Source organism: Streptomyces sp. NPDC086787 (assembly GCF_044745865.1).
In the GTDB taxonomy this organism is placed as follows: domain Bacteria; phylum Actinomycetota; class Actinomycetes; order Streptomycetales; family Streptomycetaceae; genus Streptomyces.
This window is the reverse complement of the sequence record NZ_JBIVBC010000025.1, coordinates 1-45,619: the sequence shown is the minus strand read 5'-3', so window position 1 is coordinate 45,619 and position 45,619 is coordinate 1. Positions and strand designations below refer to the sequence as shown.

Sequence of the window (45,619 nt, the reverse complement as noted above, 5' to 3'; positions counted from 1 at the left end):
GAGTGAGATCACCACACCAACGACGAGGGGCTTCGCCACGTCACCACACCTGACCAGCCCCTTTCATCCCCACAGCACAGGATGAAAGGGGTTCAGTCAGCATCTGTTGCTCTGTCACGGGCTGACGAACCGCACCGCCGTGCGGTGCGGTTCGTCAGCGCCGTGCGGTGCGGTTCGTCAGCGCCGTGGATGTCCACGATCAAGGTGGAGGGCCCGTGGGGCCGTGCGGGAGTCAGCAGTCGCCCGCTGGCCGAAGGGACCAGTCTCGGCCCCGCCAGGCAACCGCGGGTCCGGATGGCGCCAAACCACTCCACCGAGCCAGTCGACGGACGAAGCCACGCGCGTCCGTGCAACGCCTCCGGACGACCCGAGGCCGGCGAGCTTCTGAAGGAGTCTTTGTGCACGGCTGTCTGGGTGACTGCCTGTGCGTGTCCTCGCGTTTGCATGGCTGGCAGCGCACTTGACGTGCATTGATGGTCTTCTCATCGCACCGGGAATTGCTTGGCCCCACCGGACCGGGGCCAAGCTCTTCCTCTCCCGCCGAGCAGCCCAGAGAAAAAGGGGCCGCCCCGGGGACGGCCCCTCACTCCCGCGGTCTGGCCGCGGTGGGATTGACGCTTGGCGCTGACTGGCAGGTCAGTGGTTCTCACCTGCGGACAGCGGCGCCGGTCGGCGGATCAGGGTGTGACCTCCGTGGCCCGGGAAAGGCCAGGATGATGCGCGGTGGACGCGCATTCGTTGGCGACGACACTGTCGACCCGTCATTTTCGGCAGCACTCGGTCAACGAGACGAGAGTGCCCCGATGTCGGCCGTCGGGGCTGCGCAACATGCTCGGCCCTTCCCCCAACGACGCAGCCGTCGCCACGCCGCGGCGTGGCGACGGCTGATAAAGGCTGCCCGCCCGTACGCTCCCACCACGGGGTGAGTGGGACGTGCCACCCTGTGCAGGAAGCCCGCCTTCCACGTGCTCTCCCGAGACGCCCGGGGGGCTTCCTGCCTCCCCCGCTGCTCCCGAGCGGTGGTGGTCGACGCCGAGCATCCGTCTCTGTCGCCACCGGCGGGGCCGCAGTCCCACTCCGCGACCACGGTGCCGGTCTCCCGGTAGCGGGCGATGGCGTCCTGGTCGACGTTGCCGCGGGTGCCGTTCTCCATCAGACCCAGCCCGAGTGAATGACTCTTCCATCCGGCCTAGCTCCGCAGGACCGCGTGCCGTTCTCCCCTGACGCTGGGAGCGACGCATGCCCATGCCAAGAACGGGTGTGCCAGAAGCTTTCTCTGAAGGAGAACGATGAGTCTGAAGAGAACTCCGCTCGGTCCGCTCCCCCGCCCCAAGTGGATCATCGCAAGCGCAGCGGCTTCTGCCGCTGTGGCCCTGGTGGGCATGGCCGGCCCGGCGGCAGCGGCCGAGGCCCTACACGCCACCCGGCAAACTGCCTCACCCGTCGGCGGCGACGACTGCCACAGTGTGGCGCCGCTGGACGGCCTGTACTGGCTGGGAGGCGGGGGCGGCCGCGGAGACCACTGCGGCCCCACCGGACCCACCGGACCCACCGGCCCTGCCGGACCCACGGGCGCGACGGGCGCGACGGGCGCTACTGGGGCCACCGGCGCAACAGGGGCGACGGGGGCAACAGGGGCGACGGGGGCCACCGGTGCAACAGGCCCGACCGGCCCGACCGGCCCCGGCACCACCGTGACGGGTTCAACGACAACGGTCGTATTGACCGCCGGAATCAACACGCTCACCAGCCCGTGCGCGGGTACCACCATCGGAGCCACCCTCCTCACGACGGGTACCGGCGTAGTCGTCCCGGTCGCTGTCAGCGCGGGCGGAACCATCACTACCGCCGCTGTCGCCGCGCTCGACGTCGGGCCGGCCACACTGACCGTGACCTGCGCGACTACACCCTGATCCCCCGACCAGGGCCGCTGCCCGCAGGTGAGAACCACTGACCGGCTAATCAGCGCCAAGCGTCAATCCCACCGCGGCCAGACCGCGGGAGTGAGGGGCCGTCCCCGGGCGGCCCCTTTGCTCTGGGTTGCTCGGAGGGAGAGGAATTGCTTGGCCCCGGTCCGGTGGGGCCAAGCATTTCCCGGTGCGATGAGAAGACCATCAAATGCACGTCAAGTGCTCTGCCAGCCATGAGAACGCGAGGACACGCACAGGCAGTCACTCAGACAGCCGCGCGCGAAGACAGCTCCAGCAACTCGCCGGCCTTTGGTCGTCCGGAGGCCGTTGCACGGACGCGGGATGGCTGGGACAATTCCTCCGCTGCTCCTTCACTCCCCGGTTACGGCACGCCCCGGGGGGCAGCTCCGGCCCGTCGCCTCTGGAAGAACGACGGGCCGGAGCCGAGCAGACAGCACACACAGGCAGCACGCACGGAGACGGCGGTGGTGCGCCCCCAATGTGTACCGCGAACAGCGGCGTGCCGGGCGCGGTGGCACACCAGGCTGGTCCGGACAGAGGGGGTCAGGTGCCCAGTTGGGCGCGTGAGGCGCCGTCCGGATGTGCCTCAAGGCTGGTGACGTGCTGCTCCAGACGGGGCGGGCTACGGTGACTCAGGCCTGCCGTGGGACGTTGAGGTGTCGTGCCACAGCCCGCATCCAGCTCCCGTGAGACTCCCGCCGTCCCGGCCGGGAAATCGCCGCCGTTGCCCTTTCTCCTGTCTCCCGGCCAAGGTGAAGCGGCGCGCACGCTGCTGAGCTACGTGGCCTCGTTGCCGCTCAGCGGACCCGATGCGCAGCTCCTCGCTGTCGTGGTCGCCATCCGGGCCGCACGCGGGGGCACCGGCAACATCACTGGGATGGAGCTGGCGGGCCTACGGCTGGGGAACCCATCAGAAGCCGTTGCTGCACTGCGAGGTCTGGGCTGGCAACTGGACGACGGCGTCTTCAACAGCGACCCCGCTGCGCCGCCGGTCCCTGTCACCGTTCCCGACCTGAGCCGGGAGACGGACCATCCTCTGCCCCTCGGGAAGCAGACGCGTTCACGGGTGTCCGGATGGACCACGCGCGTCCTGTGCGCCAAGCCGCTCAAAAAGCTCCCGCCCGCCGCTCGGCTGGCCGGCCTGTTCCTCGCCGCGCACAGCACCCCCCAGCTTCTCGGGCAGATCCCACCCACGCTTCCCCCAGCGTGCCGGGCCGCTCTCCCGAACCTGCTGGACAATAGCTTCCTCACCGAACTCTCCGCCGGCCAGTGCCGACTTGACCCCCAAGTGCGCCACCTTGCGGGCATGCGCCCGCCCACCATCGAGGAGAACGCCATCGAGGAGAAGGTGATGAAGCCCTCCGAGGCGCGGGCACGAGGATTCCAGTTCAGCACCGACGCCTGGGAGCAGTGGAAGACATCGGCTACGCCCGCGCTGCGACGGCACATGGAGACCGTCGAATCCTGCCCGGTGTGCGCGATGCCCGCGGAGCGCGTGGCTGAGGCGTTCATGCTTTCCCCCCGCCCGGCCCGCTTCTCCAAGGACGCCAAGGCCGCCTATGGCCAGTGGAAGAACGCCCATCCGGACCGCGGGCCCGTGGCCGCCAAGTTCACCGTGGACTTCCGGGCCGAACACGGCCACGGCCCCTCGTTCAAACAACTGGGCGAGGGCCTCGGCTTGCAGAGCGCGGGCCGCCCGCTGCTCAGCTTCATCGTGGAACGCTTGCTCGCGAACAGGTGGCTGACCAGGACGGGCACGGTGCCCTGGACCCTCCGCCCCGGAGAAGCCGCTCACGCCCAGGGCATCACCCTCCCCCGCGCGCGAAAACCGCAGGCACCTGCAACCCCTGCCCGGCCATAGCCCCGCCTCGGCCCGACCGCGCTGCTGACCCCGAACAGCTCGCGGCACCGAAAAGACGTCGGCCCGCAACGGGGTATACGGGCCGACGGGGCTATTTCATCATGAACTGCCCGGAGGCCGGGTTGTTGGCCGGTCCCGCGTTCTCTGCCTCTTCGGTCCCGGCGCGGGGCCGTTCGCTGCGCGCCCGCTGGAGGCAGGTGGCGCGTGCCGGGCGCCAGCCGGATCGTTACCGCCTGGCACGGCACCGGCGTGGAACTTCCGGAACACGCAGTCGTCCCACGCTGCTCGTGGAGTACCGGGCGAGCGGAGAGCCCCCTCAGCGCCTCGGGAGAGCTCGCGGAAGGGAGGCTCTCCGCACGGGGGCAGAGCGCCCCTCACCCGGTACCCCGGGAGTGTAGGGCTCCGCAGGGTTTCATCAGCCGCTGCCACGCCGCACATCACCGACACAACTGCACACGGCAAACCCGCAGCGGAACGGATACAGGACCGAGCGTGGCGCTTTATGGCCGGTGGTGTGCGCCGCGGGGCGTTGGTGTGTCGTGCCGCAGTTCGCATCCGGCTCCCCCATGGTTCCCGCCGTCCCGGCCGGGGGGCCTGCGCCGTTGCCCTTTCTCCTGTCTCCCGGCCAAGGTGAAGCGGCGCGCACGCTGCTGAGTTACGTGGCCTCGTTGCCGCTCAGTGGACCCGACGCGCAGCTCCTTGCCGTCGTGGTCGCCATCCGGGCCGCGCGTGGAGGTGTCGGCAACATCACCGGGATGGAGCGGGTGTGTCCAATCAACGGCTGATCTTGGTGGTTGAGGGTCAGTGGCTGGTGGTGGGGGTGAGGCGTCCTTCGAAGGCGATCTGGAAGGCGTTCAGCGGTGCCTTCCAGCGCATGGTCCAGCGGCGCCGTCCCTTGCCGGTCGGGTCCAGGCTCATCAGCGCCATGTAGACGCACTTCAACGCGGCGGCCTCCGTAGGGAAGTGACCGCGGGCCCTCACGGCCTTGCGGATGCGGGCGTTCACGCTCTCGATCGCGTTCGTCGAGCAGATCACCTTGCGGATCTCGACGTCGAAGGAGAGGAAGGGCACCATCTCGGCCCAGGCGTCGGACCACAGCTTGACCACGGCCGGGTACTTGGCGCCCCACTTCTCGGAGAACTCCAGGAACCGCTCGGTCGCAGCGGCCTTGCTACGGGCGGTGTAGACGGGGCGAAGGTCCTTGGCGAGCCTGTCCCAGTCCTGGCGGCAGCAGTAGCGGATGCTGTTGCGAATCAAGTGAACGATGCACGTCTGGACGACCGTGCGGGGCCAGACCGTCTCGACCGCGTCGGGCAGGCCCTTCAGGCCGTCGCATACGAGCGTCAGGACGTCTTCGACTCCGCGATTCTTGAGTTCGGTGAAGACCTGGAGCCAGTGTTTGGCTCCCTCGCCGCCGTCACCGGCCCAGATCCCCAGAATGTCGCGGGTGCCCTCGACCGTGACCGCCATGGCCACATAGATGGGACGGTTGGCGACCTTGCCATCGCGAATTTTCACGTTGATGGCGTCCACGAAGACGACCGGATAGACGCGGTCCAGCGGACGGGCCTGCCATTCCGCCATGCCCTCCATCACCTTGTCCGTGATCGTGGTGATGGTTTGCTTGGACACCTCCGCTCCGTACACCTCGGCCAGATGAGCCGATATCTCCCCGTGAGTGAAGCCCTTCGCGGACAGCGAGAGCACCATCTCATCGACCCCGGTCAGGCGCCGCTGCCGCTTGCGGACGATCTGCGGCTCGAAGGTGCCGGCCACGTCCCTGGGCACCTTCACCTCGACCGGGCCGACGTCGGTCAGCACCGTCTTCGACCGAGTGCCGTTGCGGCTGTTGCCGCTGCCCCGGCCCGCCGCGTCGTGCTTGTCATAGCCGACGTGATCGGTGATCTCACCCTCCAGGGCGGACTCGAGCACCCGCTTGGTCAGCTGCTGCAGCAGCCCACCCTCACCCTTCAGCTGGAGGCCGTCGGATCGGGCGCGGTCGACCAGCATCGCGATCAACTGCTCGTCCGACACCGCGTCCGCGGCCGACTCGACTACCGGCTCCTCCGCGGCTCCGTGCTGGGTGATGGTCTCGCTCATTCAGGCGTCTCCTTGATCATCGGATCCGCCGTCTATTGGACACTCCCGATACGGCTTCTCAGTGTTACCGGTATTGAGCCAGCGGAAAACGGCGCGCAGAGATGGGTGTGGTTGGTGGCACGCCCCTGGTGGTGGAGGGAGGGGCATGCCACCAGGTTGCGGACGCCGCCTGGCGGAGCAACGACCGCGCTCGGGGTGGTGTGGCATGCCCCCGCGGCCCCGGGCCGATCAGGCTCAACCCCGGGTACGAATTACGGCGCTGAGCTATTTTCCGTGGAATTTTGCCAACTGCTGTGCCGCAGCAGCGTATCGCTCACTAGCGTCCGTAATCATCTGAAGAAACATCTGCATGGTCCTGTCGTAATCTTGCGCGGCGAGCTCGGGATTACCGAAACGCTCGACAGCTATTTCTTCCGCCCAGTGTTGGTATTCACCGCCGTTACTCCACTCCACCAGTGTCTTCATTTGAGCTTCTGCGGAACGCAGCTCCATCAGAGCTTGCGCGTAGGTCACCGCTCTCTGTCCCGTCTCTACAACTTGCGGCGCTGCTTCGGCGACCTTGGGCGCAAGTGCCTCTGCTGCTGCGACGGTTGCTTCGGCGGCTTCGGTGCATGCTTCCGGGTTGGCCGCGCATGTTGCTCCTGTACCGGCTGCTCCTGTCGCAACGGCGGTGGTTCCGGTGCCGAGCGCCGCACCGCCAGTGAAGTAGGTAGCGTAGAGAAGCTCCCCCGCCTCAAGCAGCGGGCCTGCCAAGAGCCCCAGGGGCCCTGTGACGCCGAACCATGGGCTGTTGCACCCCTGGCAATTGGGGTTCAGTGCGGCGAGGCGTTCATCTGGGTAGTCGCCAAACCCGGCACCGCCTGCAAGTTCGCCTACGCGGTCTTTGTTGATTTGGGCGTTCTGGTAGCCGGTGTCGTCTGATTTGTTGACTCCGGCGTTGGCTGCGGCCACGTCTGCGGCGTCGGCTGCGTTGGCGGCGTCCCAGAGGCTGCTGTAGTCGCAGCCGCAGTGGTCGTCCATGGCGGGCTGGCTGAAGAGTGCGTCGTCTGCAGCGGCTTCTCTGCTGCCGAGCGCGTGGTGGGCGCAGTCTTCGGGTCCGTAGTTGTGGGGGTGGGCGAGTTGGGCGGTGTCGCAGGGGAGGTAGCCGGTGGGGTCGGTGTGGTTGAGGGGGCTGTTGTGGACGTAGGGGTAGGGGCTGGTGCCGGGGGTGTTGAGGGGGTCGGGGGTGAGGAAGGTGTGGGTGGTGGGGTCGTACTGCCGGCCGTTCATGTTGATGAGGCCGAGGGTTGGCTGGTTTTCCTGGTTGGTGAAGGTGTGGGTGATGTTCCCGGTGGGGCTGGTGTTGGGGCTGCCGTCGGGGTTGATGTTGTTGCCGAAGGGGTCGGTGTAGATGCGCTGGTTGATGGCGCCGGTGTTGTCGGCGACGGCGGTGGTGGATCCGAGGTGGTTGGTGAGGGTGTACTCGGTCCTGAGGGTGTGGCCGTCATTGACGGTCTGTCCGATGGGGCCGTCGCTGCCCTGGAGGTAGTAGACGTCGGTTGCGGCGGAGCCGTCGTTCTTGGTCCGGTGTTCGTAGAGGCCGGGGATGTAGAAGGTGCTGGTGGTGGGGGTGGTTTCCTTGGCTTTTCGGCCGAAGGCGTCGTAGGCGAAGGTGGTGGTGGTGCCGTTGCGGGTGATGGTTTTGGGGAGGTTGTAGGAGGTGTAGGTGGTGGTGCGGCCGTTGCCGGTGGTCTGGCGGCCCTGCCCGTCGTAGGTGAGGGTCTGGCTGTTCTCTCCGGTGGGGGTGATGGTGGTGAGGGTGTCGGGTTGGTCACCGCCTGGGGCGCCGTAGGCGTGGTGTTCGGTGGTGGTGCCGTTCTTGGCGGTGTCGGTGAGGTTGCCGACGGGGTCGTAGGTGTAGCTGGTGGTGGTCTTGGGCTTGGTGCCGTTGGTGAGGCTCCAGTCGGTCAGCTGGCCCAGAGGGTCGTAGGTGTATGCCTCGGACCGGTCGCCGACCGCATCGGTCTGGGTCTTGAGGAGGCTGTTGTCCCAGTAGGTGTAGGTGAGGTCCTGGACCTTGGTGTTGGCGTTGTTGGTGACGGTGGTGTTGTGGAGGCGGCCGGTGGGGGCGTCGTAGCTGTTCTTGAGGGTGAGGGCTGCGCTGCCGCTTCCGTACTGGGCGGTGTCGAGAGCCTGGCTGGGTGTGCGTGATTTGACGGTCCACAGGGTCTTGTTCGTCTGGCCCTGGGTGGTGTCGGTGAGGGTGGAGAGGAAGCCGGTGCCGTTGTAGCCGTTCTGGACGGTGTAGCGGTGGCCGGCGCTGTCGACGGCACCCGGGTAGGTGAGGGTGTCGGGCCGTCCGGTGGTGTCGAAGGTCTGGTCGGTGCTGTAGGTGACGGGGACGGAGGCGGACTGGTCGGTGTAGTCGGTGCCGGTCAGGCGTCCGGCAGTGTCGTAGCGGTAGGCGGTCTTGATGCGGTCAGGGCTGGTGGCCGTGGCGAGTTTCCCGATGCCGTGGGGGGCGGTGTCGTAGACGAAGGTGCTGGTGCCGTCCTCGCTCTTGCGGGTGGTGTAGCGGCCCAGGTCGTCGAAGTCGCCGAAGGTGGTGCTGTGACCGGTGGCCTCGTGGGTCTCGGTGTCCAGCTGGCCGGTGGCGTAGTACGTGTCGGTGGTGACGCCGCCATTCGGGTCGTCGACCTTGGTCTGACGGCCGAGCACGTCGTGGGTGTAGGTGGTGGTGTGCTTGTTGGCGTCGGTGACCTGGTAGGGCAGGCCGAAGGGTCCGTAGGAGTAGCTGGTGGTGATCTTCCGGTCGGGGCTGGTGGAGGTGTCGGTGACCGTGCGGGCAGCCAGCCGGCTGTCGGGGTCGGCCGTCGTTTCAGTGACGGCACCGTTCTGGTCGGTGGTGGTGGCGGTGGAGAACGTGTAGCTGGTCTTGATGGTCTTGTCGTCCGGCAGGGTCGTGGTGACCGGGCGGTCCAGGCTGTCGTAGTCGGTTGTGGTGGTGCCTACGGGTGCCGGGGCGGTGATGCTTGCGGGGCGGCCAAGGACGTCGTAGTCAGTGGCGGTGGTGTTCAGGGTGCCGTCGAACCCGGTCGACTTCGTCTTGACCGTGCGGCCGAGGGCATCGGTGAAGGTCTGGGTCACCTGGGGGGTCTGCGGCTGCAGGCCGATGCTCGCTGTGGTGATCGTGCCGTTGGTGCCGCCGTAGGTGTCCGTGCGCTTGGAGTAGGTGAATGAGGTGGGTGCCTGCCCGTCAACTGTGACCTTGACCGGTCGGCCGAGGTCGTCGAAGTCCGAGGCGGTCTGCACGCCGTTGGCGTCCGAGGCTGCCAGGGTGACACCTAGGGCAGGGTGCACCGCGAGCCACTGTGACGGTGCCGGCCCCCCCTTGTGTTCCGACCAGGACTGCGAGGTGTAGATCTCCTCATCGGGCTGCTGCGGGAACACCGGGTCGTGCTCGAGGTGAGTGACCTTGTCCGGCACCCCGTCGGCGCTGACGGTCATTCTGTCGAGCACGCCGTAGGGGTCGGTGCGGTAGGTGGTGGTCAGCGCAACATCATCGGCGCCGTCCTTCTCCTGCCACAGGGTGTCCAGACGACCGAGCGTGTCGTAGTGGAAGTCGGTGGTACGGGTGACCGGACCGGGCTTGCCTCCTGCTGCCTTGGAGGTGACCGTCTGGTGCATGGGCAGATTCACCAGCCAGGCAGAGGTGTCCGGGGTGAAGGTCGTGTCGGTGGTGGCTGACGCTCCGCCGGTGACACTTTCGGTGTGGTGGGTACGGTTCCCGAAATCGTCGAAGTCGGAGCTCTGCGCTGACTGGCGCTGCGGTGTCGGTGGTTTGGCTACCCCCGAGAAGTGTGACGGCTGGTCGGTGCCGACCAGTGAGCCCCAGGTCGTGTCGACGTTCTGTTCCCACTCGTCGGTGGTGACACCTGTCGTGAACACCGCGAACTGACCACCACTAGTCGCCCTTTGGTTCAGGTGCCGCACCCCGTAGGTGTTATGGGTGCTGGTGACGCGCGCCTTGACGGTGTCCGCGGCCCGGGCGCGCGAGTCCAGGGTGAGGATCGGTGTGACCGTGGTCACCTGTGTGGGGCGGTTGACGTAGGGGTGGAAGCCCGCGCCGACCTGTTCCCGGTGCCGGTTGAAGTCGTACAGAGTCTCGGAGGGCCGCTGCGGATCCCATACCCGCATCGTGAGGAATCCGAGGAACCCGGTCCGCACGTCCGCCACCGGATCCTCGAAGGAATACTGGATCTTGTACGGCTTGGGTGTCTGCCCCTTGTCCGGATCGATCACGTGATCGCGGGAGTCGACCTGCCGGACTGTCACAATGCCCGAACGCCCGCACACCAGCGGGGCCGCACAGTCGTAATCTGCGGCCTTCTCCATGTGGTCGCTCCACGCGGTGGAGTACGTGACGCTCTGCCGGTTCCACAGAGTGCCCTGGTCCGCAATGCCGGTCAGGCGGCCGGTGTAGGACACGTCCTGGGACAGCAGCACCAGATGCCCGTTCGACACCCGTACCACGCCCGGCCGGCCGGTGGCCGAGAAGTCACCCACACGGGAACTCGCCCAGCCGTCATTCCCGTCTCCCAGCGTCCCGCCGTCCGAGGCAATCTCATCCGAGTCGAATGATCCGTCGCCGCGTGAGATGAGCGCGGTGGTCGCCGAGGGTGTGAACGTCACCAGGTCCGTTCGGCCGTCCGCGTTGAGATCGGCGGCCTGCACCCCTGCGTACTTGTCGTACGGGATATCGGGGGTCTTCTTGTCCACGACCAGACCGTCGCCGGTGTTCCACACCAGGGCCGCCGGCAGCCGCCAGTCCCCCTTCGCGTCCGCCGTCACCGGCAGCAGCAGGTAGTCCTGGAGCCCGTCCCCGTTGAAGTCGCCCGTGACCGTCCGGTAGTTCCAGTATTTGCCCGTGAAGCTTGGTGCCAGCGGGCTCATGACGTGGTCCCATGTCTTGCCGTTGGCGTCCTTATGCCGCCCCGACGTCACCACCGGGTCCCCGTCCGCGACCAGGCTCAACACTGTCGGCTCGTACTTGCCAGCCGCGTTCTTCACCACGCTGATGACCGACGCCTTGCCCTCACCCGTGGGATCTCCCGTGGTGCTTTCGGCGCTGTCCCAGGTGAAGGCGGTTGCCTTGGCCGCACCGAGCTCGCCGTCCTTGTTCAGCCGGATCGAGTACGCACCGCCCGCCCCGTCCGCGCTGGCGTAGTCCATCCGGCCGTCGCCGTTGAAGTCGGCGAAGACCGAGTTGTCGGCGTTCGGGAACTCCATGGCCGTAGCCTTGAACGCCTGGTCGGCGTCATTCCACTTGACGACCTTGTCCTTGGTCTTCTTCGTGGCGGGGTCTTCGTACCTCAGGGCCAGACTGGCTCTCCCCTCACCGAGGTCGACAGGCCGGCTTTCACGCAGATCCGTTCCGCTCATCCCCAGCGCATCGTTCTGCGCCACTGAGACAGCCTTCTCCAGCGGGGAGACCGTACCGGTGTCAGACTTGCGCACGCCGAGCCGAACCGAGCCCAGGTTGTGGCTTCCGTAAGGGTGCTCTGCGCGATCGCTCATCAGGAGGTCATCAGCGCCGTCCCCGTTGATGTCGGCCGCCCGCATGAAGGGCGTCGTTGCGCTGGGGCCGTCGATCGGGACGGGAAGCGCGTCCAGATCCTGGGAGTGAAAGGACGGTACCGCGCCCTTCTGCGAAGTGTCCCAGGTGAAGTTCTTCCCGAGCAGGCAACCCCCTGACGGGGCGCACTTGGCCACGGACTTGAGCAGGCTGCGGTGGTCGACGCTTATGTCGTAGGCCAGGTTGTACTGCCACACCAGCTTGGTCGCCCCGGGATTCGGGGCGAACATCTTGACCGACTTGATCCGCCGGGTCTGGTTGAAACGCACCCCGGCCAGGTAGGAGAACGACGTGTCCGGCCGGTCCTCGTAGTCGAACTGCACATACCGCGCCGCGGTCTTGTCGTTGCCGTGCGCGGTGTAGGAAATCTTGGCGGGCAGCCACTCGTCTCCGCCGGGACCGCTGAGCGAGGTGTACTCGTAGTCGATCTCGTTGCCCGACCGGTCCCGGTCGGACTCCAGCAGCCACATCACGCGAGGTGTGGAAAAAGCCGCATCACCGGTCGACGGCGCCGCGGTGTCGGAGAATCCGACACCGGAGCTCATCCGGTGTCCCTGCCGGGCCTCATAGGTACGGATCCGGCCGTCCCGCGCCTTGACCGTGAAGTGGTCGGGTCCGCCGAGGCTGTCGTTCGCCTGAGCCGTGACCGAGAGGACCTGGCCAAAGCCATTCGTCTTGGCCCGGTACTCAGCGTTCAGCGGGTGACCGGATCCCGAACCGAGCTGGACAAGTTTCTGGCCGTCCAGGCAGAAGTCGTCCGACCAGTCATCGTGCACGCCGGACGGGGTGGACTCGCCCTCGGCGGTGCTCTTTGTGCAGCGGGTGATCGCCGACATCGCGCCGGAGACCGCCCAGCCCTGCCCCACCGAACCGTTGCCGCCTCCACTGGAGTAGCCCAGAGACAGCGAAGGCGCCATCCCGGCCCGGCCATCCGGAACGTCCAGAGGAATCGAGTACGTGAAGTCACCCGACGGTGAGACCTTCCACGAACCCGGGAGATAACCGGTCTCCCCGGAGCTGCCCTTCACTGAACCGGGTGACAACGCCTTCGGTATTTGCGGCCGCACCGCCCCCGCAGCCAGAGCCACCTCTCCGAGCCCTGGTACCACAGACAAAAGCGAGAGAAGAACCGAGAACGCGACCGGAGCAGCAAGGCGCGCCGAGAGGTTGCGGCGCCTTCCTGGCAGCGGCGGCAGTGGTCTTCGCGAGGTGTGTGAATCCATTTTTCCCACCCAGACGTGCAGTTCGGACATGAGTACAACGGAGATGAGATACAGCGGAAAGGGAGGCGTGGCTCGGGCGCCCCCGGACGTGAGCGGACGCAGAGCCTGAGACCAGTACGACAGGCTGCCCCCCCCAGCCCTTACCTGGTCTGGGGGGGCCTTGAGTGGACCGCGGCTCATGGTCCTCGCCTGTCGTTGCGGGCGCCCGAGCCAGTTGAGGGAAAGTGGACCAGTCCCGCCTCTTCGAGGAGGGGACCGCCTTTGTGGTGCGCGCAGCAGTCGGCAGCTGCGGCGGTCAGTACCGCCACCCCTGGCCTGGCAGCCATCAAGCCAGGGGTCGGATCCGGGAACCGGGGCGGCCTTCCTGCATCTTGTGCCTGCAGGGTGCCGGTTGCTCTTACCCTTCGTTGGCGGGGCGCGGGTGTTCCATGCGGGTGAGCCAGTTGGTGAGGAGCGTCTCGAGTGCTACGGCCTCGGTGGGCGTCAGCAGGCTCAGCAGGTGGTGTTCGTTGCGCATGTGGTCGGTGAAGGCCCGGTCGATCAGTTCCCGGCCGGGGCCGGTGAGAGCGACGATCCGGCCGCGCTGGTCGTCTTGGGGACGGCGGCGCGTGACAAGCCCGGCCTTTTCCAGCCGGTCGATGCGCTTGGTCATCGCACCGGTGGTAACCATGGTGTGGACGGCGAGCTCACCAGGCGCCCGTTCGAAGGGATCCCCGGCACGGCGCAGCGCACACAGGACGTCGAACTCTCCCTCACTGAGGCCGTAGCGGCTGTAGAGGAGGCAGAGTTCCCCTGTGAGCAGGCCGGCCAGGCGGTGCAGCCTACCGATCACTCCTTGCGGGCCGATGTCGATGTCGGGGCGCTCACGGCGCCAGTCCGCCTGAATGCGAGCCACCCGGTCCAACGGTTGCAGGTCGTCCATGCACACCACACTACCTTCCCAGGAAGTTATATCATCTTCCATCGAAGCTATTCCGGGATGGCGGGGCACTGCCAGCACGGCTGGCGGTGACGGTCGGATCGGACCAGATAGTCGGTACTGGTCACTCGACTTTCGACGTTTTCGTTGATCGTCGAGGGTCGAGTGATCTCGCCACCTGGCCAATCATGCGAGACGAGCCGCTAGAGAGGCTGCGCCTGCAGCCCGGAGTCGCGGATACGGCGCAGGAGTGGCAGCTGTTGCTGCCCTTCAGCCAAGGAGCGCAGCCGTTCCAGACTGCGGTGCAGATGCACCTGCTCGTCCCGGTACGGGAGGCGTCTGAGCACGGCGGGCAAGCCGAGGAGCCTGGTCTGCACCGAGCAGCGCAAGGCGGTTGCGGCACCGGTGGCGCGCAAGTCGTAGCGGACGGTCCGTTCGTATTTGTCCGAATCGAACCCAGGCCGGTAGCACCGGATGAGTATCTGGTCACTCAGCTCCACGACTTCCCCATGGAAGGTGCCCGGGCTGCATTTGCCACCGCCGAAATCCAGTCTGGTGTGAGCGCCGACGACATCGGGCTGCGAATCGAGGAGGGTGACTGCATCAAGGCCGACTATCCACCTGCTCATGAGGTCGGGCATCACCAGCCAGCGCAGGACATCTGCGTAAGGGCACTCCACGGTAACCGCTCCGTCGAAGGAGTACTCGCCCCACTCGTATCGCATTCGGCAACCATAACCAGGCCGTGCTCGGGAAGATCCGGAGAGGCCGCACTTCCCCCGCTTCAACAGTGGGCGGGTAGCCGCCGGCCTCGGGCAACCACGGGCGGCAGGCCGCTGGGTGACGGCGCTGTGCCAGCGACACATTATGTGGAAGCCCGGGATCCAGGTGGCGATCTCCAGCCGGGCTCGGCCCTGCTGGTGAAGTGAAGTCACCGCCCCGCGTCGATGCTCTGGCATGGTGGGCTTCGACGTTTTCGTTGGTCGTCGTGGGGTCGCTCGGGCGGGTGATGGGGGCCTGACCTGGCGGCGCGGGGCGGGGCAGCAGAGAAGCATCGGCAGTGCTTTGTGTCGCCTGCAGTGAGGGACCCGCCGATGCTTCCGGACGCGACCGTACACACTTCGCTGCTGGCGGTGCTGAGGTTCCTGCGGGGCAACTTCACCGCGCCGACCTTCCGCACCTTCGCCGCGCTGGTCACTGGCCTGATCGCGCAGACCGGCCGGTGCACCGTGACCGGGATGCTCACCGGCGCCGCGTTGACGCGCGCCTGGTCCCACGACCGCGCGCACGCCTACTTCTCCCGTGCCCCGTGGCACCCGGACATCCTGGGCATCTCCCTGTCCCACCTGGTCGTGCGCCGTCTCCTGCCCGAGGACGCGGTGCTGACGTCCAACTGCCGTTCCTGGCCCGGCCGGTGTGCCTGCCGGTGATGGCCCGGCTGTGGCGGCCCGGGCAGGAGAAGTCCAAGGTGGACCTGGCCGCCGCCATGATCCGCTTGCTGGCAGCGTGCCACTGGCGGCGGCGTATCCACGTCGCCGCGGACGCCGCCTACCACGGGAAAGCCCTGCGGAACCTGCCCGCGACCTGCACGTTCACCACCCGGTTGCCGGGCTCGGCGGTGCTGTACGACCCCGCCCCGCCCCGCACCGGCCGCCGTGGCCGACCCGCCCTGAAGGGCACGCGGCTGGGCACGGCCAAGGACCTGGCCGAACGGGCCGCCTTCCGAACGTGCCAGGTCACGCGCCACCAGCGCACCGAGACCGTTCACCTGGCCGAAGTCACCTGCCTGTGGTACGGCTCCTTCCACACCCGCACCGTCCGCGCGATCCTCCTGCGCGACCAGGACACCACCAGCGGTTACGACCTGGCCCTGGTCACCACCGATCTGACCACCACAGCACCGGCCCTGATCACCCGATACGCCTGGCGCTGGTCGATCGAGGTCACCTTCGCCGAGGCCCGCGACCTGCTCGGGGTCGGCCAAGCCCGGAGCCGCACTCAACGGGCGGTGGAGCGCACCGTCCCGTTCGGCCTGTACTGCTACACGATCACGGTGGTCTGGTACGCGCTGCACGGCCACCACCCCGCCGACGCGGCCGAACACCGCGAGCGGGCACCGTGGTACACCACGAAGGCCGAGCCCTCGCTGTCCGACATGGTCGCCAAGCTCCGCCGCGTGATCATCGCCGCCCGTTTTCTGCCCACCAGCCCAGGCCAGCCCACGGATCATGAAATCCGTGCCGTCCAGCAGGCATGGGCCACCGCCTGCCCCGACTACGTGGCCTGACCGGTCAGAACGTCGAAAGCCGAGTGGTCATGGGCCAACTGTGTTACACATCCGTCGGACACTTGGCGAATGTCGGGGGATCATGTCAGAAACACTGCACAGCGGAGACGCGAACAAGCGCCGCGCACTGACCGAGCAGGCGTGGTACCCGTCCAGGGTCGGTGACCGTCTCATAATTACGACGGAGGCCACCGAGCAGGACCCATGCTGGACCGAAACCTATGAGGTGTCGCATGACACAGAGCACGGGCGGCTTCTGCTCCACACCGACCACACCGCAGCCGAGCAGGACCTGGAGATGACAGGGTGGTTCGTCGGACCACCCAAGGCACCCGGCAGCGACCCGTTCGAGGCCCCATGGACGGTGGCCGGCCCAGACCGCCTCACCATCATTCGATGCGGCCGGGTCATCCATCAGGGCCATAATGCTGCCGTCGACGGCGAGGCCGGTACGGGAGGCGAGTAGCTCCGCTAACTGGGCACCAAGTGCGGGTCAACAGCAGGGCGACTCAGGCGACTCTGCGTCAGAAATAATCGCCCATGACCACGACAAGCCCACATCCAGGGCCCGCAAACGTGACAACCAATCAGGGCGGCGAGCGACGCGCATCACGTCGCAAGGTGTGCACTCCCGAGGATCTCGCGTCGGCCGCGGATGTCCGCGGCGACGCGCCGACCGCCCCACTCTCGGAAGGCCGGTTGAACGACGATCGGCACCCACTTCATATCTCCAGCCTGCGTCCTGACTCACCAGGCCGCGCGCTCACCTGCGCCACAGTTGGCCCCACTTCCCTGCCGCTTGGCCGCTTGCCTCTTTGGTACCAACGCCGTGACTCTGTTGGCGATCTTCAGTCACAACGTCGCCGGTCTCCTCGCCGGTGAGGGTGATGCGCACGCCGGGCATGGTGCCCCGCTCCCCCGTCCTGGCGGCCAGCTTGCGCCGCGCGGTCTTCTCACTCACCCACCAGCCGCTCATCACAGGCCGCTCCCAAGGGCCAGAAACAGGCGGTAGCGGCCCGGGGCACTCATGCCCGGCCTCCTGTGGACCTAAGAGGTCATCTAAGCAGTCCGGCTTCGACCAGCCGGTTCAGCATCACCTGCAGCAGTTGGTCGGCCGCATTCGCCCCGGTCAGTCGTGCCCGGAACTCGCACAGCACCGAGTGATCGAACCCGGGATCGTCCAGCTCCAGGCCGAGCGCGTACTTCCAGTCGATCCGGGTGCGGACGGTTGTCGGCTCATTCTGAGAACGAGCACCGGTCGGCGGCCACGAAAATGTTGGTCAGAAGTAGGAACAGAGGGCCGTCGTCTCGCTGTCGGGCTTCGAGGTCCTGGTCGCCGGAGATTGTCCATGAGGGATGATCCCCTCATGGATAGAGTTGTTGATCTTGACGGGGCGGCTGCCGTTCTGGCTCAGCGGACCGCGGGCTGGGAGTCGGCCGGCCTCGAAGTCGGTCGGCCGACCTGGCGGGATGCCGAGGCGTCCTGGCCTCAACCACTGGAGACCGACAGGGCCCGGGTTCAGGATCCGGATTCGGTTGGCGTGGTCATATCCGGTCCGGCTGAGGCAGCGTTGTCGGTTGTGCTGTTCCGTGGAGGCTGGGCCGATGTGGATTTCGTCGCTGATTTGGACGACGCTGGTTGCCTGCCAGCTTCGGGGATCTCCTCGGCGTCGGACTTCGCGACCCGGATGGACCAGTGGGTCAATCGCGTCTTCGGGAGCCTCGGCAACGGTCGGTGAGGGGTGCGCCGTCTTGGCTCACCTGCCCGCTTGCTGTTCGGCGCGGGCGCGTGTGGTGGCGAGGCGGTAGGAGTCGGTGCCGGTCTCGATGATGTTGCCGCCGAAGGTGAGGCGGTCGACGATGGCCGCGCAGAGGCGGGGGTCGGTGAACGTCTTGGTCCAGCCTGAGAAGGATTCGTTCGAAGCGATCGCCACGCTGTTCTTTTCCTCCCGCTCGGTCAGAACCTGGAAGAGGAGTTCGGCGCCGCGGCGGTCGAGTTCCATGTAGCCGAGCTCGTCGATGCACAAAAGGTCGACGCGGCCGTAGCGGGCGATGGTCTTGGTCAGCTGCTTCTCGTCGGCGGCCTCGACGAGCTCGTTGACCAGCTTGGTCGCCAGCACGTACTTGACCCGGTAGCCGGCCATCGCGGCCTCGGTGCCGAGCGCGATCAGCAGGTGGGACTTGCCGGTGCCGGAATCTCCGATCAGGCAGAGGGGCATGCCCTTCTTGATCCATTCACACTTGGCGAGGGTGTGGATGACGGCCGCGTCGATGTTGGGGTTCGCGTCGAAGTCGAACTTCCGCAGAGCCTTGTCACGGGGGAACCCGGCAGCCTTGATGCGCCGTTCAGAGCGTCGGCGGGCCCGGTCGTCGCACTCGGCGAGGAGAAGCTCGGAGATGCAGCTCGGCTCCGGTCGTAAACGACCAGACCACGTTGTCTGCCCCGACTACGGCCAGAGACCCCGCCTACCGCGAGATCGGCGAGTGGCCGCTGGCGCAGGCGATCTCCGATGCCCTTGAGGGGCCCGCGCCGGACTCGCACGTCCGCGCCCTGGTCGGCGTCGCCGGGAAGCAGGGTCACGAGCCGGTCGCCCGTTGGTACGCCGAACTGCGCCGGCACGGCCAGGAGACCGGACAACGGGTGACTGCGCAGGTGGTGGCCAACCTCGCGGACTTCCTGCGCTCAGGCAGCGAACCTGACCGGCTGGAGACCCTGTTCGTCCCCCGGCAGCTCCCGCCCGCCACAACCGGACCGGACAAGCCCGTCACTCCGGCCGGGGGGACCGGAGGCGGCATCGGTGAGCCGCTCACGGGCACGCTCGTCACCCGTAGCCAGGAGTCGCTGGGCCCGCATCATGCGGCGGATCTCTTGGTACGCGCCCTCACCACCCAGGGCTGGCGCTGCGCTATTTGTTTCCTGGAAACAACTGACTGACCCAAGAGCCTCCCGCTGATACCGTTTCCCCATGGTTGAGCTTCCGGAAGAGCAGCGTGCCGCCGCACTGAGGCGGGTAGCCGAGATCGGCGCACGCCGCGCGGAGCTACTTGCGGAGGCCGAACGGCTGTACGAGCCCTTGCGTGAGGCGGCTATCGAGGCGGCCCGCGTCGACGCGCCACGGACCCGCATCCGGGAACTCGCCAGGATCAGCTCAAAGACCTTGTACGGCTGGCTCGATGAGGCTGGCCTCGAAGTGCGCAGCACCCGAAAGAACCGCTGGTAACGCCCGTGCTCCAGCGCAGGTCACCGCACCAACGAGCACGCAGATGACTCTAACGCTACCGTCCGCGGAGATGGTTCCGCGAACGGCAGCGTCCCTCTCCTGGTCATGGAGGACGGCCGGGAGGATCCTGGAAGCGTGAGATCAGGCCGTGTCAGACCGCTTTGAGCGCGGTTACCTGCCGAGCGCGTTCTTCGAGGTCCCGGGCGGCGGCAATGCCCCGGTGGGCCGGCAGAGCCTGGAGGAGTGTTTTCAGGTGGGTGTCACCTCGGGCTGAGGAGACGGTGACGTGTTCATCGAGGAATGTGTGCCAGGTGGCGCAAGCAGCTTCTACGTGGCGCATGCGGAGCTGTCGTTCGGCGATGACGCCCAGGCAGTGCAGGCGGCCCTGACGTTCCAGGGGTGAGCGGGCACTGTTCGAGCGGTACAGGGCTGTGATGGATCGGGCGTGGTCGCCCACGTGCCACAGGACGTGTGCCTGGTGGAACCAGTAGGCGGCCTGGTCGTATCCGCCCACGGCGTCGCGACGGTCGTCGGCGCGGGACAGGGCGGTCTCCGCCTCGCTCAGGCGCGCGAGGGCGGTGCGCCGGCCGTTGTCCGTCATGGCGGCGGCAGCGGCCTGCTGTCCGCGCAGGAAGGCGGTGAGGCGGGGCCCTGCGACGGGTGCGGCTTCGGCGGCGGCGTCGGCGAGTTCCAGCCCGCGTTTGCCGTGTCCGAGGTGGGTGGCTTGCAGGCTCATGCCACGCAGGGTGCGGCAGTACGTCAGGTGGTCCTCGGCGCCGCCCGCGAGTTCGAGGGCGCGCAGGTAGTACTGCTGCCCGAGACCCTGCTGATTTTCGTACATGGCCATCCAGCCGGTGAGGTAGACCAGGTCGGCCACGGCGGCGCGCATGTCGCGCTTCACTTGGTCCGTTGCGCTCGCCCGAAGGTAGGGAGCGGCGGTGTTGACCAGCCACGCCGCCGCCATCGGCCGCGCGTGGCCCGCGCCGACTTGGTCCAGGATGTCCGCGAGCTTGTCGGTCATGGTCCGGACCGTTGCGACGTCGGCGGCGCCGATCCGCACGGTCCGTCCGGCGCGCACCGATTCCTGCCGCTCCCGGTTCACCACGTCGTCGTACCGGGGGACTGCGAGTGCGGCCGCGTACATGCCGGTTGCCAGTACGCCCCGGCGTGAGGGATCCATGTCCGCGCGACTCAGATCGATCACGTCCGCCACCACATCCGGCTCAGCGGCTGACTCGCTGGTCGGCCAGCCGATCTCCGCGCAGGTTACGGGCCTTCCGAGGAGTCGCGACAGAGCCTCAGCGATGGCCGGCTGCGCTTCCAGCTTCGGGACGCTGCCTGCAAGCCAGTGAGAGACCGTGGACTTGTCGTAGTGCAGCCGGACACCCAGTTCGCGGCCTACCGCGTTCGTGTGCCGGGCCAGCTGGGCGTTCCCGATTCCTCCCGCCTGCATGAGGGCGGCAAGGGCGTGGTTCGGGGTGCGCGGCCGACGTCCCATCGTGGGCTCCCAGCGTGTTCAACCAGTTCAACGTGACATCCACTGTCCTCTCTATACCCGCCACCGCGCACCGGAGTTGAGTGATTACCAGCCGTTGAGTGATCGCACCGATGTGAGAGAGCCCGCATGACACGACCGTCTGACCCTGGGACCGACCACAGCCGCACTGTCCCGCTCGATGTCGAGACGATCCGCGGCACTTACGAGGCCGTGCTGTGGGATGCCTCGACGGCGCCGGTGCCCGACGTCACCGGCCTGCTCCTGGGCCACGTGCAGCTCCTGGTGCCCGAGCTGGACCAGGAGCTGCCCCGCATGCGCGGAGAATGGCGGGACTGCGCCGTACACGTGCTCACCCGCACCCGCGCACTCCTCGCCGACGACATTGGCCGCACCGACACATGGGCACTCGCCACCCAGTGCCGCGCACTGCTGACACTGCTCTGCCAGCACTCCCGGCCAGCAGACGCCACCACCGCGGCCATCGTCACGGTGGTGGCGTGAGCGCGGTAGCGGCGCCTCGCAGCATGGGTCACCCGGGCTACACCGTGACTATGCCGCGCATCCCCGAGGCGGTACGAGAGGCACGGGTCCTGGCGCGCGTCGTGACAGCCACGTGGGGCCTGGACATCCTGTCAGATGATGCGGCGCTGCTGCTGTCCGAGCTGATGACCAACGCAATCCGCCACGCCCACGGCCGCACTGTCCGGGTCGTGATCGACCGCCCAGCCGACTGGTACGTGCATCTCGCCGTGGTCGACCGGACACCCTCACGACTGCCCGAACTGCGCACACCGGATCCCGGTGACACCACCGGCCGGGGCCTGCGCCTCATCGAGCACACCGCGATGCGGTGGGGCTATGTCCTTCTGGGCGGGGTGCGCCCGCAGGCGAAACGGGTATGGGCTGAACTGGATGCCCGGCGTCACGACGCCCTGGGGTGCGGGACCCTGACCGGCACGTGGCGGAAGCTCTCGCCCTGGTCGCCGCCGCAGGTGCTCCGGCAGTCCGGTAGTGCCTCCAGACCGGCGGCGCCGATCCGGGAGGGGATGTCGCCCACAGCCACGGGGTCGATGCCGCCGTCCATGAGCGACGGACGGCGGTCGTCACTGGGCGGGGGTGCGGGCGGCCTGCGTGAGCAGGCGTTGCCAGGTGCGGGTGGAACTGCCGTGCTGTTTGGCCAGGGCGGTAGCGAGGTGCGTGCGGGGGGTCTGCGGTGATGCGGTGAGAGCTTCTGCAGCGATGTGCAGGCGGGGGTCGCCTTCGTAGGCGTGGGCCTTGTTGGGGTCGGCTTTGCCGAGGGGGCGTCCGCCGCCCTGTCCCTGGCGGGGAGGGGTGTCGCGGCGGGTCTCGATGTCCCGGCGGGTCCAGAGGCGGAGGCTGTAGACGGTTGTGCCTCGTGGGAGGTAGTTCTGGCTGGCGTAGGCGCGGACGGTGCCGGGTGTCACTCCGAGCAGGGCTGCGGCCTCCTCGTCGTTGAGCAGATCGTCGGGGTGTGGCTCGGCGGGCAGTGAGGGGATGGGCTGTCCGGTGAGGAAGGCGTGCGCCTGGGCCTGGTCGTAGACGTGTACGCGGCTGTCGAAGAGCGCGGGCACGCGTTGCCGGAATCCGGGTGCGTCACGGCGTCTCCAGGTGGCGAGCGGGACACCGGCCTGCTGGGCGATGTCCCGCTCGTTGATCACGGGGCGGTTGCGGGGGATCACTCGGTTGTGTTCCTTCAGGTCGTCGCTGCCAGGGCGCCTTGTACGCTGGTGAGGCTTCCCTGCGCCGGCGTCATGTCGGTCGCGGAGATGCTGGTTAAGGGCCGGTGGTGTGCCGGGCCGCTCGTGAGCGGCTCTCCGCCGGCCCTTTCGCGGTCCGCTGCTTCCAGCGCTGGACCTCCCGTGGGCTGCGGAGCCGTACGACCTCGACGCCGAGGCTGGCGGTCTCGGCCACCTGTCGGGCGTAGCGGGGCCGGTTGGCGCGGTACTCGCGGATGGCGGTGCGCAGGAGTGACCGGCGGGCGAAGAACGCAGTGGACCAGGTGAGACGCCGGGCCTGTGCGCTGTCCTCGCGGCCGGCCAGCTGACGCAGGCTGCGGCGGGTGATCCGGTACAGGATCAGGGGCAGCGGGAAGTCGAGCCAGATCAGGGTGTCGGCCCGGTGCCAGACGATGTCTGCGAGCTTGGAGAAGTTCCCTTCTGAAGCTTCCCCTTGATCGTGGACACCTGGAGACTGGGACCTTGAGGTTCCAGAGGAAGTAGCACCAGACACCTCACGATGCCAACGCGTCAAGCGGCAGCGACCAGTGCGGTGGGGAAGGCGGTGTCTTCGTCGAACAGCTTGCGGTGTTGAAGGCAGTGATAGAGCTGGCCGATCATGCGGTTGAAGCAATGCCACGAAGTTAACGCCGCGGCCGCCAAGTCAAGCCCGGTGCCGAGATGGATGGTTCCGGCGGGCACTGTCACGTTGTTGGGTACGTGATCGCTTGTTGGTGTGTCGGGGTGTGGTGGGGCCGGGTTTGGAGTCTTGGGTCAGGCGGCGGGCTGGTCGGCCGCGCCGGTGATGTGGTTCCCGATGGTGAAGCGGAGGGTCATCTCGAAGCGGTGCTGAGCGGCGGTCAGGAGATGGCGTCGGGGCCTGAAGTGGGGTGAGATGCCGCTGAACGCGGACAGGAACCGTTGCGCAGCGCCGGGCGAGCGGAGGTACTTCATGGCGCGTTCGCGCTGGCGTGTCGGTAGGTGGCTGTTCTCGGCCCGGTTGTTGAGCCCCTTGTGGGAACGGTGCTCGACGGAGGCCATGAGTTCGCGGTGGGCGACGGGGCCTTGACCCGCCACTCAGCTCCTGCGAGCCCTGCTCGCCTTGACGAACCTCGAAGTCAACCGCTGACGGATGATCTTCGCCGTGGCCTCCCGCCCACGACCAGCATGAGCGCCCTGAGGATCGGCCACACCAGCCCTTTGACCTGCAAGTTCAAGTTGGCGGAGGCTCAAGGGACACGGACGGTTGTCGGCGGGCCGGCGATCGACAGCAAATGCTTCCGCTCACGTCCCACCGGCCTCAACAGGGCGGTGGGGAAAAGACGTTGAGCAATGCTGGAGACCTGTGGATCAGTTCCGGCAGGAACGTGCAAGGCGTACCTTCCCGAATGATCCTTTGATGGTCTCCGAGTAGGCCCGCGTTGCAGCGCGGGTCGGGAAGGCACGCCCGTGCTCAGCGTAATCACTGACGACGGCTCGACCCAGTCCGGCTCCTTGATCGACGAGATCGTCCGCGAGGGCGCCCGTCGGATGCTGGCCGCCGCGCTGGAGGCGGAAGTCAACCAGTACATAGCCGAGTTGGCTGCCGAGACCGACGAGCGTGGGCACCGCCTGGTCGTCCGCAACGGCCACCACCGGCCCCGCACCGTGGTCACCGCGGCCGGCCCGGTCGAGGTCACCGCGCCGCGGGTGAACGACCGACGCGTCGACGACGCAACGGGCGAGCGCAAGCGGTTCTCCTCGAAGATCCTGGCTCCGTGGTGCCGCAAGTCGCCGAAGATCTCCGAGGTGCTGCCGCTGCTCTACCTGCACGGACTGTCGTCCGGGGACTTCGTCCCCGCGCTGGAGCAGTTCTTCGGCGGCGCCGCCGGCCTGTCCCCGGCCACTGTCACCCGGCTGACGAAGCAGTGGAGCGACGACCATGCGGCCTTCCAGACCCGGGACCTGTCCGACCGTGACTACGTCTACGTCTGGGCCGACGGCGTGCACCCGAAGGTCCGCCTCAGCCAGGCGCACTCGTGCGTGCTGGTCCTGCTCGGCGTGCGACTGGACGGCACGAAGGAGCTGATCGCGCTGGCTGAGGGCCTGCGGGAGTCCACCGAGTCGTGGGCCGACCTGCTGCGCGACTGCCGACGCCGCGGCATGCGCGACCCCGAGCTGGTCGTCGGCGACGGCGCTATGGGCCTGTGGCGGGCGCTCGCCGAGGTGTTCCCGGCCGCAGAGGTGCTGGGTTCACAAATCCCGCAACGTCACCAACTGCCTGCCCAAGTCCGCGCAGCCGGGGGCGACGAAGGCGATGCAGGAGATCTACAACGCCGAGGACCGCGGCCACGCTGAGAAGGCGATCGAGGCGTTCGCGAAGACCTACGGCGCCAAGTTCCCCAAGGCCGTCGCGAAGATCACCGACGACCGGGAGGAACTGCTCGCGTTCTACGACTTCCCGGCCGAGCACTGGATCCACCTGCGGACCACGAACCCCATCGAGTCCACGTTCTCCACGGTCAAGCTGCGAACCAAGATCACCCGGGGAGCCGGCAGCCCGGCGGCCGCGCTCGCGATGGTGTTCAAGCTCGTCGAGTCCGCCCAGGCGCGATGGCGCGCGATCACCGGCGCCCACCTCGTGGCCCTGGTCCGTTCCGGTGCGCGCTTCGAGAACGGCGTCCTGGTCGAGCGGGTCGAGGTGGCGGCATGAACGACGTGTTTGCGGCACTTGAAGCGCTGACTGACCGTGATCCGAACCGTCGGGATGTCGCCGCCGCCGACCTCGGGGACCGCCTGCGCGGCACCGCACTCGACACCGACACCGCCCGCCTGGTCGTCGGTCGCCTGGTCAGCCTGGCCCTCAACGAATCAGTGACCAGGGTCCGCGAGTCCGCCCTGAACTCGATCAGCGAGGCGTTCAACCACCACCGCCTGCCACTGGACCTTGTCGAACCCCTGGCGTCCGCCATGCCGACGATGGAGCGCGAACTCCTCGAACACGCTCTCTACATCCTCGGCGCCACCCACGACCCGCGGGCCCGGCTGCTGATCGAGCCGTTCCTCCACCACTCCGACCCACAGGTGCGCGACGAAGCCGGGCTCGCAGCAGCCGAGATCCCCGCGTCGGAAGGCCCCACCCACAACTCTTGACTATTGCTCAGGGTGGGGCCAGGTATGCGGATGCCCCATCACAGTCAGTTCGACGGGCGCGGAGTGTAGTCAGATGAAGACGCGGGATAGGGCGCGGACTCGCCTTCAAGGGCCGAGGTTGACGCCTCCACCAACTGCGGCCGTGTGTGTCACGGTCCCGTGCGACAACACCCGCCCGGAGGACCGACCCGTGCAGGGTCACCCGTGCGGGAAGACGGCCCCATGCTGGTCGTCGATCCGTCGGCACTTCTCCCCGGCCCTATGAGGTCTCCGGACGCCGATGTGCGGCTCTGGGTGTAGGTGCCTGTGGCGATGACCAGCAGGCACCTACAGCAACGACCTGCGCCCAGCATCCGTGATGGTCAGCAGATCCGCACAGCGAGCATGCCGTCATGTCCTCGCTTACCGACTGTCTGGAAGACCACTCCGTCGACTCGATCAGAGCCACCGACCAGCTCGAGTAGCCGTTGCGTCGCGCGGACGGCGCCATTTGACGTCCCCAGGTTTCGGACCTCCCCGGACCTTACGACGTTGTCGAAGACAATGACACTGCCGGGGCGACTGAGCTGCAGGCAGCTCTCGAAGTAGGTCACGTTGTTGTGCTCGTCGGCGTCGATGAAGAAGAAGTCGAATGGCTCGACCTTCTCCGCGACCAGCAGAGCCAATTGTTCAGAGGCGTTACCCAATCGCACCTCCACCCGATCATCAAAGCCAGCCGCCTTGATGTTGTCGGCGGCGATCACGGCATGCAGCGGATTGTTCTCGATGGTCACCATGCAACCATCCTGTGGCAGCGTCTTTGCCAGCCAAAGTGCGCTGTAGCCGGCCAAGCTTCCCACCTCGAGAATCCGCCGGGCACCGACCATCTTCGCCAGAAAGCTGACTTGCTTACCCTGCAGCGGCGAGATGTTGATGGCTGGGAGGTCCGCCTGCTCGCTTACGTGGAGCGCTCGTGCCAGGTCAGGGTCGGGCGGACAGAGCAGACCACTCAGGAACTCTTCCGTTTCGAACCAAGCTTCGGCAGTCATGACAGATCCTTCTACGAGGCGAGCAGTGTGGAAGAACCCCGATTGGCCGAAGTGTCCATCTGGTGTGCCCAGAAGTGCCGCGAGTACATTCGCCGCCACACGCCCATCATGTAGGTCAGCGCCTCGATCTCCGGAGCGGACAGGTCTGGGTGCCAGAAATCGAAGAGCAGCACCGTCCGCCGTTCATCGCCTTCGTTCCAGACCTCATGCTCAAAGGAATCGTCGAAGACGAACGCCTTACCCTCCTCCCAGGCTCGCTCCTCTGTCGCAACTCGGATGCGAGAGCCCTCGGTCGCAACCAGCGAAAGGTGGCACCGCAGGTGGGCGTTGGTGAAACCGGAGTGCGGACGAATGTGTGTGCCGCCCAGGATGGTGGAGAAGTAGGTCATACCGCAGTCAGCTCCCCCCGGAATCTCCGAAAGCGTCTTCAGCGTCTGCGGGAATGCCGCAACGTTTTTAGAGTACGGCCGGCCAATGCACGATAGATACAACGCACGCCACTTGCCATCCTGGGCCAACCCTGTCGGATGTGATACAGCATCGTCTGCGCCCACCTTACGGGCCTGCAACTCCTCAAGAATTGCGGGCGCAGACTCCTCGAGCCGGTCGAGCCAAGGGAAGTCGCTACGATTCCACCACGGCCGGGCGGCCAGGTCCGGAAAGTAGATCTCCGGGGACTGCTCGCCACCTACCTCGCCGATCCGCCCTTTGGCGGTGATTTCTAGGCCCTCTCTAATCCGCTCGACCTGCTTCGGGTCGACCTTCCCCTGGACGAGCCATCGCTCGAACTCCCGGGGCCCTTCGGTGATCCACAGTTCTTCCATGATCTTGTTTCCAATCTAGCGAGGAATCGGGGCGCGCGAACCGAATACTTCAGTTCGAACCGAGCATGGACGTCAGGCGGTCGATGTTGCGACCGGCGGATTGCTGCCATCTATCCGGGGAATGGGCGGCAACGAACCCTGTCATCGTCTGTCGCAGGGTCTCTCCCGCCGTGTGGTCTACCCGGTGAATGCAGTGGATGGTTCCCTCCTTGACGAGGACCAGTCGATTTGGCTTGGGCACGATGGCTGTCAGGGCGTGCGAAGCCAGGCTCGCCTTCGCCTCGACGACCTCCAGCGGGGACATGCCTGTTGTGTCGAGGTTGATGGCCGCCGGATCGACATCCAACAGAATGAGCTCGCCAGCCCAGGACGCCTTCCACTCCTCGTGCAGGAAAAAGACGAACTCCCCCTGCCGACCTGTGGCTACATCGTTGTGCCAGCCGAGCCGGCTCCCTGCGGGGTACTGCCAAAAGCTGAATCCGACGACAGACCAGTCTTCCCCGGCTGTACCGAACAGGTCGGGGTGCGAGCGGAGCTCTTGGAGGATCGCCGCGTGGGCGCCTGGCGGTGTGCCGTTCCCCTGTACGTCAACCGCCAGTTCCACAGAATCCTGTCGTAGCAGCGCGCCCCGTGAGCGCAGAGCAGGCCCGTCAGCCTCTGGATAGACGACGCTGGCAACCCGATCGAACTGCCTCCGTTTCATGAGCGAACGGATCTCGTCCAGGTCGTCCGACAACAAGAAGTCGTCGATGATCCGGAATCGCTCACCGCTTGCAACGAGTCTCATGTGACTGTCGACCTCTCTTTTGAACCTGGCCTACTCGTGGCATGTGTCCTGGCGGCTCACTTCTCAGGGCTGAGCCGGTTGCTTCGTTCGCTCAGGCATTGCGTCAACGCACGGGCAAGGCCTAGGACCGTACGTGATTGTGGGGTCGTAGCCACCGCATCGAGGAGGAGGACGTCGTAGGTCTCCTCCAGCACCGTGAGTACTTCCAGCCAGGTCAGGGAATCGATCCCAAGCTCTGCGGGCGTCCTCAGCAATGCGTCTTGGCCTGAGGTGAGCAAGCCTCGCAGTCGGGTCAAGGCGGCCTTGTCGGCCCCAGCATTGCCGGCCGCGGCGACAATCACTTCGACCACTGCTTCTACCGTGACCTCGGCTTCCCGTTTATCCTGTCCGGCATCTCGTCCAGTGCTCAGCTCTATGTTCTGCCCGTGGACACCACTCGGTGACAACGCCTCGTCATGCATCGCGCTTGATCCATTCCATGAGCGCGGACCGGTCCAGTTTTCCGAGGTTGGTTCGCGGTAGTTCGTCAAAGATCCTCAGGTGCGGAGTGAAACCGGGCGGTGTGGTGGTGTGCAGCACCCATTCCACGGCCTCTCGCGACGCCGGCATCCCGCCCACTACAGCGAAGACGTCTTCGAACTCAGTGTTGCCAGACCGCGGGAGGACCGCGAACACTATCTCCGTCACACCCTCGATCTTGCCGAGGGCAGCTTCGACCGGGCCGACGTTAATGAACTTCCCATTGGCCCGTAGAGCGCCCGGCTTGCGTTCGATGAACCACACCTGGCCTGAGGCATCGCGATCGACGATGTCTCCCGTGTTCCAGAGGAGCGACTCGCGTGTGGGCTCATGGGCGTAGCCGAGTACAGGGGTTCCCGTGCGAACGACCAGTTCACCGCGAGACCCAGACTGGGGGTTGACGATGCCGACGGACGGGATTGGTTGACCGATCCCGCAGGTGCCTATGAATATTCCGCCGGTCTCAGTTGATCCATACCCTCGCGTGATAGGAACGCCGAAGCGGGCTATGCACGCAGCGTCAAGCTCCTCGGAAACCGGGCCCGCGCCAACCAGGATTGCCCGCGGCTGGCTGTCGCCCCGCCGCCTAGTACGTGTGAGTAGGCGCAGTAGGGCTGGGGTGACGGCAAGCTTGGTAGCAGCTCCCCGATCCAAGTCCACGGCGACGCCTGCGGTGGTGGTGAACGGACGTAGGTCAACGCAGCAGCCGGACAGTAGTCCAGCGAGTGCCACTCCGGAGCCGAAGGAGTGTGCTGTCGGTACTGGGATCCGTACGGTGTCCTCGGCGCCGAGCCCCATCCCTCCGCGGTAGCCGATGTGCTCCGCGAGGAGGCTGTCAACGCTACGCCTCGCCAGCTTGGGCTCGCCGGTAGACCCCGAAGTCTCGTGTACGAGTCCAAGGGCTGTGGACACGCGTGCTATCTCTTCCCCGCAGCTCTGCACCACGACCTCAGCAGTCCGGTCCACGGTGGAATCGGGAGTAACCACGAACGACGCATCGTCCACCTGTATCTCCGACGGCTCGCGGGGAGTTACCCATGCGGCTGCCCCGACGCTCCAGCAGGCCGCTACGGCCACCAGGAGAGTGTCTGGCGCTAGACCGGCGAGGAGGACAAGGTCTCCGTCCCCGACCCCGGCCTTCAAGTACTGCTCTGCACACCGCTCAATGCGGGCGGCAGCAGGTTCGGGGCGGTGCATCCCACCGAACCGACCGCCGGACGACACAACGGCGTTGGCCAGTTTCCGGCGCGCCTCAGACATTGGGAACCGAAGCAGGTGCTGAGGCCTGGATCAGCCGGTCCACTCCAACAATAGGAAATGCCGTGAAGAAGGCCCCCACCACACCGATCCACATGCACGTCACGATCCCGAGATGTGAGCCGAGCCAGCCGGCCAGGATGGATGCGAAAGGCATGCTTCCCCACACGACAAACCGAATTGATGCTGTCATCCGGGCCAGCATGTCTTTGGGACAGATCCTTTGCCGGACGCTGACCTGGGTGATGTTGAATGTAACAGCGCCCCAGGTCATTCCGAATTGCCCAAGGATGAGTAGCCCGACCGGCAGTGCGATCGCCGCTTCCCGAAGAGATCCAGCGATCGGGAATGCCACTGTGGAGAGACCTGCCAGGATCAGGCCAACTGACATGACTTTGCCAGCACTCAACCGTGCGCGGATCTTTGAAAGGGTGAACGACGCGATAAGGCCACCAAGAGTGCCGACTCCAAGCACTATTCCCATGACGACGGCTCCGAGTCCCAGCGTCTTGAGGATGAGTAGAGGCATCAGCGTCATGATGATCGTGGCGAAGAAGTTCGACACCCCGACTGAAATAGTCAGCCGCCTCAACACCGAATGTCCCACGACGAGCCGGACACCAGCGAGGACGTCCTGGGTAAGCCGGGAACGTCTCTCTTCCTGCTCGCTGCGGGATGGCTCGGTGTCGTTGATCGTGGCGAGGAATCCGACGCATACGACGTACGCGACTGCGTCGATGGCGAGCACCACAGGAGCGCTGACCACCTTGAGGAGCAGTCCCGCGATGGCCGGCCCGCCAGTCGCGGAGACTTGGGCTGATGACTCCAGTCGCGCGTTGGCCGACTCGATGGCCTCTTCGGAAACAATGTGCGGAACATAGGATTGATAGGCAACGTCGAAGAAGAGTGACGCAATGCCAACTATGATCGCGACGGCATAGAGCCACACCAGCGAGAGGTGATCGAGAGCCCACAAGGCTGGTATGGACGCCAACGCAACTGCGCGCACCACCGCCGCTTTGATCATTGTGGGTCGCTTAAGCCAACGGTCGACCCACGCGCCCGCCGGCAAGCCAATCAGGAGGTAGCAGGCCGTGAGCGAGGCGGTGAGATAGCCAACCTCCTCGGGGCCTGCGTGCAGGGTCTCGATCGCAACAACGGGCAACGCCAGGAGCCCGAATCGCTGGCCGATTTGAGAGAAGGACTGAGCGGCCCAAAAGCGCAGGAACCGACTGGTGCGAACTTCGGACATGGCGGTGTCCGAAACGGACGTACTCACGTTGCGGGCTCCCCACTCATGAGGTATTCGTCGATGAACACCGATCCACGCAGTTCGAGTCCTGAGGCCCTTACCAGGCCCCGCACGTGATCCAGCGTCACGACAAATCGGTCCTTCCCGTAGATCAGATAGCGCTTTTGGTCGGTGGCGCTGGAGAAGTTGACCGTCATCACGTTCGCGCCGGCGTCAAGACCGCGTGACTGTCCTCCGCTGCCGACTCGCTCCAGCGCACTGACTGAGGGGATCAACAACTGCGGGTAACACAGTCGGAGGAGGGCAATAATGTTCAGCGCCAGTTCGTTACCCCCAACTGGCGACAGACTCAAGGGAGTGTTCGGAGCGGGTATGAATGGGCTCACACTGCACATGTCTACGCCGAGCTCACCCGCCAACTCGATGTCGTCGACGATGCTGTCCAGCGTCTGCCCCGGAAGGTCGGAGATCAACCCGGTGCCGACCTTGAATCCCACCTCTTGAAGGTCACGCATGCACCGCAGGCGACTCTCGAGTGTCTCGTGGCGCATTCTGAGATGCAGAGCAGGGTCGCTCGTCTCGTGCTTGAGGATGTAGCTTGTTGCGCCTATCGAGCGCAGCCGCTCGTACTGCGCGCGCTTGAGGTTGCCGATGTTCAGCAGGATCTCAACCTGGTTGTTGTAAAGCCGTCGAATCCGCGGGATCGCGTCCTTCAGGATCGGCAATACTGACGGCGTCTCGCCACCCTGCAGCAGAACCACGTCGATTCCACTGTCCCGGATCAGTCCAGCCATTTCGACGATTCGGTCTGCAGTCAGGAAGTAGGTGTCATTCTCGCGAACGTTGTCACGACGCATCGGGCAGTAGTCGCAATTTACGCGACAGACATTGGTCAGCTCGATTACGCCGCGCAGAACGACGGTCGACCCGAAGTGCAGGTCGCGGGCCTTGCGGCTCTCCGCAAACAGTTCCTCCTGCTCAGAGCCATTGACCAGTAGTAGTCTGCGCATCTCTTCACGGGTCAACACAACGCACCTTCTCACTCGCGGATTTCGGGCATTTCCACCTCAACAACCATGTGCGCCATACGTCCAGGATCAGCCTCCGCATGGACGTACGTAGTGATCGCATCGACCATGGACGGCCGGAACAAGATCTCCCGAGGCGCATCATTAACGGTCACCAGGACTCGGCCAGGATCAATTAACCGGTCGCTAAGGAAGACGCAGATTCGTGAACAGCCGGACGTGCGGACGTCCAAGTGCTTGCGGTCCACGACTCGACCTTCCACGGTTGCCGTCTGTCCGGGAATTATGTCCTTGATTTCCACCCAATGCGCCCGGCCATTCTCGCTCTCGCGGGCATGGTGTCGAACGCGCAAGGGCCATGGCGTACGCCTTGCGGAGCGAAAGTAGTGCACGATCTTATCGAACTGCGGATTTCCTGGGTCGATCTGCATCGTACTCAGTTTGTGTTCCCCGTCAGGCACTTCGACCAGCGAAATCCTTTGGTGCCCCATCCGCCTCAGTTGTGTTACAGCTTCCGTGTCAAGGATGGGCGCAATCTGCTGGTCCCGGCTTCCATGAACCACTGTGAATGGGAGGTTCACGAGATTCGGCAGGAGTTCACGCATCGTCTGGTCTGGCCCGAACATCTCCCAGATCGAGGGTGCACCATTGATCGAAGCTGCCATGGCGAGACTATCCCAACGGCGCGACGCTATACCCCAAGTTGCAATCCCACCCATCGAAGCACCCACAAGGGCACAATGGTCCACGTCAATGGCGAGGTTCTCTCGGGCCCAACGAAACGCTCGAACCGGAAAGTCACCCGGATCTGTTGTCCACCGCGCCTCATTGAATCGGCTGCCGAAAAGACCCGCCAGATCGAAATTATTGCTCCCGCCGATTGGTTGGTGCGCTGTTGGGCAGAGCAACACCGCGCCGCACGCATCGGCAAGAGGTTGCATGTACGGCTCCATCTCCGCACCTGAGCCTCCAGCACCATGCAAGGCCACAATCAAGCCCAGGGGATGGCCGTCTAGGGTCGGTGGAACGTATAGCTCTGTTCTCGTTGACCGACCCCACGCGTCCAGCAACTCCACGGCTTCCGAACGACGCCGCTCACCCGCGGCGGCTGTTGATAGCAGCAGCTGCTCTAGGCGATACGCATTGAGCCCCTGTTGTTCGAACAGCTTGGCCGCCGCCTCAGGAGTCTCGGTGAGACAAATGTGGCGCACTGCATGTGGTTCAACCATGGAACGTCGGCTCTGTTGCTGTCGAACGCCCCGTCTCACTCATGGTCTCGTCGCCCTCAAAAGAGAGAACGCCCAGATTAACCGGCGAACGACTCAATCTCTGAGCCCCCATCCCAGCCAGGGACAGAGCGGCGTGGAGGTCCGCTGCTTCAAAAGAGATCTCCATGGCAGTCGCACCAGTCAGCATCGCGGTCTCCTCAGCAGCGGCCACGAGGGTATCCAGATCGTCTATCGAACGGCACGGGTTGCCACTCATTACGAGCCGGGAGCGGTCCACGACCCAGGCAAGGTGAGTTCTAGCCGAGCCGTCCTGTCGGATACCGAGCAACTCCCGGACGGGGCCCACACTTTCACCGCCGAGCGGGACGGTCAGGGTTCCAGCTGTGGGGCGGAGCGTCCTGGGACCGGGGGGCGTGAAGGTGCTCGCAGACGGGAGCTGGATGAGGTATCGATGCAAGAGAGGGCTGGCCGGCCGAAGCCGGAGCCGTGCCGCGAGACGGGCCTCAGGCTTGTTTGGCTCGACCCAGGCGGCGACACCCCTGTACCCGGCCTGCCGGGCCCAGTCCCGGATAGCGAACACGACGCCAATCCCGGCCCCGGAACCGCGATACGCGTCGTCGACAAAGACCCCCTTCAACAACAGGTACTGATGCCAGCGCATGGCCCGATGCGCCGCCGCCACCGTCCCATCTGGGGCGAACAGGCCCATCCAGCAGTAGTCGGCCTCGGCCTCGAGCTCACGGCTGATGACTTCCGCATCGACATCTTCAAACGGACAAAGTTGTAGAGCGGTTGCGGTTTCCCCCTGATGGAGGCGGCGTGCGATCAGCTCGGATCCGAAGTATCGGTGGGAGAACGATTCCGCACTATTGGCTGCAGCAGTCATTGTCTCCGCCTTTGCTCGCCAGCGCAAGATAGGTCATTCCGGGAGGCGGCGCAATCGTGCGCGTTGCATCCTCCACCCGCGCCATTTTACGGGCCGATGCTCGCCCCGCCATGAGATTCATCATGAGCTCAGGGCTGACGAACCGGGAATCCAAGTCCTGAATTACCCAACTGAAGACGTTGAGGTCAAAAGGATAGAAGGTGGGGTAGAGTAGCCGATCTGTTTCCATTCCGAGATGACGCGCGAGAGCCGTTTCAGGCAAGACTCGATATCCGACATGCATCACCAACTCGTCATCTTCGAGATTCGCATTAATGAATCCAGCGCTATTACGTACCGACTCGCGAGTCTCGCCGGGACCACCGAAGACGACGTTCACCTTTATTGGCAAATCATTCTTACGACTCCGGTCCAGGAACCGGGACACATGTCGAGTCGTGAATGATTTCCCCAGATTGCGCATGACTGAATCATCGAGGCTGTCCGGCGAAACTACAACAGCCTCCACACCGCTACCCTGAAGCAGCTCACCGAAGTGGTCATCAAAGGGTTTCGGGGTAAAATATGCCGACCATGTCAGGCCGTCCAGCGCAAGTTCCCTGACCAGCTCTACTACGTCTTTTGCGTATCGTAGCTCACTGTTAAATATGCCGTCAGTAAAGAAGATTCGGCGAAATCCCTGGTCGTGAATTCCTCGTATCTCTTCTGCCAGCACGTCGATGGGTTTGAGGTCGCCAGTGTTGTCACCGTCGATGTGGGCATATGGGCAGTAGGCACAGGTCTGGTAGCAGGTTTTACGGCGGGTCTCCACGCCGATCATCGCCTGGTATGCGTTTGAGTAGGCCGCCATGAGCGAGGACGGGTGCCGCAGCGTGTCTGTGAGGAAGCCGCAGTGTCGCCTCCCTTGCAGCACATCTCCCCTTCCCTTAAAGGGCTTCGGGTCCGCCGCAATATCCAGCATGACCTGCTCGCCGGGGCCGATGACTCCTACGTCCAGACCCAACTTGCCGACGAGGGTGTTGCCGAAGAGACTGAACCCCGGCCCGCCGCCGACTAGTACCGGATCCAACCCCCGCCGGCCGAGTTCCATCCGGATGCGTTCCGCGAAGGCGATGTATTCGTCGACGTGAGTGCTGCACGTGATGTCGATGGGGTCAATGTTTCGAATTGTGAACCCAATAACGTCCCACTCATGGTAAAGCCACTCAAGGTCAACCAGGCTGTTTGGCTCTTCAACAAAATCCACAAGGCGCGTCACGTGGCCCGCACGGTCCAGCGCGTCTTGAATGCATCGAACGCCGATAGGGAATATTGGCTGGTTCCCGTCCATGGGAAGGCTTGCAAGGTTAACCAGAAGAACGCGTGACATACAGCACCTCCTCACCCAGAGAAAAAGCCGGAGCGCAAAGACCCGCCAAAACGGTATGCCCTTGCGCCCCAGCCGAAGGCGCGACCAGCCATTTGGCAATCAAGCTCTGCTACCCGGCTGCGCAGCGCCAGATTTCAGTTCAGCCGCAGGACGGATTCGACATCGTGATGAGGAAGTCCGAGTCGACCAGCTCGAAGAGGCGCTCACACGCCTCGTCGAAGCGCTCGGCGTCGACCAGCATCAATGCCTCCATGGCCTCCTTCTCAATGGCCATCCCTGCCTCGGCGAGGGTCTCCCGCGGCTTTTCCTTCAGCGCAGCCCCGAAGGATTCATCGGAGGCGAGGCGCGCTACGAGTGCCTCCAGGGTCTGGGCGGCCTTCTCGGCCTCCACAACCTGCGCGGCAGTGAACGGACTTGCAGCAATCTGAGGCATTACTACATCCCTTCTTTCGGCATTTATCGACCATTGAAGATCGACTGTGTCGAACGTATCAATGCGCCGAGTTCGGCATCAATACCAAGTGACGGCTGGGCGCCACCACCGTGGCCAAATGTCACCTACTCTGATTGTCGGATATCACCCAGATTTCCACATGTGCCTACTGTTGATCTGTGGAGGCTTTTGCTCTATTGCATGCAATTAGCGGTGTATATCCCCGTTCGCAAAGCCGTACGCATCGGTGTGGCTGGAATTCGACTGCCTGTCACGCACCAGTGGCCGACGGAAAAGTATCCAGATCGCCCCAAACTGATCGCCTGACGCCCGTAGTCTCGTTGAGCGGCACCGCCCGGCTCTGAGAACCACCGCCGCCCAGCTCGTCGCCACCGTCTACCGACGGCACCTCAGATGCATCGGCCGGGGGGACCGCTTCCAGGTCGGCAGCGTTGACCGCAAGCTGATCAGCTCTGCAAACCACCGAGGGTCTGCGTAGGCGAGTTCTCGACCAAGATCACGCACTCGCCAAGAGGCAGCACGCCCGAAACAGGGACGAAGCACCTGTCCGAAGGGGGTCGCCTCGATCTACCCCACAGTTGTCGAGAGCCGACCCGCGGGAGGCGAAGCGATCTGCGATCGCTACAACGAGCGACGCCCTTCCGCCGAATAACGTGCCTAATGTCCCTGCATGCTACACAAGCCGCTGAACTGCAGAAACACTTGACAACCCAAGATAACCGAGGCGGCAGGTCGAGCAGGAGCGGGGCCGCCGGGTGAAGCCCGCACCGCCGGAGTGGATCGTCGAGCTCGGGATCGGCGTGGGCCGGCCGCCGGTGCAGCTGCACCGCGGCACCTGCTACATGGCGGGCAAGCGGCGCCGCCCTGTGAAACGGGACGAGGCCCGGCGCCTGCTCACCGGCGGCACCGGGGCGTGCTCCCACTGCCGCCCCGACGCCGGGCTGGGGATGATCGACTTAGGCACTGCGCGAGCGGCGTGAAGGCGCCTTCTTCGCTGCCGCCTTTCCCGTCTTCTTCGCAGCTGCGGTCTTCTTCGCCGGCTTCTCACCAGCCGTCGTCTTCTTCGCTGCCGCCTTCTTCTTCGGCATCTCGTGCACGTCGGCCTCAGCCTCGGGCTCCTCGCCGCGAGACACCCTGGCCCTCGCCACCGACTCGTTGAGCGCGGCCATCAGGTCCAGCATCTGGCCCGGCTCTGCCGGCTCCGGCACGGCGGGCGGGGTGCGGTGCTCCCGCTTCGCTTCGATCATCGCTTCCAGCGCCTGCGTGTAACGGTCGGCGAACTCCTCGCCCTCCAACTGGTCCCTGGCCAAGCCCTCGATCAGGAGCAGCGCCTCGTCGACCTCCTGCTGCGAGACCTCACCGGCGGGCAGGGACAGCTCGGCCGGGGAACGGACTTCGTCGGGCCACCGCATCGCATGCAGCACCATCACGGGGCCCCTGACCCGCAGCAGACCCAGGCGCTCCCGGCCACTCCAGGCGAACTTGCCCACCGCCACCCGTTCTGAACGCTCCAGAGCGCGCCTGAGCAGTTCGTACGGCTTGGCCGCGATCTGCCCATCGGGTTGCAGGTAGTAGCCGTCACCGATCCGGAGCGCGTCGATTGAATCCCACGGCACGAACCCCAGGATCTCGATCGCCTTCGCGGTCGGCAGCGGGAGGTTGCGCAGTTGCTGAACAGCGCACGAAGATCCTTGCCTGTCACGCCCATCCCCCTGCTTTGATCGACCCGGGCCAACTTATGCGGGCCGAGGGGCCCTTGGGAAAGCATCTCTCGATTCGCCGGGCCTTCACGAGACGGGCCCGCGGAAACACCGCTACATAGACGGAGAGGACCGCAAGCTGATCGCGGGTGGCGCGGGGGCCATACTCGGCTCGGGTTCGCTCTCCAGATGTGCACCGGGCGCTACATCAAGGGCGTCGTGGAAGACACGCGCGCAGGGGCGGTCCGCGCGCGGGAGCGGCCGCCGCCCCTGACGTTGCGGAGGGCGGGCGAGATGACCGCGCCGAAATTCGGTGTCGGCAGTACTGCGGCGGAAATCCAGTCGGATGTGAGCCTGGATGGTGGCCAGAGCCGACGGGGGGTGCCGCGCGCGAAGAACGGCATACGAAGGGGGCCCTCCGATGATGGAGGGCCCCCTTGTCGTGAGGGCCAGGTTGCCACAGCTCGCGGTTCCGGCGGTGCACTGCGTGGCTCGGCGTGGGCCTTTGACACCTGCGGCACAAGAGTCGATGCGACCGCCAGCCGGGTGCACGCAGAGCTCAGCTGCTGGCTGCTTGACGATCGAACAGCCCATTAGGTGTGGTGCGGGTCTGGAATCGGACCCGCACCACACCGATGTGTGTCACAGCGGCAGGTTGTGCTTCTTTCTTCTGCGCCGCTGACTCAACGCGGCCAGAGCGAAGATCGCTCCGATTCCGATGGCGAACGGCAGAGTGCCGAGGGCCTCGCCAGTCGCTACGAGCTCCACGACGTAGAAGAGCACTCCGACCAGCAAACCCGTGTAGACCGGATGTCGGGAAGCCCACCTGCGTGTATGCACACGCGGATCAGAGATCATGTCCCTTCCACCTCTTAGTAGTGTGGCCATCTGTTCGTGTATCCCCCGTGCCCCCCGCGCCACCATCCGCGGAAACCCCTCCAGCCGCTACGTATTTTGGTGGCATATTTCGCAGCCTTTCCAGCGCCGTAGCTGATCAGACCGTCGCGGGCTCCACGCCAGGTACTCGCCCAGTAGCCGCCGATGTGGCGCTTCCGCTTCTTGGTGCCGTAGTGGTAGGCCAACCAGCCAGTGACAGCACCGGCGCCAGCCGCGCATGCTGGCGCTCCCCATCCCTCTGTGACGAACGAGCACCCGATGGCCAGCCCCAATGAAACCGCGCCCTGGTGGTGCGCCACAAAGTGTCCGACCCTGCGCTTCAAACGGTTAAACCAGCCCCATCGGCCGTCGAGGTCGTAGCGGTTGATCGGGTCGCCGTTGCAGTATTCGTAGGCGTTGGCGTTGCCGCCGTAGACGGGGTCTGTCGAGAGGAAGCGTCCGGTGGTGGGGTCGTAGAGGCGAATGCCCATCAGAGTGACACCGGCGACCGTCTCACTGGAGCGCTGTTTGCCTCCGAGCCAGCCATAGCGGGTGGCGGTGGTGCTGTTCTCCTGGTTGCCGTACTCGTCGTAGGCGAGTGCGGTGGCGGCTGTGGCGGTGTCCAGGGGGAGCTGGACGGTCACGTCGCCGTGGATGTCGGTGAGCTGGAGGACGACGCTGCCGGTGGCGCTGGTGGTGGCGTCGAGGTCTCCGCTGCTGCCCTGCACGTTGCGGGTGAGGGTGCCTGCGGATTCCTGGGTCCAGTCGGGGCTGTCGCCGTCCGCGCCGTAGTGGTTGGTCTTGGATCCGGTCTGGGTCCAGGTGCCGCTGCTGTTGGACTCGGTGGTCCAGGTGGCGAGGCGGCCGGCCGCGTCCAGGTTCCAGGTCTGCCGGCTGGTGCCGGAGGTCTGGGTGCGGACGAGGTCGTTGGCGTAGTAGCCGATGGTGGCGCCGGTGGCCTGGGTGGTGGTGCGGCCGAAGGCGTCGTAGACGATACCGGAGTTCACCAGGCGGTCGGCGCTGTCGTAGGTGTACGACGTGGTCGTCGCCCCAGAGCTGGTGCAGGCGGAGCCGACGGCGCTGGTCGCGGTGGCCAGGGCGGTGCGGTTGGTGTTGTTGTCGAAGGTGTAGTCGCGGCGGGTGCAGGCTCCGTCGGGGTCGCTGTCGTCGGCGCGGGTGAGGCGTCCGGTCGCGTCGTAGGTGTAGGCGCGGCTGCGGGACTGGCCCGCGGTGTCCGCGTCGGTCACGACCTGGCCGTGGACGCTCTCGTCGACGCTGTCGGAGGCGACCACGGAGGAGTCGCTGTCCTTGGTGTAGGTGCGGGAGGTCTCCGCGCCAGCCTCGTCCTGGCCGATGGTCAGGGTGTAGCCGCCGGGCAGGGACTCGGTGACCAGGTCGCCGTCGCTGTCGTAGGTGGCGGCGAAGGCGCCGGCGACCGAGTCGGTGCGGGAGGTCTCCACACCGCGCGGGTCCTTGGCCGTGTCGTAGGTGTAGGTGGTGGTCGATGGGGCCGAGTCGCTGGTCTGGGTCACACGGCCGAGCGCGTCGTACTGCGTGCTCGCGGTGTTGCCCGCGCCGTCGGTGTAGGAGATCTCCCGTCCGAGCTGGTCGTAGGTGTGGGTGATGGTCTGGGCGTTCGAGGTGACCGTGGCCACGTCACCGCTGTCAGTGTCGTAGGTGGTGGTCACGTCCGGGACCGCGGTACCCACGCCGCCACTGACCGCCGTCTTGGTGGCACGGCCCGCACTGTCATAGGTGTTGGTGGTGGTGCGGGTGACGGAGTTGGCGGTCTCGGTGATCTTGGCGGTGTTGCCCCAGCGGTCGTACTCGACCGTCTTGGTGGGCAGCTGGCTGGGGTTGCTGCCGCCGCCGGTGATGCTTGCGGCAGGGCCGGTGGAGCAGACCAGGTCCGCCCATTCCGGCTTGGCGTTGCAGGTGCCGGTGCCGGTCGCCGCGTAGTACGTGGTGACCGTCGCCCCGGCGTCAGTGCCGGACGACTTGGGCAGGGTGGTCTTGGTGACCCGGCCCTGCGAGTCATACGACGTGGTCTTGGCCAGTATCAGGCCGTTCGGGTCGGTGGTGACCTTGGTGGACAGGCCCTTGGCCCAGTCGTATGCCGTCTTCGTGGTCCGTGTGTCGCCGTCGGACGGGTAGCCGTCCACATAGGCGCCGACCACGCTCGTGGTGACCTGGTTGGTGACGGTGGCCGTGCCGTCGCTCGGACGGCCCTCGTCATAGGTGTTGCTGGTGTGCTGGCGCGCCGGGACACGGGTGCCGGCCGCCAGGTCGGTGCCGCCGGTGCCCGCCTTCAGGGTGGAGGTCAGGGTCACCTGGTGCAGCGGCCCGTACTCGTCCGTCTCGCGCAAACCGTCGGAGGAGTACACCGAGCGGGTGGCAAGCAGGTCGGCGCGGTCCGCAGTGGTCATCTGGTCGATGCTCAGCGCCACCTGGTCCGTCAGACCGTCACCGCTGGTGGCCAGCGCCAGCTCACGGTTGCCGGCGGTCAGCTCACGGACCGTGTTGCCGTACTGGTCGTACTCCGTGGTGGAGATGTGCCCGCCGGGGGTGGCGGTGTTCACCTCATGCCCGGAGGCGTCGGTGTAGGTGACGGTCGCCCGCTTGTAGTCGGAAGCGGCCAGGTCACTGCCGGTGTTCGACGCCGGCACCGCGTCCGCCGGGAACACAGCGGTCGCATCCGCGGGAACGTCCGTCTGGCCCCAGGCCGAGACGTCCGACGCGGCCATCGAGTTGGGGGCCTTCGAACCGGACAGCGGAACGTCGTAGACCACGCTGGTGACCGCGCTGGTGCCGTCCGTGGTGCTCTTGCTGCCCGCCGTCAGGTTCGGGCGGGACGTCTTGAGGAGCATGCCGTCACCGGCGGTGGCGGCGTTGCCCGCCTGGCCGTAGGTGAACGTCCACGCCAGCTCACCCGGCGGGGTCAGCGTGGCGACCCGACCGGCGGAGTCGTAGGTGTAAGCCGTCTTCAGGGCGGGGCTGACCCTCGGGTCCCACTGCTCACGCAGACGGCCCGAGGTGTCGTAGGAGTATTGGGACACCACGGTGGCCGTGGCCGTCGAGGCGCCCGGGTCGGTCGCCCACTCCTTGATCTGCTTGACCTGGCCGTTGTAGTCGCCCAGCGCGCCGGAGGTGGCGGTGGTGGAGGATGCGTAGACGAACTCGATCAGGCGGCAGCCCTTGGTCGACGGCGTCGTCTCACACGTCGAGGACGAAACGGCTGAGGTGGGAGCGATGAGGTACTTCGGACGTGCGAGGGTGTTGGTGCCGGCGGTGACCTTTTCCGAGACCACCTTGGTCGTGGAGTTGTCGGTCGGCAGGTAGGTGCTGGCCACCTGCCAGGTCGTCGCCGCCGAGTCCACCTTCGCGAACGTCGTCGTCGTGCCCTGGTCGTCCTTCAGCGTGAACGAGCCCGTGAGAGAGCCGGTCAGAGTCAGGTCCTCCGAGCCGGGCTCGGGCTTCCAGCCGCCCGACGAGGTCGCCGTGAAGCCGGTCTCATCGCCGTCCACATCCACCAGAGCGATGGACGTGGCCGAGGTCCGGCGGACGTAGGCCCAGTCGGAGTCGGTGATCTCCGCAGTCGTGCCGGAGTTCCACTGCGGACCGAAGATAGCTACCTGGCCCTCCGCATCCGAACCTGCCGTCGGACGGCGGGAGGACGCGGTACGCGAGACAGAGAGGCCGAAGCCGGAGGCATCGGTGTCGGAGAGCGTGTAGTCGCCGGTGAGCGTGTTCACCGAACCAGGGCCGACGTTCGCGCTCGGCGCGGTGCCGGCGTTGCGGTCCACGGTGATGGTGTGCGGCTGCGAGTACGCGGTGATGCTGCCGTCCGTGAACGCCGCCCGGACGTCAACGGGGCCGTCCTGGGACAGGCTGTCGGTGACATCCCAGGTCAGGGCTGCCGGGGAGCCGTTGGACACGGCCACGGGCCAAGCAGTGAGGGCGGAGCCGTCGGTGGTCTTGGTGACGTCCACGAACGGCACGGAAGCCCAGGAGTCCGTCTCGCCGCGCCGGTACTGGTAGGTCACGCCGGTGTAGCTGGTCTTGCCGGTTGAAGTGAGGCTGACGCGGCGGGCGGCGCTGTCCCCTGCGCCCGGGGTGAGCAGGCCCGCGCCGTCACCGACACCGAACGCATAAGCGGTCGTCGCGGTCGACAGGTTGCCGCCGGAGTCGATCGTCTTGGCGTAGAGCTTGTGCCAGTCCTCGCCCGGTTTGATTGTGATCGTCAGCGCGTCGCCACCGCTGCCGTCCGTCGTGTCGTACACACGGCCCGGCACGGTGGAGTCGTCCAGACCCCAGTAGTAGCCCTGGCCGTCCGTCGACGAGGTGTCCAGTGTGCAGGTCGCGCCGCTGTCGGACTTCGTGGTCCACGTGCTCGCGCTGTAGGGAGTGCAGGTGATGGCCGGCGCGGCGGGCAGGCCGGTGTTCAGCACGAAGGTGGTGTAGCCGGACCAGGAGCCGTAGTCGGTGCCGTCGTAGCCGTGGACCCGGTAGCGCAGATGGGCACCTGCGGGGAAGGCGTTCGCGGACGGGACGGTCAGGGTGGAGGTGGCGCCGGACGCCACCGTCTTGCCATACGCGGTGTAGGAGTAGGTGGTGTCGGCGAAGGCCGGGTCCGCGGTGATCTCGAACTGCGCCTGGGCGTTGCCGCCGTCCGCGTCCGTCACCTTTGTCGACAGGGTCGGCGTCAGGGAGGTGACGTACCGCTTCCCGTTGTACGCGTTCACCGCGCTCGGGGAGATCGCCGCCGAGGCCGTGGTGGCGTAGGAGTTGTAGGTGACCGTCAGGTGCGGCTCGACCGAGTCGTCCCCGGATATGTAGTTCGCCGAGCGGAACCGGCGCCAGGTCGTGGCGTCCGTCTCGCTCGCGCCGCGGATCTGCAGGCCGTAGTTCGTCGAGCCATCCGCCCAGGCCTGCACGATGGCGTCGATGTCGAAGTTCATCGTGCCCGCCGGGCAGGACGAGCTGTAGCCGAGGGCGGCCTTGTTCGTCACCGCGCCGGTGGTCGTGGTGGACGGCTGGGCGGCCCAGGTCACCGACGAGGACGACCACGACGACGTGATCCGGCGCACCTGCGTCCCCGCGCCCGAGGTCGAGCAGGTCGAGGAATAGTACGAGTACAGGGCCAGGTTGGTGTCGGTGATGTGCTTGCCCGCGAACCTGGAGGTGTCGAACATCAGGTACGAGCGGGCCACATTGCTGCCCGTGTCGTACGTGCCCGACTTCAGCTCCGCGGAGGAGACCTGGGAGTCGGGGTAGTCCGGGTTCTGCACCCAGGTGTCCGTGGTCACCGCGAGCGTCGACGTCGGGTCCACGGTGACCGGGTACGTGGCCGTGGCCAGGAACGACGCATCGGGCGTGAGTACCAGCGACTGCCGACCGCTGTCATCGGTGTCGATCTTCGTCGCGACGCGGTCCACGTGCTCCGGCTCGCCCGACACCTCGTTCTTGGTCGAGTCCCACATCATCGGCGCGGGCGCCTCGGCGACCAGCTTGCCCGCCGTGTCCTTCAGCAGCAGGTGACCGGAGTCGGCCTGGGACAGCTTCAGACCGTCAAGGTCCAGCGGGATCCGGTACGAGACCGTGCCGTCGGCCGGTGCCTGGCCGAGGGTGATGTTCTCCGAGAAGCCCTGCGCGAGCGCGGACACCGAAAGGGTCTGACCGCCACCGAGCGCGTAGGAGGCGGTGTTGTGCTTCACGGTGGGAGTGGGGAGCTTGTCCTCCCAGCCCAGACCGAACGACGTCTTGCCCTTCGAGACCGACGCCAGATCTGTGTCACCACCGTCGGACACCGCCACATCCGCGGCCGCCGACTCCGGGGTCAGGCTCGCACCGGTGTCGGACAGCGAGGTGTCGACGTTCTTCCACGAGCCGTCGTCCTGCTTGACCCGTACCGGACCCGCATACGTCGTCGTCTGCAGCGACCCGTTCGGCAGCGCGAACGTCGACGAATCAGCCGTACGCTCCGACAGGACCTCGATCTTCCGGTCCTGCAGCCGGGCCGTCAGCACCGCCGACGCCTCGTCCCGCGCCTCCGCCGGACCCGACGCCTTCACCGACGCCACCGACGCGGACGACGCCGACTCGGCCCCGACCGCCATGGCCTGCCCGGTCGACTCCACCACCAACGCCGTCTCAGCGGCCAGCAGCAGCGACACAACCCCCGCCACCTGACGCAAGCGTCTACGCCGGAACGGCGCCCGCCCCCGGAACAGGCCCGAAGACCCGCCCCCCGCCCACAGTCTCATCACAGTTCCTCTCATCAGCCCTCACACGAGGACCGGAGGAGAAGATCTACACGCTGAACCCGAGCGATCTTGAGGCGGGAGTGACACGACACCGTAAGGCCGCCTCGACAGCGGGCGATATGAACCGGAATAGGAGACTCCAGTTCCCACAGCAGACCCTCGAAGGCCAACCCGCCGGTAATAGGAGGGTAAAGCGCACTTGTTATGCAACCTTGACACTGTGCGGTCTATTGAGCCTCCTCTCGCCTGCGAAAGGCTATGAGTAGCCGTTGCACGACCGACTCGGGCTTGACGAAGGGGATAGATGCCCTGACAAAGCCGGGGGGCGTACCAGGGCGCTGTCACGTTGTCGGGGGTGTGGTCGTCTGGGGGTGTGCCTGGGTGGTCGGGTTTCGGGTCTTGGGTCAGGCCGCGGCAGGCTGGATGGCCGCGCCGGTGAGGTGGTCCCAGAGGGTGAAGCGGAGGGTCATCTCGAAGCGGTACTCAGTGGCGGTCAGCAGATGCCGTCGGGGCCTGAAGTGGGGTGAGATGCCGCTGAACGCGGACAGGAACCGTTGTGCGGCGCCGGGCGAGCGGAAGTACTTCATCGCGCGCTCACGCTGCCGCGTCGGCTGGTGACTGTTCT

Annotated in this window: 35 protein-coding genes and 7 pseudogenes; 14 read left to right on the top strand and 28 right to left on the bottom strand. The window is 66.0% G+C overall.

Annotated elements, in window-relative coordinates; all coding sequences use genetic code 11:
- The first annotated feature begins 1,721 nt into the window (after nucleotides 1-1,721).
- The 3 genes and pseudogenes from ACIPK3_RS32640 to ACIPK3_RS32630 all read left to right on the top strand — a co-directional run.
- Entirely contained in the window at nucleotides 1,722-1,913 is a 192-nt protein-coding gene (locus ACIPK3_RS32640) for a hypothetical protein (RefSeq protein ID WP_402575604.1), read from the top strand.
- Between the two features lie 799 nt (nucleotides 1,914-2,712).
- Nucleotides 2,713-3,792 (top strand): hypothetical protein, encoded by a 1,080-nt coding sequence (locus tag ACIPK3_RS32635; protein ID WP_402575602.1) that lies wholly within the window; start codon nucleotides 2,713-2,715, stop codon nucleotides 3,790-3,792.
- 566 nt (nucleotides 3,793-4,358) lie between these two features.
- Nucleotides 4,359-4,553: pseudogene (locus ACIPK3_RS32630) on the top strand (hypothetical protein); the annotation flags it as partial.
- Between the two features lie 40 nt (nucleotides 4,554-4,593).
- On the opposite strand, the gene ACIPK3_RS32625 reads toward ACIPK3_RS32630, so the two are convergent.
- The 4 genes from ACIPK3_RS32625 to ACIPK3_RS32610 form a co-directional block, all read right to left on the bottom strand.
- Complete coding sequence (locus ACIPK3_RS32625) at nucleotides 4,594-5,892, bottom strand: IS256 family transposase (RefSeq protein ID WP_402575600.1); 1,299 nt, start codon at nucleotides 5,890-5,892, stop codon at nucleotides 4,594-4,596.
- A 264-nt stretch (nucleotides 5,893-6,156) separates the two neighbouring features.
- Nucleotides 6,157-12,729, bottom strand: coding sequence for an RHS repeat-associated core domain-containing protein (locus ACIPK3_RS32620; protein ID WP_402575598.1), 6,573 nt, complete (start codon nucleotides 12,727-12,729; stop codon nucleotides 6,157-6,159).
- Nucleotides 12,730-13,126: 397 nt separating this feature from the next.
- Entirely contained in the window at nucleotides 13,127-13,651 is a 525-nt protein-coding gene (locus ACIPK3_RS32615; protein WP_402575596.1) for a MarR family winged helix-turn-helix transcriptional regulator, read from the bottom strand.
- Nucleotides 13,652-13,851: 200 nt separating this feature from the next.
- Nucleotides 13,852-14,373, bottom strand: coding sequence for an SRPBCC domain-containing protein (locus ACIPK3_RS32610; protein WP_402575595.1), 522 nt, complete (start codon nucleotides 14,371-14,373; stop codon nucleotides 13,852-13,854).
- A gap of 369 nt (nucleotides 14,374-14,742) precedes the next feature.
- Here ACIPK3_RS32610 and ACIPK3_RS32605 point away from each other — a divergent pair, with 369 nt between their 5' ends.
- The 3 genes from ACIPK3_RS32605 to ACIPK3_RS32595 all read left to right on the top strand — a co-directional run bounded on the left by ACIPK3_RS32605 (nucleotide 14,743) and on the right by ACIPK3_RS32595 (nucleotide 16,401).
- The gene (locus tag ACIPK3_RS32605) at nucleotides 14,743-15,078 is read left to right on the top strand and encodes a transposase (protein WP_402575593.1); all 336 of its coding nucleotides are present in this window, start codon (nucleotides 14,743-14,745) and stop codon (nucleotides 15,076-15,078) included.
- Nucleotides 15,078-15,935 carry a transposase gene (locus tag ACIPK3_RS32600; protein WP_402575591.1) on the top strand — a complete coding sequence of 286 codons (858 nt, stop codon included), beginning with the start codon at nucleotides 15,078-15,080 and terminating at the stop codon, nucleotides 15,933-15,935. The genes ACIPK3_RS32605 and ACIPK3_RS32600 overlap by 1 nt, the downstream gene beginning before the upstream one ends.
- Nucleotides 15,936-16,017: 82 nt before the next feature.
- A complete protein-coding gene (locus tag ACIPK3_RS32595; protein WP_402575589.1) occupies nucleotides 16,018-16,401 on the top strand; it encodes a hypothetical protein in 384 nt (127 codons plus the stop codon).
- A 297-nt stretch (nucleotides 16,402-16,698) separates the two neighbouring features.
- Here ACIPK3_RS32595 and ACIPK3_RS32590 read toward each other — a convergent pair whose 3' ends face one another.
- Together ACIPK3_RS32590 and ACIPK3_RS32585 are read right to left on the bottom strand one after the other, a co-directional pair.
- Entirely contained in the window at nucleotides 16,699-16,896 is a 198-nt protein-coding gene (locus tag ACIPK3_RS32590) for a hypothetical protein (protein ID WP_402575587.1), read from the bottom strand.
- Between the two features lie 168 nt (nucleotides 16,897-17,064).
- Nucleotides 17,065-17,161: pseudogene (locus ACIPK3_RS32585) on the bottom strand (transposase); the annotation flags it as partial.
- Between the two features lie 123 nt (nucleotides 17,162-17,284).
- Between ACIPK3_RS32585 and ACIPK3_RS32580 the strand changes: the two are divergent.
- A complete protein-coding gene (locus tag ACIPK3_RS32580) occupies nucleotides 17,285-17,674 on the top strand; it encodes a hypothetical protein (protein ID WP_402575585.1) in 390 nt (129 codons plus the stop codon).
- Between the two features lie 18 nt (nucleotides 17,675-17,692).
- Here ACIPK3_RS32580 and istB read toward each other — a convergent pair.
- Nucleotides 17,693-18,334, bottom strand: a pseudogene (istB, locus tag ACIPK3_RS32575) (IS21-like element helper ATPase IstB); the annotation flags it as partial.
- A gap of 35 nt (nucleotides 18,335-18,369) precedes the next feature.
- Here istB and ACIPK3_RS32570 point away from each other — a divergent pair.
- Together ACIPK3_RS32570 and ACIPK3_RS32565 are read left to right on the top strand one after the other, a co-directional pair.
- A complete protein-coding gene (locus tag ACIPK3_RS32570) occupies nucleotides 18,370-18,870 on the top strand; it encodes a hypothetical protein (protein ID WP_402575583.1) in 501 nt (166 codons plus the stop codon).
- 31 nt (nucleotides 18,871-18,901) lie between these two features.
- Nucleotides 18,902-19,156 (top strand): hypothetical protein, encoded by a 255-nt coding sequence (locus ACIPK3_RS32565; RefSeq protein WP_402575581.1) that lies wholly within the window; start codon nucleotides 18,902-18,904, stop codon nucleotides 19,154-19,156.
- A 151-nt stretch (nucleotides 19,157-19,307) separates the two neighbouring features.
- Here ACIPK3_RS32565 and ACIPK3_RS32560 read toward each other — a convergent pair whose 3' ends face one another.
- Nucleotides 19,308-20,654 carry a hypothetical protein gene (locus ACIPK3_RS32560; protein WP_402575579.1) on the bottom strand — a complete coding sequence of 449 codons (1,347 nt, stop codon included), beginning with the start codon at nucleotides 20,652-20,654 and terminating at the stop codon, nucleotides 19,308-19,310.
- Nucleotides 20,655-20,780: 126 nt separating this feature from the next.
- Between ACIPK3_RS32560 and ACIPK3_RS32555 the strand changes: the two genes are divergently transcribed.
- The gene (locus ACIPK3_RS32555; RefSeq protein WP_402575577.1) at nucleotides 20,781-21,155 is read left to right on the top strand and encodes a hypothetical protein; all 375 of its coding nucleotides are present in this window, start codon (nucleotides 20,781-20,783) and stop codon (nucleotides 21,153-21,155) included.
- Nucleotides 21,053-21,481: pseudogene (locus tag ACIPK3_RS32550) on the top strand (ATP-binding protein); the annotation flags it as partial. The gene ACIPK3_RS32555 and the pseudogene ACIPK3_RS32550, both read left to right, overlap by 103 nt.
- Before the next feature lie 95 nt (nucleotides 21,482-21,576).
- Here the strand turns inward: ACIPK3_RS32550 and ACIPK3_RS32545 are convergent.
- From ACIPK3_RS32545 to ACIPK3_RS32525, 5 genes and pseudogenes are all read right to left on the bottom strand, one after another.
- On the bottom strand, nucleotides 21,577-21,717 hold the full coding sequence (locus tag ACIPK3_RS32545; RefSeq protein WP_402575607.1) for a hypothetical protein: 141 nt from the start codon (nucleotides 21,715-21,717) through the stop codon (nucleotides 21,577-21,579).
- A gap of 40 nt (nucleotides 21,718-21,757) precedes the next feature.
- Nucleotides 21,758-22,354, bottom strand: a complete 597-nt coding sequence (locus ACIPK3_RS32540; RefSeq protein ID WP_402575575.1) for a DNA-binding protein — start codon at nucleotides 22,352-22,354, stop codon at nucleotides 21,758-21,760.
- 94 nt (nucleotides 22,355-22,448) lie between these two features.
- Nucleotides 22,449-22,904 carry a hypothetical protein gene (locus ACIPK3_RS32535; RefSeq protein ID WP_402575573.1) on the bottom strand — a complete coding sequence of 152 codons (456 nt, stop codon included), beginning with the start codon at nucleotides 22,902-22,904 and terminating at the stop codon, nucleotides 22,449-22,451.
- A gap of 17 nt (nucleotides 22,905-22,921) precedes the next feature.
- Entirely contained in the window at nucleotides 22,922-23,092 is a 171-nt protein-coding gene (locus ACIPK3_RS32530) for a hypothetical protein (protein WP_402575571.1), read from the bottom strand.
- A 72-nt stretch (nucleotides 23,093-23,164) separates the two neighbouring features.
- Nucleotides 23,165-23,446: pseudogene (locus tag ACIPK3_RS32525) on the bottom strand (DDE-type integrase/transposase/recombinase); the annotation flags it as partial.
- A gap of 393 nt (nucleotides 23,447-23,839) precedes the next feature.
- On the opposite strand from ACIPK3_RS32525, the pseudogene ACIPK3_RS32520 reads away from it, so the two are divergent.
- Both ACIPK3_RS32520 and ACIPK3_RS32515 read left to right on the top strand, forming a co-directional pair.
- A pseudogene (locus ACIPK3_RS32520) lies at nucleotides 23,840-25,082 on the top strand (IS256 family transposase).
- The gene (locus tag ACIPK3_RS32515) at nucleotides 25,079-25,522 is read left to right on the top strand and encodes a hypothetical protein (RefSeq protein WP_328315493.1); all 444 of its coding nucleotides are present in this window, start codon (nucleotides 25,079-25,081) and stop codon (nucleotides 25,520-25,522) included. The pseudogene ACIPK3_RS32520 and the gene ACIPK3_RS32515 overlap by 4 nt, the downstream one beginning before the upstream one ends.
- A 362-nt stretch (nucleotides 25,523-25,884) precedes the next feature.
- Here ACIPK3_RS32515 and ACIPK3_RS32510 read toward each other — a convergent pair whose 3' ends face one another.
- The 11 genes from ACIPK3_RS32510 to ACIPK3_RS32460 form a co-directional block, all read right to left on the bottom strand.
- The gene (locus ACIPK3_RS32510) at nucleotides 25,885-26,550 is read right to left on the bottom strand and encodes an O-methyltransferase (RefSeq protein WP_402575569.1); all 666 of its coding nucleotides are present in this window, start codon (nucleotides 26,548-26,550) and stop codon (nucleotides 25,885-25,887) included.
- Between the two features lie 11 nt (nucleotides 26,551-26,561).
- Nucleotides 26,562-27,374 carry an aspartyl/asparaginyl beta-hydroxylase domain-containing protein gene (locus ACIPK3_RS32505; RefSeq protein ID WP_402575567.1) on the bottom strand — a complete coding sequence of 271 codons (813 nt, stop codon included), beginning with the start codon at nucleotides 27,372-27,374 and terminating at the stop codon, nucleotides 26,562-26,564.
- Between the two features lie 49 nt (nucleotides 27,375-27,423).
- A complete protein-coding gene (locus ACIPK3_RS32500) occupies nucleotides 27,424-28,161 on the bottom strand; it encodes a 2OG-Fe(II) oxygenase family protein (RefSeq protein WP_402575565.1) in 738 nt (245 codons plus the stop codon).
- A gap of 56 nt (nucleotides 28,162-28,217) precedes the next feature.
- Nucleotides 28,218-28,622 (bottom strand): hypothetical protein, encoded by a 405-nt coding sequence (locus ACIPK3_RS32495; RefSeq protein WP_402575563.1) that lies wholly within the window; start codon nucleotides 28,620-28,622, stop codon nucleotides 28,218-28,220.
- Nucleotides 28,615-29,757 (bottom strand): AMP-binding protein, encoded by a 1,143-nt coding sequence (locus ACIPK3_RS32490; RefSeq protein WP_402575561.1) that lies wholly within the window; start codon nucleotides 29,755-29,757, stop codon nucleotides 28,615-28,617. Before ACIPK3_RS32490 ends, ACIPK3_RS32495 begins: the two co-directional genes overlap by 8 nt.
- Nucleotides 29,758-29,932: 175 nt before the next feature.
- Nucleotides 29,933-31,216: an MFS transporter gene (locus ACIPK3_RS32485; RefSeq protein WP_402575559.1), complete on the bottom strand. Its 1,284-nt coding sequence runs from the start codon at nucleotides 31,214-31,216 to the stop codon at nucleotides 29,933-29,935.
- A complete protein-coding gene (locus ACIPK3_RS32480) occupies nucleotides 31,213-32,214 on the bottom strand; it encodes a radical SAM protein (RefSeq protein ID WP_402575557.1) in 1,002 nt (333 codons plus the stop codon). Before ACIPK3_RS32480 ends, ACIPK3_RS32485 begins: the two co-directional genes overlap by 4 nt.
- 14 nt (nucleotides 32,215-32,228) lie before the next feature.
- Nucleotides 32,229-33,446: a hypothetical protein gene (locus ACIPK3_RS32475; protein ID WP_402575555.1), complete on the bottom strand. Its 1,218-nt coding sequence runs from the start codon at nucleotides 33,444-33,446 to the stop codon at nucleotides 32,229-32,231.
- Entirely contained in the window at nucleotides 33,439-34,332 is an 894-nt protein-coding gene (locus tag ACIPK3_RS32470) for a GNAT family N-acetyltransferase (protein WP_402575553.1), read from the bottom strand. Before ACIPK3_RS32470 ends, ACIPK3_RS32475 begins: the two co-directional genes overlap by 8 nt.
- Nucleotides 34,313-35,701 carry a B12-binding domain-containing radical SAM protein gene (locus ACIPK3_RS32465; protein ID WP_402575551.1) on the bottom strand — a complete coding sequence of 463 codons (1,389 nt, stop codon included), beginning with the start codon at nucleotides 35,699-35,701 and terminating at the stop codon, nucleotides 34,313-34,315. The genes ACIPK3_RS32470 and ACIPK3_RS32465 overlap by 20 nt, the downstream gene beginning before the upstream one ends.
- A 139-nt stretch (nucleotides 35,702-35,840) precedes the next feature.
- Nucleotides 35,841-36,134 carry a hypothetical protein gene (locus ACIPK3_RS32460; protein ID WP_402575549.1) on the bottom strand — a complete coding sequence of 98 codons (294 nt, stop codon included), beginning with the start codon at nucleotides 36,132-36,134 and terminating at the stop codon, nucleotides 35,841-35,843.
- Between the two features lie 776 nt (nucleotides 36,135-36,910).
- Between ACIPK3_RS32460 and ACIPK3_RS32455 the strand changes: the two genes are divergently transcribed.
- Nucleotides 36,911-37,135, top strand: coding sequence for a DUF6233 domain-containing protein (locus tag ACIPK3_RS32455; RefSeq protein WP_402575547.1), 225 nt, complete (start codon nucleotides 36,911-36,913; stop codon nucleotides 37,133-37,135).
- Here the strand turns inward: ACIPK3_RS32455 and ACIPK3_RS32450 are convergent.
- The 4 genes and pseudogenes from ACIPK3_RS32450 to ACIPK3_RS32435 all read right to left on the bottom strand — a co-directional run.
- On the bottom strand, nucleotides 37,112-37,822 hold the full coding sequence (locus ACIPK3_RS32450; RefSeq protein ID WP_402575605.1) for a Ku protein: 711 nt from the start codon (nucleotides 37,820-37,822) through the stop codon (nucleotides 37,112-37,114). The two genes, ACIPK3_RS32455 and ACIPK3_RS32450, sit on opposite strands and share 24 nt — an antisense overlap.
- A 675-nt stretch (nucleotides 37,823-38,497) precedes the next feature.
- Nucleotides 38,498-38,713 (bottom strand): LPXTG cell wall anchor domain-containing protein, encoded by a 216-nt coding sequence (locus ACIPK3_RS32445; protein ID WP_402575545.1) that lies wholly within the window; start codon nucleotides 38,711-38,713, stop codon nucleotides 38,498-38,500.
- A gap of 14 nt (nucleotides 38,714-38,727) precedes the next feature.
- Nucleotides 38,728-44,994, bottom strand: a complete 6,267-nt coding sequence (locus ACIPK3_RS32440) for a DNRLRE domain-containing protein (protein ID WP_402575543.1) — start codon at nucleotides 44,992-44,994, stop codon at nucleotides 38,728-38,730.
- A gap of 404 nt (nucleotides 44,995-45,398) precedes the next feature.
- Nucleotides 45,399-45,619 (bottom strand): annotated as a pseudogene (locus ACIPK3_RS32435) (IS6 family transposase); the annotation flags it as partial.

Excerpts from the sequence above, each read along its gene's own strand:
- ACIPK3_RS32620 (WP_402575598.1), bottom strand. The coding sequence starts at position 12,729 with ATGGATTCACACACCTCGCGAAGACCACTGCCGCCGCTGCCAGGAAGG.
- ACIPK3_RS32605 (WP_402575593.1), top strand. The coding sequence starts at position 14,743 with ATGCTTCCGGACGCGACCGTACACACTTCGCTGCTGGCGGTGCTGAGG.
- ACIPK3_RS32515 (WP_328315493.1), top strand. The coding sequence starts at position 25,079 with ATGAACGACGTGTTTGCGGCACTTGAAGCGCTGACTGACCGTGATCCG.
- ACIPK3_RS32580 (WP_402575585.1), top strand. The coding sequence starts at position 17,285 with ATGAGGGATGATCCCCTCATGGATAGAGTTGTTGATCTTGACGGGGCG.
- ACIPK3_RS32505 (WP_402575567.1), bottom strand. The coding sequence starts at position 27,374 with ATGGAAGAACTGTGGATCACCGAAGGGCCCCGGGAGTTCGAGCGATGG.
- ACIPK3_RS32600 (WP_402575591.1), top strand. The coding sequence starts at position 15,078 with ATGGCCCGGCTGTGGCGGCCCGGGCAGGAGAAGTCCAAGGTGGACCTG.
- ACIPK3_RS32565 (WP_402575581.1), top strand. The coding sequence starts at position 18,902 with ATGGTTGAGCTTCCGGAAGAGCAGCGTGCCGCCGCACTGAGGCGGGTA.
- ACIPK3_RS32495 (WP_402575563.1), bottom strand. The coding sequence starts at position 28,622 with ATGCATGACGAGGCGTTGTCACCGAGTGGTGTCCACGGGCAGAACATA.
- ACIPK3_RS32470 (WP_402575553.1), bottom strand. The coding sequence starts at position 34,332 with ATGACTGCTGCAGCCAATAGTGCGGAATCGTTCTCCCACCGATACTTC.
- ACIPK3_RS32625 (WP_402575600.1), bottom strand. The coding sequence starts at position 5,892 with ATGAGCGAGACCATCACCCAGCACGGAGCCGCGGAGGAGCCGGTAGTC.
- ACIPK3_RS32595 (WP_402575589.1), top strand. The coding sequence starts at position 16,018 with ATGTCAGAAACACTGCACAGCGGAGACGCGAACAAGCGCCGCGCACTG.
- ACIPK3_RS32465 (WP_402575551.1), bottom strand. The coding sequence starts at position 35,701 with ATGTCACGCGTTCTTCTGGTTAACCTTGCAAGCCTTCCCATGGACGGG.
- ACIPK3_RS32475 (WP_402575555.1), bottom strand. The coding sequence starts at position 33,446 with ATGGTTGAACCACATGCAGTGCGCCACATTTGTCTCACCGAGACTCCT.
- ACIPK3_RS32500 (WP_402575565.1), bottom strand. The coding sequence starts at position 28,161 with ATGAGACTCGTTGCAAGCGGTGAGCGATTCCGGATCATCGACGACTTC.
- ACIPK3_RS32445 (WP_402575545.1), bottom strand. The coding sequence starts at position 38,713 with ATGATCTCTGATCCGCGTGTGCATACACGCAGGTGGGCTTCCCGACAT.
- ACIPK3_RS32615 (WP_402575596.1), bottom strand. The coding sequence starts at position 13,651 with ATGGACGACCTGCAACCGTTGGACCGGGTGGCTCGCATTCAGGCGGAC.
- ACIPK3_RS32510 (WP_402575569.1), bottom strand. The coding sequence starts at position 26,550 with ATGACTGCCGAAGCTTGGTTCGAAACGGAAGAGTTCCTGAGTGGTCTG.
- ACIPK3_RS32460 (WP_402575549.1), bottom strand. The coding sequence starts at position 36,134 with ATGCCTCAGATTGCTGCAAGTCCGTTCACTGCCGCGCAGGTTGTGGAG.
- ACIPK3_RS32610 (WP_402575595.1), bottom strand. The coding sequence starts at position 14,373 with ATGCGATACGAGTGGGGCGAGTACTCCTTCGACGGAGCGGTTACCGTG.
- ACIPK3_RS32560 (WP_402575579.1), bottom strand. The coding sequence starts at position 20,654 with ATGGGACGTCGGCCGCGCACCCCGAACCACGCCCTTGCCGCCCTCATG.
- ACIPK3_RS32555 (WP_402575577.1), top strand. The coding sequence starts at position 20,781 with ATGACACGACCGTCTGACCCTGGGACCGACCACAGCCGCACTGTCCCG.
- ACIPK3_RS32440 (WP_402575543.1), bottom strand. The coding sequence starts at position 44,994 with ATGAGACTGTGGGCGGGGGGCGGGTCTTCGGGCCTGTTCCGGGGGCGG.